Source organism: Dactylosporangium sp. NPDC005555 (genome assembly GCF_040605635.1).
Lineage (GTDB): Bacteria > Actinomycetota > Actinomycetes > Mycobacteriales > Micromonosporaceae > Dactylosporangium.
In genome coordinates this window covers 33,296-90,966 of sequence record NZ_JBEXDG010000014.1, presented here as the reverse complement: position 1 = coordinate 90,966, position 57,671 = coordinate 33,296, and the positions used below count along the sequence as shown (strand labels likewise).

Here is a 57,671-nt window from a genome sequence, read left to right as displayed (position 1 = left end):
CGAGACGGTCGGGAACTCCCAGAAGTCGGGCATCAGCCGCGGGTGCGGGTAGCTGGGCAGGCCCCTTCCCGGGCCGCCGTGCGACAGCTCCTGGCGGAACCCGTCGAGCTGCTGCTCGCTCAGGCGGCCCTCCATGAACGCGCGCGCGTACATGCCCGGGGAGGCGTGCCCCTGGAAGAAGATCTGGTCGCCGCCGCCCGGGTGGTCCTTGCCGCGGAAGAAGTGGTTGAAGCCCACCTCGTACAGGCTGGCGGCGCTGGCGAAGGTCGAGATGTGACCGCCGACACCGACGTCGGGGCGCTGGGCGCGCTGCACGAGCATCGCCGCGTTCCAGCGGATGTAGGCGCGGATGCGCCGCTCGACGTGCTCGTCGCCGGGGAACCAGGGCTCACGCTCCGGCGCGATCGTGTTGATGTAGTCCGTGGTGGTGAGCGGCGGCACGCCGACCTGTCGCTCCCGCGCGCGCTCCAGCAGGCGCAGCATCACGTACCGTGCGCGCTTCGTGCCGCGCTCGTCGATCACTCCGTCCAGCGACTCGACCCATTCGGTGGTCTCCTCCGGGTCGATGTCCGGCAGTTGACTCGGCAGGCCGTCGCTGATCACTGGGCGCTTGCGTTCGGTGGACACAGGCGTTCCTTCTAGGTGTAGGACCGTTCGCCGCTGCGGTGGGCCGGCGGTGACCGGTCGGGATGGCCTCGGGGTGTACTTGTTGAGGCAATGTGTGAGCCCATGTCCTATCCTGCCTGCACCCAGTGCGATCCGTCACGTCTACGGGGCGCCAACTGCGACGCGCGACACGATACCGGCGGGTAACTTCTGGGTGACAAAACCGCGACCGAACGGGCGCCGCCGGGAGGTCGCATCGACTACGGTGCGCCTGTGCCCGACACCCCGCCGGAGGCCCCCGGGCCGCCCATCGCGCTGTTCGTGATCTTCGGAATCCTGATGCTCGTGGTGCTCGTGGTCGGGATCGCCTCGTCGTCCCGCGGCTCCGCGCGGCGCTCGGGCGGCGACGGCCTGTCGTCCGACCCGGGCCAGCCGGGCTGGAGCTCCGACGGCCCCTCCGACACCGGTTCGACGGACTCCGGTTCGCCGGACTCCGGCTCGTCGTCGTCCACCGGCGACTCCGGCTCGTCCTCATCCTCGTCCTCGTCCGGTACCGACTGACGGTCGGGCGGCGCGCGGCGGTGACAGAACCGCGACCGAACGGGCGTCCCGGGAGGTCACGTCGGCTACGGTGCGGCCGTGTCCGAGAACTCCGCCTGGTGGCTCCTGGTCCCCCTGCTCTGCGTCGCGGCCGCGGTCGCGGTCGCCGTCATCATCGTCGTGTTCGTCGTGCGCCGGACCCGCGGCGTCGTCAACTCCAGCCGCAACGCCTTCACGGGCGGCACGTACCGGCCGGGCAGCTACGGCCCGGGGCAGGACCCGAACCAGCTCGGCCCCGACTGGACCCCCGACGGCGGCTTCTCCGGCGGGCACGGAAGCCACGGCGGCGGGCACGGGGGCGGGCACGGCGGCCACGTGCACGGCTGGGGGCACGGCATGGACCACGGCCACCACTCGCACTCCCACGACTCGGGGTCGTCCTGGTCCTCCTCGGACTCCGGGTCGTCGTCCTCGTCGAGCGACTCCGGCTCGTCCTCCTCGGACTCGGGGTCGTCGTCCTCGTCCAGCGACTGACAGACTGGAGTCCATGCACTCCGAGGTCATCACCGTGCGCACCGGCTCCCGGCCGGTGGTGCGCGACATCACGGACGAGGCCGCGCGGTTCGTCGCCGCGCACGCGCCGGACGGCGACGGGCTGCTGCACGTGTTCGCCCCGCACGCCACCGCCGGGATCGCGATCATCGAGACCGGCGCCGGCAGCGACGACGACCTGCTGCGCGCCCTCGACGACGTCCTGCCCACCGACGACCGCTGGCGGCACCGGCACGGCTCCCCCGGCCACGGCCGCGACCACGTCATGCCGGCGTTCGTCGCGCCGTACGCGACGCTGCCCGTCCTCGGCGGGCGGATCGCGCTGGGCACCTGGCAGTCGATCTGCCTGGTCGACCCCAACGGCGACAACGCCACCCGCCAGGTCCGCCTCAGCTTCCTGCACGGATGAGTCAGGAATGAACCGCGTTTCTGCCGGGGTTCCCGGCCCGCAGGCGGGAGGATCCCAGACGTGATCGAGCGTCGCGTCGCCGTCGTGTTCCTCGTCGACCCGCAGGGGCGGGTCCTCATGCAGCACCGCGACTCCCACGCGAAGGTCTCCCCCGACCAGTGGGCGATGCCCGGCGGCAAGATCGAGGACGGCGAGACGCCGGAGGAGGCCGCCCGCCGCGAGGTGCTGGAGGAGACCGGACTCGTCGTGACCGACCTCGAACACTACGTCACCGGCACCCGACCCTCCGTGACGACGGCCGACGGTCTCGTCGAGATGCACGTGTACTGCGCGGCGACCGACGCCACCCAGGACGACATCGTCCTCGGCGAGGGCCAGGCGATGGTGTTCCTCACACCTGAGGAGGCACTCGCACGGGACCTCGGCGTGACCGCGGCACTTCTGGTGCCGGACTTCCTGGAGTCTTCGCAGTACAGGACCCTGGCCGGGCGCACCGGGCGCTGAGCGCGGCGGCGCACCCCGGCGCATCGGACTGGCAGACGAAGACCAATTTCGGCCATGCTGTCGAGCGTGACCACCCCTCAGGACCTCGACGAGCGGTTCCGCGCGGAGCTCGCCGGACTCGTCGCCGCCACGGTCATCCGGGACCTCGACGAGCCGGTGCGGGACGACACCGCGCTCACCGGGGTGCAGGCCCGCGCGTTGTACGACGCCCAGTGCACCAGCCGCCACCTCGACCTCGCGGCCCGCTGGCTGCGCGGCTTCGACGCCGGCTACTACACGATCGGCTCCGCCGGCCACGAGGGGAACGCGGCGGTCGCCGCGGCGCTCCGCCCGACCGACCCCGCCCTGCTGCACTACCGCTCCGGCGGCTTCTACTGCATGCGCGCCGCCCAGGTCCCCGGCAGCGACCCGATCCGCGACGTGCTCCGCGGGGTCGTCGCGTCGGCGAAGGAGCCGATCGCCGGCGGGCGGCACAAGGTCTTCGGCCACCCCGACCTGCACGTCGTGCCCACCACCTCGACGATCGCGTCGCACCTGCCCCGCTCGGTCGGCGTCGCGTACGCGCTGGGCCGGGCCCGCCGTCGTACACCCGCCGCCGGAGCCGGCACGGGCACCGTTCTGAGCCCGGCCACCGGCAACGGCCACGGCTGGCCCGGTGACGCCCTCGTCGTGTGCTCCTTCGGCGACGCGTCGATCAACCACGCCGCCGCGACCGCGGCCTTCAACACCGCCGGCTGGTGCGACCACATCGGGCTGCGGCTGCCGCTGCTGTTCGTCTGCGAGGACAACTCCCTCGGCATCAGCGTCCGCTCCCCCGAGGGCTGGGTCGCCGCCGCGCTCGGCAGCCGCCCCGGGGTGCGCTACTACGCCGCCGACGGCTGTGACACCGCCGCCACCTACGACCGGGCCGCGGAGGCCGCCGCATGGGTGCGGCGCTTCCGCCGGCCCGCGGTCCTGCACCTCACCACCGTCCGGCTGATGGGCCACGCGGGCGCGGACGCGGAGATGGCGTACCGCTCCCCCGTCGAGATCGCCGCCGACCTCGCCCGCGACCCCCTGGTCCGCACCGCCCGGCTCCTCGTCGAGGCCGGGGTCGCCACCCCCGCGGAGCTGATGGCCCGCTACGACGAGCTCGGCTGGGACGTGCGGCAGGTCGCGGAGGAGGTCCTCGGCGAGCCGAAGCTGGCCAGCGCCTCCGAGGTGACCGCGCCCCTCGCCCCGCGCCGGCCGGTCCGGGTGTCCCGGGCCGTCGCCGACGCCGCCGCCGACCTGGTCGACGAGACCGTGGACCCGGACGCGGGCAGCGACATCGACGACGACCTGGAGCTCTCCTCGCAGGAGGCACCGCTCGCCGACGACGCGCCGCACCACGCCGTCACGTCGCACCGCGCCCCGGACCCCGACGCCCTGGCCGACGCCTCGTCCGACGACCTGGCCGACGACCTGGCCGACGCCTCGTCCGATGACCTGACCGACGACCTGGCCGGCGAGACCGTGGACCCGGACGCGGACTGGCCGGATCCGGAGACCGCCTCCGACGCCAGGCACGCGGAACCCGCCGGCGACGCTTCCCCCGTACACGCGGAACCCGGAGATCAGCAGGCCGCCGAGCCCGGCGGGGACCACCGCGGCAACGTGCATCCGCCGACGCGGGCGGCCGCGTTCAACGGGCGGCTGCCCGAGCGGGCCGGGCCGCTCACCCTCGCCCAGACCATCAACGCCGCCCTGACCGACGCCATGCTCGCGTACCCGCAGATGGTGGTCTTCGGCGAGGACGTCGCGGCCAAGGGCGGCGTCTACGGCGTCACCAAGGGGCTGCGGGACCGCTTCGGCAGCGCCCGCGTCTTCGACACGCTCCTGGACGAGACCTCGATCCTCGGGCTCGGCCTCGGCGCCGGCCTCGCCGGGATGCTGCCCGTGCCGGAGATCCAGTACCTGGCGTACCTGCACAACGCCGAGGACCAGCTGCGCGGCGAGGCAGCCACCATGCAGTTCTTCTCGCAGGGCGCGTATCACAACCCGATGGTCGTGCGGGTCGCGGGCCTGGCGTACCAGCAGGGCTTCGGCGGGCACTTCCACAACGACAACGCCCTCGCCGTGCTCCGCGACATCCCGGGGCTCGTCGTCGCCGCGCCCGCCCGGGCCGAGGACGCCGCTCCCATGCTGCGCACCTGCCTGGCCAGCGCGGTCGTCGACGGCAGCGTCTGCGTGTTCCTCGAGCCGATCGCGCTGTACCACACCCGCGACCTGCACGGTGACAGCGACAACTGGTGGCTGTCGGAGTACGCGCCACCCAGCGAGTGGTCGGCGATCCACGTGCCGATCGGCCGCGCACGGGCGTACCACAGCGGCCCCAACGACGACCTCACCATCATCACCTTCGGCAACGGCGTGCGGATGTCGCTGCGGGCCGCGGCGCGCCTCGCCGAGGAGGGCGTCAGCTGCCGCGTCGTCGACCTGCGCTGGCTGTCGCCCCTGCCCGTCGGCGACATCATCAAGCACGCCTCCGACACCGGCCGCGTCCTCGTCGTCGACGAGACCCGCCGCTCCGGCGGCGTCGGCGAGGGCATCATCGCCGCCCTGGTGGACGCCGGCTACGTCGGCGTGGCCCGCCGGGTGGCCGCGGTCGACTCGTTCGTGCCGCTCGGACCCGCCGCCAACCACGTTCTGGTCTCCGAGGAACAGATCGTCCAGGGAGCGAAATCGCTGTTGGCCCGGTAGTTTGGACCTTTATCTTTTGAATCGCATCGGTGCGCCACTTGCGTTGACGGCCCGTACTGTGTGGACTACGCGCTAACAGTGGTGTGCGACAGGAGGCAGTGGACAGTGAACGCGACCGCGGGTCAGGCCGAGGTGAAGAGCCTGGCGGACCGGTTCGGCGTCGAACCGGGCATGGTCGTTATGGAGATGGGGTACGACGACGACGTCGACCAGGATCTCCGCGACGTCCTGATCGACCGGTGCGGTGACCTGGTCGACGAGGAGACCGACGAGGTCGTTGACGTGGTGCTGCTGTGGTGGCGCGACGACGACGGCGACCTGGTCGAGACGCTCATCGACGCGCTTGGCCCGCTCGCGGACAACGGCGTGGTGTGGCTTTTGACCCCCAAGGCCGGCCGTCCCGGACACGTCGAGCCGAGCGATATCAACGAGTCGGCTCCCACCGCCGGGTTGCAGCAGACCTCGACGGTCAACGCCGGCAAGGACTGGACCGCGGCGCGCCTGGTCGCACCGCGCGCCGCGAGGTCCCGCCGCTAGCTCGTCGGTGCGCTCGCCGGCGCCTTCCCCCACACGAGGAGGCTGAAGGCGAGCCCTGACACCCGCCGGCCCTCCGCCGCTCCCGGCGAGGTCCCCGGGTCGATGCGTGCTGCGCCCGATCCACCGACCGGCGTTTCCCACAGCGTGGTTGACCGAGAACCTTCGGCCAACCACGCTGCGCCGTGTCCACCCGCCGCGGCCACAACGTGGTGGATTGCTGTTCCCATGACCCCAGCGATCCACCGGGTTGTAGAACTTTGCCTCCCACGGATGCGCTGCGCACGGCGTCGCCGGGGTTGAGCAGAGCGGACCCGGCCCGCCAAGCTGCCTGAACACCCCCGCCCCACCGCAGCGGGGAAGGGTCGCCGTCCCATCGGGGGCGGCCTCGCGGAGCGGGCAGGGCCAGGGTTGAGGAGCGGGCCGGGCCAGACCGAAACCACCCGCGGCGCCCAGAGCTACGCGGCGAGGCTCCGCCCCGGCCACACCTCCCGCACGACGTCGACCCGTCCATGCCAGGCCCACAGGGGCGCTGGCAGCGTGAGGAGCGGGTCGGGCCGGCCGCCCGAGCCACCCCGGTCAGGGCGCATCACGACGCGGCCGGAGGGGCGGCTCGTGGGGACGGGGTGGGTCAGGTCGAGGACTTGGTCGAGGTCGGCTTCGGCGTCCAGGTCGGCGACGGGGAGTTGGACCAGGACTTCGACGGGGTGGGGTTGGTGGTGGGGTTGCCGCCGCCGGAGTTGGACTGGGGCTGGTAGACGCGGACGTCGGAGAAGGTGACGTCGGCGGCGTCGCCCGGGGTGAAGGCGCCCAGGTTGACCTTGCCGCGTTTGATCAGGTCGTTGACCTTGGTGCCGAGCTTGACGCCGTTGGCGTAGACGGTGATCTCGGTGCCGACAACGACCAGGGCGACGTACGGGTCGCCGGGGGTCTTCACGGGCCACGAGGCGAGTTCGTTGTTCTGGCTCGGGGCGGAGTCGCCCAGCGCGTACAGGCGGATGACGCCATCGCACACGCCCACGGTGTAGGCCTTGTCCCCGGTCCTGACCCACATGCCGCCGCAGCCGCTCTGCCGGTGGACCTTGGCCTCGATGCCGACGTCGGTCATGTTGGCGTTGAGCGGGTCCCTCAGGGTGCAGCCGGTCAGGCCGCGGCTGACCGTGACGACGTGCAGGTCGTCGCTGCTGGCGTTGCACCTGCCGCCCTCGGACTCGTCCTGTGAATACCACAGCTCGTCCGGCCCACGGTCCGCGAACTGCTTCCAGTTGCCGGGCACCCAGGACGGCCGGCTCTCGCGCGAATACGCCGGGAGGTCCTGCACGTCGGCGGTCGCCGACGGGGCCGGGCCGGAGCTCGGGGCGCTGGAGCCGGGCGGCTGCGCGACGTTGTTGTCGTCCTTGTTGTTGCCGACCTCCTTGAGCACCACGTAGCCGGCGAGCGCCAGCGCGAGGACCAGGATGCCGACGAGCAGCGGGATCGCCACGTTGCGCCGGCGGGACGGCGGGGGCGTGTCCTCCCGCGGCATCGGCGCGTAGTTCATCGGCGACGCCGACGGGGACATGTAGGTCTGCTGGACCGCCTGCGGCGGCCGGGTGAACTGCGGCGGCTGCGGCGGCTGGACCGGCGCGTGCCCCTGCTGATAGGCCTGCTGCACCGGCGGCGGGGTCATCGGGCGGAGCCGCTGCGTGGCCTCCGCGTCACCGGACCCGGGGCTCACCGGCGCCGCGCCGGCCGGGAAGCCGCCCTGCTGGTAGCCCCGATACGCACCGGGCGCGCCGCTCACGGGAGGCGCGCTCATCGGCGCGTTCGCCGCGGGCGGGGCGCTCATCGGCTGGACGCCGCCCTGATACGCACCGGGCGGGCCGCTCACCGGCGGCGCGCTCATCGGCATGCCACTGACCGGGGCGATACCGTTGGGCGGCGTGCCGGGCCCCTGCTGGAACCCCGCGGGATACCCACCCTGCTGCGCTGCCGGAGCTGCCTGCTGCGCCGCCGCGGCCTGAGCGGCCGCCGGACCCGCCTGAGCTCCACCCGCCTTGCCGAACACGTCGCCCGCGGCAGCGGCCCCCGCCGCAGCACCGGCCGCGGCAGCGCCCTGTCCACCAGCACCTGCCGGAGCACCCGTCGGAGCGCCGGCCGGAGCCCCGGAGGCTCCAGCAGCGCCCGCGGCGGGCTGCGCGCCCACGTTGACCCAGGCGCGGAGGCTGCCCTCGGCGACCACCATCTCGGGCTGCTCGATGATCGTCGGCGCGACCCCGAGCTCCTTCTGCAGCAACGTCGCCACGAGGGGGATCCGGCTCGACCCGCCGACCAGGAACAGCCCGGCGAGCTTGCTGTTGTCCAGGCCCGCCCAGCGGACCACGGCGGCGGTGGTGCGGACCGTCTGCTCCAGCAGCGGCCGGGCCAGGTCCTCGAACGCCTCACGCGTGATGTCGACGTCGGCCGCCGCGATCGGCACGTGCAGCCCCGTCGTCGGGGTGCGCGACAGCATCTCCTTCGCCACGCGGGCGTCGTCCCACAGCAGGCGGCGGTGCCGCCGGTCCTCGGTGGTCTGCGGGCTCTCCAGCCGCGCCCACACCGGCGGGTCCTCCAGCTTGCGCTTCGCGTGGTCCACGATCAGCGCGTCGAGGTCGATGCCGCCCAGGTCGTCGATGCCGTCGACGGCCCGGACGTCGAAGCCCTCCCCCGCCCGGGTGACGACGCTGGCGTCGAAGGTGCCGCCGCCGAAGTCATACACGAGCAGGCCCTGCTCGGCGGTGAGGGGCCGCTGCAGGACGCCCGCGAAATAGTGCGCGGCGGCGACCGGCTCGGGCATGAGCGCCGGCTGCGGCAGCCCCGCGATCGTCGCGCCCTCCACGAGCGCGAGCCGCCGCGACACGCCCCACGCCGCAGGGTGCGTCAGCGTCACCGCGCCGACCTGCCCGCCCGCGACCCGCCGGGCCTCGGACGCGACGTGCGACAGCACCGCCCCGATCAGGGCCGGGACCGTGAACTCGCGGTCGCCGAGCAGCACCGTGCCGTCGTCGATGCGCCGCTTCGGGCTAGCCTCGAACCGCGCCGGGTCGACCCGCGCGGCGTGCACCGCGTCGCGGCCCACCAGGACCTGCCCGTCCGGCTGGGCATAGACGCAGGACGGCAGCAACGGCGAACCGTCGAACAGCAAGGGGCGGACCCGCCCATCCGGCCACGCGAGCAGCGCAACGGTATGGGAGGTCCCGAAGTCGATGCCCAGACGCGGACCGGCAGTCATGCGGGCGAGTGTAGGCCCCCGGTACGACAAGTGGCATGCTCGTGTCCATGACTGTCGACGTCGGCCGCGAGGCGCCGGACTTCGCGCTCAAGGACCAGAACAACCAGGAGGTCCGGCTGTCGGATTTCCGCGGGCGCAAAGCGGTTCTGCTGGTCTTCTACCCTCTGGCCTTCACCGGCACCTGCCAGGGGGAACTGTCGACGGCTGGCGATTTCCAGTCCGACACGGTGCAGCTGCTCACCGTCAGCGTCGACTCGCCGTACAGCCACAAGGTCTGGGCGGACAGAGAAGGCTATGACTTCCCTCTCCTGTCGGACTTCTGGCCGCACGGCGCGGTCGCCCAGGCGTACGGCGTCTTCAACGACAAGGCCGGATTCGCCAACCGGGGCACGTTTCTCGTCGACACCGCCGGTGTCGTGCGGTTCGCCGAGCAGGTCGGCCCGGGTCAGTCCCGGGACCAGGACAGGTGGCGCACAGCGATCGCATCGTTGCGGATCTGATACACAGCTGATACCGACTGGGTCGGATGGGGCGCGGCAGGTAGCATCAGCAGCACTCCGGGGCGCGTAGCTCAGTGGAAGAGCACCCGCCTTACAAGCGGGGGGTCGTTGGTTCGAACCCAACCGTGCCCACACTTACCCGGATGCGGTGGACGGTGTCCTCAGGGCTTGTGCGGGCACTGGTGCAGCGGCCGCCGCGGGATGCGCGCGGGGCGGCGGATCGACACGAGACGGTTCGGCCGGAGCACCGGCTGCTTCGCCGACAGCGGCGCGGTCTGCGACGTCGTCGTGCGGGACACCGCGGCGAGGTGCGACGACAGCGCGGCGTGCAGCAGCGTCGGCGACTGGTGCGCCGAGGTCGACGCGCGGCGGTTGCCGCCGGTGTACGACGACCCGCCGCCCGACGGTGACGGCGCAGCGCTGCGCTGCGCCGGGATGCGCCGGGTCGTGTCCGGGGGCGCCGCGGCGGGGACCGGCTCGTCCTTCTCCGGCCTGGTGACCACGAACGCGACGATCGCCGCCACGACGACCGGGACCAGGTAGAGCAGGGCTCCGGCGTATTGCTCGGTCACGACGACGTCTCCCAACGCTGCGCACAACTGACCTGCGCAACGCTACGGATTGCCCCGCATCGAATGTGTCATCCGGTCGGTCCGCCCTGCAAGTCCGGGCGGGGTGCAGCTGAGGTGCAAAGCCGCTGGTACCACTCGAACGAGGACCGCCTGGTCCGCTCCTGGGTGTCGAAGTCGACGTGCACGAGACCGAACCGCTGGTCGTAGCCTTCGGCCCACTCGAAGTTGTCCAGCAGCGACCACGCGCAGTAGCCGCGCACGTCGACGCCGGCCGCGACCGCCTCGCCCACGGCGGCGAGGTGCCCGGCGTGGTAGTCGACGCGGAACTGGTCGTCGACCGGTGCGTACGAGCAGCCGCTCTCCGTGATCCAGATCGGCGGCAGCTGCGACCCGTACGTGTCGCGCAGGGTCACCAGCAGGTCCCGCAGCGCGGACGGCACGACGGGCCAGCCGAAGTCGGTCGTCGGGTAGCCGGGGATGCTCTCGGCGCGGCTGAACGGCAGGTCCTCGCCGGCCTGCGGGGCGCTGATCAGGCTCGGGTTGTAGTAGTTGACGCCGAGGGCGTCGATCGGCTGGGAGATGACCTCCAGGTCGCCGTCCATGACGATCGAGTCCACGTCGGCGCCGGTGAGGGCCTCGACGATCGGCGGGTACGCGCCGAGCAGGATCGGGTCGGTGAAGAGCCGGTTCTGCACCAGGTCGTAGAACATGGCGGCGGTCCGGTCGTCCTCGGCGTCGCTCTTCGGCCACACCGGCGAGTAGTTGTTGGCCAGGGTGATCGGCGCGGACGAGACCCGGCGCAGCGCCGACACGGCGAGACCGTGGCCGAGCAGCTGGTGGTGGATGACCGGCAGCAGTTCCATGCCGAGCCGCTGGCCGGGGGCGTGGACGCCGAGGACGTGACCGAGCGACAGGTGGATGTACGGCTCGTTGAGCGTCACCCACAGCTTCACCCGGTCGCCGAGGGCCTCACCGACGAGTTCCGCGTACTCCCCGAAGCGCATCGCGGTGTCGCGGTTGCTCCACCCGCCGAGGTCCTGCAGCGCCTGCGGCAGGTCCCAGTGGAACAGGGTGACGAGCGGGTCGATGCCGCGGGCGAGCATGCCGTCGACGAGCCGGTCGTAGAACGCGATCCCGGCGGCGTTGGCGGGTCCCTCGCCGGTCGGCTGGATGCGGGACCAGGCGATCGAGAACCGGTACGCGGTCGCGCCGAGCTCCTGGATCAGGTCGAGGTCGGACTCCCAGCGGTGGTAGTGGTCGCAGGCCACGTCCCCGGTGGCGCCGCCCCTGGTCGTGCCGGGGGTGCGGCTGAACGTGTCCCAGATGGACGGTCCACGGCCGTCCTCGTCCGCGGCGCCCTCGATCTGGTAGGCGGCGGTCGAGACACCGAACTGGAATCCCGCGGGCAACCCTGCTGGAAAGTCGGACATGACCGCACGCTACCGCTTCGGATCAATGCCGGGAACGGGGCAGTATTGGGCGCATGGCACATGAGATCCCGACCGCCGAGCTCGCCCCGGGCGTGCAACTGCCCACGATCGGCTTCGGCACCTGGCAGATCACCGGGAAGTCGGCGTACGAGTCGGCCCGCACCGCGCTGGACGTCGGCTACCGGCACATCGACACCGCGACCATGTACGGCAACGAGGAGGAGCTCGGCAGGGCGCTGCGCGACAGCGGCGTGGACCGTTCGGACGTCTTCATCACCACGAAGCTCCCGCCGTCGCAGGCGGGCCGGGAGCGGCAGACGATCGAGGCCAGCCTGAAGGCGCTCGGCGTCGACCACGTGGACCTGTGGCTCATCCACTGGCCGCCGTCGCGCGGCGCGTCCGTGCCGGTCTGGACGCAGTTCCAGGCGGCCCGCGACGCCGGCCTGACCCGCTCGATCGGGGTCAGCAACTACGACGCGGCCCTCATCGACGAACTGACGAAGGAGACCGGCGAGACCCCGGTCGTCAACCAGGTCTCGTGGAGCCCCGGCGAGCACGACGAGCGGTTCCTCGCCGACATGCGCGACCGGCGGGTGGTCGTCGAGGGGTACAGCGCGCTGAAGAACACGCCCCTGGACGACCCGCGGCTGGTCGCGGTCGCCGAGGCGCACGGCGTGACGGTGCCGCAGGTCGTGCTGCGCTGGCAGCTGCACCACGACATCGTCATCATCCCGAAGTCGACCCACCGGGACCGCATGGAGCAGAACCTGTCGGTCCTCGGCTTCTCCCTCACCGCGGAAGAACTGGCGACCGTCACGTCCTTGTGACGACCCGGCCAGGCCGGCCCGTTCAGCTTCTGGTCACGGCGCGGTCGACGCGTGCCCGCCAGCCCCCTTCGCGGGGCCGGCGGCGCAGCCTCGCCAGGGCTTCGACCGCGCCCGTCACCAGCTCGCCGTAGTCCGGGTCCGGCCCCTTCTGGATGAGGAACGCCAGGCCGGCGGAGTTGCTGGCGGCCCACCCGGTGCGCCGCCCGACCCGGTGCGCGGCGTCCGCGCCGTACGCCGTGACGAGCTGGATGTCGAAGGGGTGGCGCACCTCGCCGCCGTCCCTGGTCACCACGATCCGCGCCTGCGCCAGGGTGTCGTCCCGGTTGAACAGCGCCCGCCACCAGCGCAGCCTGGGCGCCTCCACGACGACCTCGACGCCCTGGCCGTGCTCGCCGGCGTCGCGGGCGTCGGCGACGGCGCGCACCAGGTCGACGACCCTCGCCGGATCGGACCGGCGGAAGCGCACCCAACTGTCCACGGCGTCATCTTCGCGCACGCTTTTCCTCAGGTGTCCACTCCGTCGGTCGTTCAGCCGGGGAGAACATCCGAAAGGACGTCGCTGATGCGTCGCTGGCTCGGCTCCCGCCGCCTGTACACCAAGATCCTGTTCGTCGCGGCGGTCGCCATCGCCGGAACAGCCGCCACCGGGGTCCTCGCGCTCGCCGGGATCGCCGACATGAGCGACACGCGCAACCACGAGGTCGGCACGTCGGTGCCGTACATCACCGCGCTCAACAGCGCCGCGCTGACCGCGAAGGCCGCCGCCAACGACGAGCGCGGCTACCTGCTCGGCGGCGAGACCACGTTCCGCGACGAGGCCCTCGGCCGCAAGGAGGGCGTCGACGCCGCGCTGCGATCCGCCGCCGCGATCGGCGACGCCGGGGAACGACAGGCGATCGCCGCGATCCAGGCGGCCACCGACGCCTGGTTCGCCGCGCTGCGATCGGAGTTCACGCTGTTCGGCACCGACCGCGCCGCGGCCGTCACCGCCGCGTCCGGTCCCAACCGCGACCTGCGCAAGGTGTACGAGGACCTCATCGACAAGGAGATCACCCGGGCGGACGCGGCGCTGATCGCCGGCAAGGACTTCGGCGACACGGTGTCGTCGGTCCGCTTCACGGTCGTCGCCCTGCTCGTCGTCGCCCTCGCCCTGGCCGTCGGGCTCGCCCTGTACATCGCCCGGCTCATCGTGCAGCCGCTCGGCAGGGTCTCCCGCGTCCTGCGCGCCGTCGCCGACGGCGACCTGACCCAGGACCCGGACGTCGACCAGCGCGACGAGGTCGGGCAGATGGCGGACGACCTGCGGACCGCCACCGGCAACCTGCGCCGGACGGTGGCCACCCTCGCGGAGCACTCGACGGTGCTCGCCAGCGCCTCCGAGGAGCTCGCGACCACCAGCCGGCAGAGCTCCGAGGGCGCCACGACCGGCGCCCGCCAGGCCGCCGCCGTCGCGGGGCTCGCCTCCGACATGTCCGGCGCCATCTCCACCGTCGCCGCCGGCGCCACCGAGATGGGCGCCTCGATCCGCGAGATCGCCCAGAGCGCCACGCAGGCCGTCACCGTCGCCGGTCGCGCCGTCGACGTCGCCGGCACCACCACGACGGTCATGAGCAAGCTCGGCGAGTCCTCCGCCGAGATCGGCAACGTCATCAAGGTGATCACGTCGATCGCCGAGCAGACGAACCTCCTGGCGCTCAACGCCACCATCGAGGCCGCCCGCGCGGGCGACGCCGGCAAGGGCTTCGCGGTCGTCGCCTCCGAGGTCAAGGACCTCGCCCAGGAGACCGCCCGGGCCACCGACGACATCAGCCGCCGGGTCGCCGCCATCCAGTCCGACACCACCGGCGCCGTCGCCGCGATCGAGGAGATCAGCGGGATCATCGCGCAGATCAACGAGTACCAGACGACGATCGCCTCCGCCGTCGAGGAGCAGTCGGCGACCACGGAGGAGATGAGCCGCAGCGTCGAGCAGGCCGCGGCGACCGGGAACCAGGTCGCCGCCACCATCGGCGAGGTCTCCACCTCCGTGCAGCTGACGACGGCCGGCCTCACCGAGGCCGACCGCGCCGCGGGCAGCCTCGCCGAGCTCTCCGGCAGCCTCCGCGCCATCGTCCAGACGTTCCGCTACTGACCCCCGCTGGAGGGCACCCGGATGAGTACAACCGCAGCATCGCCGCGTGGCGGGGTCGGTGCCAAGATCTTCGGTGCGGTGCTGATCGTCATCGTAACGTCCGCGGTCGTGGCCGGCCTGAGCTTCGCCGGGCTCAAGCGCCTCGCGGACGGCGGGCAGGCGGTGTACGTCGACGGCGTCCGGCCCACCCAGACGCTCGCCCAGCTGCGCGCGGACGTCCTCGCCGGCCTGAACACGACGGTGAAGTACTTCATCTCCAGCGCCGAGTGGCGGGCGAAGCACCTGGAGCAGATGAAGGCGCTCGACGCCCGCATCGCCGCGTCGATGCAGCGGTACGCCGGGGAGACCGCCGACCCGGCCAGCTTCGAGAGCCTCCGCAAGGACTGGGCGTCGTACCAGCGGATCCGCGACGGCGAGGTCCTGCCCGCCGCCGACAAGAACGACCTGGACGGCTTCTGGGCCGGCTACAACAGGTCCGAGCTGCTCACCGACGACATGAACAAGCGCTTCGAGGCCCTCGTGGCCGGCCAGGCCGCCTCCGCCGCGGCGGAGGCGGCCGCGGTGAAGGACAAGCGGACCAGCACCAACTGGATGGTCCTGGGCGGCGCGGCGCTGAGCGTGCTGCTCGGCCTTGGCGTGGCCTGGCTGGTCACCCGCGCGGTGGTGGGCCCGCTGCGCCGGGTCACGAGCGTGCTGGAGGCGGTCGCCGACGGTGACCTGACCCGCCGCGCCGACGTCCGCGGCAACGACGAGGTCGGTCAGATGGCTTCCGCGCTCAACCGGGCGATCGGCAGCATGCTCACGGCGGTCACCACGATCAGCACGAGTGCCGCCGCGCTCGGCGGGTCGTCGCGGAACATGTCCGGCATCAGCGACAAGCTGGCCGGCGGCGCCGCCCAGACCGCGCAGCGCGCCGGTGCCGTCCGGCACTCGGCCCAGGAGGTGGCCGGCCACGTGCAGACCCTGGCCGCCGCCGCGGAGCAGATGGGCGCCGCGATCCGGGAGATCGCCTCGAGCGCCGGCGAGGCCGCGGGCGTGGCGGGCGAGGCGGTCGCCTCGGCGCGGGAGACCACCGGCATCGTGGGCCGGCTGGGTGAGTCGTCGTCGGAGATCGGCACCATCGTCAAGGTGATCACGTCGATCGCCGAGCAGACGAACCTCCTGGCGCTCAACGCCACCATCGAGGCCGCCCGCGCGGGCGACGCCGGCAAGGGCTTCGCGGTCGTCGCCTCCGAGGTCAAGGACCTCGCCCAGGAGACCGCCCGGGCGACCGAGGACATCGCGTCGCGCATCCAGACGATCCAGGCGGAGACGGCGGCGGCGGTGGCCGCCATCGAGGGGATCACGCGGATCACCGACCGGATCAGCGACTACCAGACGACGATCGCCTCCGCCGTCGAGGAGCAGACCGCCACGACCGGCGAGATCAGCCGCAGCGTGTCGGAGGCGGCGTCGGGCGCGGACGAGATCGCCCGCAACATCGGCGGCGTCGCCGACGCGACCGAGTCGACCAGCCACACCGTCGAGGAGTCCCGCACGACGGCCGACGCCCTGGCCCGCATGGCGGCGGACCTGAACGAGGCGGTCGGCCGCTTCCGGGTCTGAGACACGGCGCGGCCCCCCTCACGCGAGGGGGGCCGCGGTGTTCTCAGTGCGACGGTGCCGGTTCGAGCGGGTCGACGCGGTGCCGGCCCTCGCCCTCGACCTCCGGCTCCGGTGCGGGCGCCGTCTCCACGGAGGCGTGCCGCCCCTCACGCTTGAGCCGGCGGCGCTCCTTGACGCCCTCGACCATGGTGTACAGCGTGGGCACGAGCACCAGGGTCAGCAGCGTCGAGCTGATCAGACCGCCGATGACCACGATCGCGAGGGGCTGGGAGATGAACCCGCCCTCGCCGGTGAGACCGATCGCCATCGGGGCCAGGGCGCAGATCGTCGCGACGGCCGTCATCAGGATCGGGCGGAGCCGGTGCCGGCCGCCCTCGATGACCGCCTGCCGGACGGGCATGCCACCCTCCCGGTACTGGTTGATGAGGTCCATCAGCACGATCGCGTTGGTGACGACGATGCCGATGAGCATCAGGACGCCGATCATCGCCGGCAGGCCCAGCGGGGTGTTCGTCGCGAGCAGCAGCAGGATCGCGCCGGTCGCGGCGAACGGGATCGACACCAGCAGGATGAACGGCTGGGCGATGCTGCGGAACGTCGCCACCATGATGATGAAGACGATCGCGATGGCGGCGAGCATGGCCAGGCCGAGCTGGGCGAACGCCTCCTGCTGGTCCTGGGTGACGCCGCCGAGGGTGACGGTCGCACCGGCCGGCAGGGTCAGCTTGTCCAGCTTCTTCTGCAGGTCCGTGGAGACCGTGCCCAGGTCGGAGCCTTCCGCCCGGCCGGTGACCGAGGCGCTGCGGTTGCCGTCGATGCGGGTGATGGCGATCGGGCCGGCGCCCTCCTTGACGTCGGCGACCTGGTCGAGCCGCACGAACGGCGTCGTCGCGCCCTGCACCGGGATGGCGAGCGCCTTGAGGGCCTCCAGGGTCGCCGGGGGCGGGCCGGAGCGCAGGATCAGGTCGCGCTGCTGGCCGTCGACGGTGAGCTGGGCGAGGTTCTGCCCGCGGTAGGCGGCGCTGACGATGCCGCCGACGGCCGCGTCGGACAGCCCGTACTTCGCGGCGACGTCCCGCTTGACCCGCACGTCGATGCGCGGGTTGCTGGCCGCGAGGTTGCTCTCGACGTCCGCGATGCCGGGGGTGCCGGCCATCGCGTCCTGCGCGGCCTTGGCGGCCGTGGCCAGGTCGTCGTTGTTGTTGGCCTTGATCACGACCTCGAGCTGGTCGGTCGAGCCGCCGCCACCGCCGCCGGCGGTGACCTTCACGGTGCCGAACGCGGCCTGGTCGGCGACCTGCTTGCGCAGTTCCTCGATGACCTTGTCGACGTCGGCGTCCTCCTTCGCGGTGACCGAGAAGTTGGACGTGTTGCCCGACTGCGCGCCGGCGAAGCCGAACCCGGCCGAGGCGCCGATGGTGACCTGGTAGGACGCGATGTCGCCGCGGGCGCCGAGGAGGTCCTCGACCTTCTTCGCGGCGGCGTCGGTGACGGCGAGGCTGGAGCCGACCGGCAGCTCCTGGGAGATGGAGAACTCCGTCTGCCCGCTCTGGTCGATGAAGTTGGTCTTGAGCAGGCCGGCCAGGCCGATGGTCACGAAGAACACGAGGATGCTCAGGCCGACGGTGATCCAGCGGGTCGCGCGGCTGCGGGTGACCCAGCTGATGATCGGCACGTAGGTCCGCTGGAGGCGGCTGCGCTCCTCCTTGTCGAGGGCCTTGGCGAGGATCGCCTCCCGCTCCAGGGCGCCGACCTGCTTCGGCGGGCGCAGGAACCAGTACGCGAGGACCGGCACGACGGTGAGCGAGACCAGCAGCGACGCGACCAGCGCCACGGTGATGGTGATCGCGAACGGGCGGAACAGCTGCCCGGCGAACCCGCCGACGAGACCGATCGGGAGGAACACCGCGACCGTGGTCAGGGTGGAGGCGACGACGGCGCTGGTGACCTCGCGGACGCCGGTGAGGATGGCGTGGCGTTTCTCCTCGCCGTACTCCAGATGTCGTTTGATGTTCTCCAGCACGACGATGGAGTCGTCGACCACCCGCCCGACGGCGATGGTGAGCGCGCCGAGGGTGAGCAGGTTGAGCGAGTAGTCGCCGAGCCACAGCCCGATCAGGGCGACGACGACCGACAGCGGGATCGACACCGCGGTGACGAGCGTCGAGCGCAGCGACACCAGGAACACCAGGATCACCAGGACGGCGAAGAGCAGGCCGAGCGCGCCCTCCGTGCTGAGGCTCTTGATGGACTTCTCGACGAACGGCGCCTGGTCGAAGACCGGCGTGATCGCCACGTCGCCGCCGAGCTCCTTCTTGAGGTCGTCGAGCTTGTCCCGCACCTCGTGGCTGATCTTCACGGCGTTGCCGTCGGGTGACGCGGTGACCGCGATGCCGAGGCTGGCCTTGCCGTCGGTGCGGGTGATCGACGTCGTCTCGGCGGCCTTGAGCTCGACCTTCGCGACGTCGCCGAGCTTCACGGCCGGCGTGACGTTGAGGTTCTTCAGGTCGTCGAGGGTGGCGAGGGTACCGCCCACCTGCACGCTGAGCGACCGGTCACCTTCGGTGAGAGTACCGGCGGGGAAGGACACGCCGTTGGACTTGAGCGCGGCGGTCACCGTCTGCGCGTTGACCCCGGCCGGGAAGGCCTTCGCCGGGTCGAGCGTGATCTCCACGTCCTGCGACGCGGCGCCGGTGACCTCGACGGCGCGCACGCCCTCGATCCCCTGCAGCGCCGGGACGACGATGGCGTCGAGCTGCTGGGCGAACGCGACCTGGTCGCCGGATTTGCTGGCGGCGAGCACCACGGCCGGGAGGTCGTCGGTCGAGCCGGCGATGACCTGCGGGTCGACGGTCGACGGCAGCGTCGACTTGATCCGGTTGATCGACGTCTGGATCTTGTTGGTGATGTCGTCGATGGACGAGCCGAACTCGAACGACACCTGGACCGTCGCGACACCCTCACGCGTGGTGGAGGTGATGTCGGTGAGCCCGGGTACGCCCTGCAGGGCGTTCTCGATCGGCTTGGTGACCTGCTCCTCGACGATGTCCGGCGACACACCCGGATAGGGCGCCAGGACGAACGCGGCAGGGAAGTCGATCGACGGGATGAGCTGTTGTTTCAGTGACGGGATGGCAATGGCGCCGAAGCCCAGGACGACGATCGCGATGATCGCGACCAGCCCCCGGTTCGCCAAACTGAGCCGGGCGAGGAACGACATGTCTGGAGTCTTCTTCCGATCGGCTAAGACAGACGTTAGTTCGTGTGATGCTAACCGTTCGCCTCGCGCAAAGCTTTTCCAGGGGGTAAAACATTGCTGTGGAGATTCACAGGGAAGCGCTCCTGCGCCGCGTGATGGCGGCTGAGCAACGGTTGCGCGGCCTGTTCGCCTACGACCGGACCAATCGCCTGTTCTCAGTAAACCTCACGATGCAGCAGCTCAAGGTGCTATTGCTGCTGTCCCGCCACGATGGCATCCCCTCGCAGGAGCTCACCCGCCTGCTCGGCGTGACGTTGGCCACGCTGTCGGGGATCATCGACCGCCTGGTGGCACACGGCTACGTCACCCGCGTCGAGGACACCCACGACCGCCGCATCCGCCGGATCCACCTGGCACCCGCCGGCCGGGAGATCCTCACCGAGATCATGGACAGCGGCACCCGGGCGCAGCAGCGGCTGCTCGACCGGCTCGACGACGACACCCTGCTCATGCTGGAGACGGTCCTCGCGCGCATCCTCGACGCCGCCCGCGCCGACGCCCTGGAGCAGGGCGTCGTAATCCCGGATGAACTCGAAAACCACAGCCACTAGTCTGGTGGTGTGACGGTTCGCGTGCGTTTCGCCCCCTCCCCGACCGGGATGTTCCACGTCGGCGGTGCCCGTTCGGCCCTGCAGAACTGGATCTACGCCAAGCAGCAGGGCGGGGTGTTCGTGCTGCGGATCGAGGACACCGACGCCGCGCGCAACCGTCCGGAGTGGACCGAGGGCATCCTCAACGCCCTCGGGTGGATCGGCATCGCCCGCGACACCTACGAGGGTCCGTATTTCCAGTCGACCTATGCCGAGCAGCACACGGCCGCCGCGCACGAGCTCTACACCCGCGAGCTGGCGTACTACTGCGACTGCACCCGCGAGCAGATCCAGGAGCGCGCAGGCGCCCAGTTCCGCGGCTACGACGGCTTCTGCCGCGACCGGAGGCTCGGCCCCGGCGAGGGCCGCGCGCTGCGCTTCCGCACCCCCGACGAGGGCTCGACCGTGGTGGTCGACCTGGTCCGCGGCGAGCCCACATTCGACAACAAGCTCATCGAGGACTTCGTCATCGCCCGCGCCGACGGCTCCGCGGTGTTCCTGCTCGCCAACGTCGTCGACGACATGACGATGGGCATCACCCACGTCATCCGCGCCGAGGAGCACCTGCCCAACACGCCGAAGCAGCAGCTGCTGTGGGCGGCGCTGGGCCGGACCCCGCCGGTGTGGGCGCACGTGCCGGTGGTCGTCAACGAGAAGCGCCAGAAGCTGTCGAAGCGGCGCGACAAGGTGGCCCTGGAGCAGTATCGCGACGAGGGCTACCTCGCCGACGCGATGCGCAACTACCTGATGCTGCTGGGCTGGGCACCGGCAGGCGACCGCGAGATCGTGCCCTGGTCCGTGATCGAGGACGAGTTCCGTCTGGAGGAGGTCAACCCGTCGCCGGCGTTCTTCGACGAGAAGAAGCTCCGGGCGTTCAACGGGGAGTACATCCGCGCCCTGTCCCCCGAGGCGTTCGCCGACGCGTGCCGGCCGTGGCTGACCGGCACCCCGGTCGCGCCCGGCGGGACCCCGGTCACCGCTCCCCCGTGGGACCCGGCCGACTACGACCCGAAGGTCTTCGACGCCCTGGCCCCGCACGCGCAGACCCGCATCGCGCTGCTCGCCGAGATCGTGCCGAATGTCGACTTCGCGTTCCTGCCTGAGCCGGCGGTCGACGAGGCCGCGTGGGCGAAGGCGATGAAGGACGGCGCGGCCGACCTGCTCGGCGCGGCGGTCGCGGCGTTCGGGACGGCGGCGTGGGACGCGGAGTCGCTGAAGGCGACCCTGGAGGCCGTCGGCGCCGAGCGTGGGCTGAAGCTCGGCAAGGCGCAGGCGCCGATCCGGGTCGCGGTCACCGGCCGGTCCGTCGGGCTGCCGCTCTTCGAGTCGCTCGAGGTCCTCGGCCGCGACCGGACGCTCGCCCGCCTGCGCGCCGCGCTCGCCAAGCTGCAGTAGCACCCCGCCGGGCCCGGTCACCTCGTCGGGTGGTGTAACCCGGGCCCGCGCGGGTAGCGGTTCGCCTCGTGAGAAGCCTGGTCGTGCTCGCCGTGCTCGCCGGTGCCCTGCTGGCACCGGCCAAGGCCAACGCTCTCGTCGCCGCGCACACCGGGATCCATGTGCGGGACGGGCGCCTGGTCGAGGCCAACGGCAGCGACCTCGTGCTGCGTGGCGTCAACCACGACGTCATGTGGTATCCGGACCGCAACAGCGCGTTCGCCGCCATCAAGGCCGCCGGCGCCAACGCCGTCCGTATCCCGCTCGGCATCGGTCATCAGTGGCGGCGCAGCGGCACCGAGGAGGTCGCGAAGGTCGTCGGCCTCTGCAGGGCGAACCGGCTCATCTGCATCCTCGACGCCCATGACACGACCGGCTTCGGGCAGGACAAGAAGGCCGCGACGGTCGCCCAGGCCGTCCAGTTCTGGCTCGGCCTGCGCGACGTCCTCGCCGGCCAGGAGGACCACATCATCGTCAACGTCGCCAACGAGCCGTTCGGCAACGGCTCGACGATGCCGTGGACCCAGCAGACCTCCGACGCGATCCGCGCGCTGCGCGCCGCCGGCTTCAAGCACGCGCTGATGGTCGACGCGCCCGGCTGGGGCCAGGACGAGTCGTTCGTCATGCGCGACAACGCCGAGAAGGTCCGCGACGCCGACCCGCTGGGCAACACCCTGTTCGACATCCACATGTACGGCGAGTTCGGCACCGCCGCGAAGGTCAACGCCTACCTGAGCTCGTTCACGGACCGCCGCCTGCCGATCCTCATCGGCGAGTTCTCCGGCGAGCACCAGTGGGGCGACCCCGACGAGGACGCGATCATGGCGTACGCGGAGGCCCGCGAGCTCGGCTACTTCGGCTGGTCGTGGAGCGGCAACGACAAGCAGTTCAGCTACCTGGACCTGGTCCACGACTTCGACGCGGCGAAGCTCACCGCCTGGGGCCGCCGCTTCATCTCCGGCCCCAACGGCCTGACCACCGACACCCGCGAGGCCACGATCTACCGCAACGCCGTGGCCGCGCCCCCGAAGAAGGCGCCGCAGGACGTCCGGGTGCTGGACGTGACCAGCTCGACGGTCACCATCGGCTGGAAACCCCGGCGCTACGCGACCTACCAGGTCGTCGCCGTGGAGGGCGCGGTGGAGACCCGGGTCGCGACGACGAGCCGGGCGACGGTGACGCTGCCGCGGCTGCGCGGCTCGACGGACTACACGTTCGCCGTGTACTCCCGGGACCTGCTCGGCACCCGCTCGCCACGCTCGGCCATGGTCGCCGCGGTCACGACCCCGGCCCGTTGACGGCCGGGGGAACCCGGACGGCTGCCAGGATGCCGAGCCGCCGCCTTCCCTCTCGCGCTGGTCACGCCCCTTCGGACGGCCGGCTTTCCGCGACCGCGCGCTCCGTCATCGGCAGCAGCGTGCGGCTGCGGCCGGGTCTCGGGTATTCGACCGCGGCGGCGGCGAGCCTGGTGGCGTGCTCGCGTTGCTTCTGCCAGTGGCCGTACAGCGCGCCCTGCTGGGCGAGCCGGGACACCGCGCGGATCGTCTCGGGGTCGACGTCCCCGGGCGGCGCGTCCCGCCACGGCGTGCCCGGCAGCGGCATGAACACGTGCGAGTGGATGCGGGCGCCGAGGTCCGCCAGCTCCTGCGCGAGCTTCAGCGACGCCGCCGCGTCCGCCGGGTCCTCCCCCGGCATGCCGAAGATCATGTCGACGTTGATCCGGAACCCTTCGGCGATCCCGATCCGCACCGCCCGCCGCACCGACTCGACGTCGTGCCCGCGTTTCGCGGCCTCCAGGACCCGCTCCGACCCGGACTGCGCCCCCACGATGAGGTTGTCGTTGGCGCAGTACCGCTTGACGAGGCGCAACGCGTCGACGGTCATGTGCTCGGGGCGGATCTCGCTGGGGAACGACCCGAAGAACACCCGCCCGTCCGGCCCGATCCCCTCCTTGCAGCCGGCCAGCAGCTCCTCGACGGCCGCGAGGTCGGGCTCCTCCCCGTCGGTCCCGTAGGACAGCGACGTCGGGGTGATGAACCGCACGTCCCGCTTCCCCAGCTCCCGCATCCGGTCCACGTGCCACCGCACGTTCTCCACGCTGCGGTGCCGGAACCGCGCCGAGAACATGAACGGCGTCTGGCAGAACCTGCACGCGTAGATGCAGCCCCGGGTGATCTCGATCGGGTTCATCCTTTTGTACGTGAGGGGAAACGCCCGATAGGTGCCGAGCGGCTCCTTGTGCGCCTTGCCCGTGCGCGTGAGCTTCCCGTGCTCGTCGCGGTAGACGAGCCCGGTGATCCCGGCCGGGTCCCCGCCGCTGTCGACGAGATCGAGGAACGTCCGCTCCCCCTCCCCCACGGCGGCGACGTCCCAGCCCGCGTCGAGGGTCTGCACCGGCTCCGCCGTGGCGTGCACCCCACCGGCGACGTGCACCGCCCCGGGCGCCTGCCGCTTGATGGTCGCGAGTTCCTCGGCGAGCGCCGCCGCGTCGGGCGAGTAGAACGACCACAGCACGAGCTTGCGGCCCTGGCGGCTGGTGATCGCCTCGATCGTCGCCTGCGCCGACTCGGCGAACACCACCTCGTACCGGGTGTCGGTGGCGTGCTCCTCCAGCGCCGCGAGCAGCGTGTGGAAGCCGTACGTCACCGCCTTGCGGTACCGCAGGATCAGGACGAGGTCGGGGCCGCTCACCGGCCCATCCTTGCAGCCTCCGATCAGGTGTAGGAAATGGCCGGGGGCTGACTGCCGCGCAGCGCTTGGCCGATGAACTCGAAGAAACGGTCGGCCTCGGAGCCGAAGGGGTTGTCGGCCACCATGTAGGTCCAGGTGGAGGAGGGACGTCGCAGGCCGAGGTCGGCGAGGGTCGTGGCGTTCTCGGATGCCGCGTCGAGGGTGTGCCGGGTGGCCGCGGCGGCCGCTTGTGCCAGGGCGCGGAAGTCGTCGGTGGCGATGAGGTTGAACTCGTCGAGCGGGTCCTGGCGGCCGAGTACCCGCAGGTGGATGCCCTCGCGGACCTCGGCGAGCAGATTCAGGTGCCGGGTCCAGGCGCGGTCGAGGTGGTAGAGCGCCACCTCGGTCGCGAGCCGGCGCCGGGCCGGTCGGGTCCACCGGTGCGGCTGGTCGGAGCCGGCGGTCCAGACGTGCGCCAGGTAGTCCTCGAGCGCGGTCGGGTCGGTGAGGAGTCGTTCGCGGGTGTCGAGCAGCAGCCGCCGGTGCTGGTCGGTGGCCGTGTGGTAGCGGCGGGTGGTGCGATGCAGCTGCAGGAGCTTGCCCTCGGCGACGCGCTGGGCGTGATCGTAGATCCGGCGGAACCGTTTGTCGCGGACCCTCCCGTCCGCGTCCACCGTTCGCGGGTCCATGTTGATGACCAGGTGCTCGGTCACCACGTCATCGTCGAGACTGGTGTAGTACGCCGAACGACCCGGGTCGCCCTGCCGGCCCGCCCGGCCGCGGAGTTGATGGTCGAGCCTGGCGCTGTCGTACCGCCCGAGTCCGAGCACGAGGAGTCCGCCCGCCGCGACGGCCTGCGGGGCGAGCCGGATGTCGACGCCACGGCCGGCCATCTGCGTGGACACGGTGACGGCCGCGTGCTCCCCGGCGCGGGCGATGATCCCGGCTTCGGCGGCGTCGTTCTTGGCGTTGAGCACGACCGCATCGACGCCGCGGTCGGCCAGGAGCACGGCGAAGCGTTCGGAGTCGGCCACGCTCGCCGTGCCGATCAGCACGGGCTGGCCGGCCGCATGAGCGGCCCGCACTCTGTCGGCGGCGGCCGCGTCGCGCTGCTCGGCCGTCAGATAGAGCCGGTCGGGCTCGTCGACGCGGATGCCGGGCCGGTTGGTCGGGATCGCGCCGGTGCGCAGGTCCAGGTCCTCCGCGAGACGAACGGAGGCGTCCAGCGCGGTGCCGCTCATCCCGGTGATGACCCGGTAGCCACGGGCCACGGTCTCGACCAGCATCTGGTCGAGCACCTCGGCCGGCGCGGTCACCTCGAGGCCTTCCTTGCGCTCGATCGCGGCGTGCAGGCCGTCCGGCCACCGCTGACGGTCGGCGACCCTACCGCGGGCGTCGTTGACCAGCCGCACCTGACCCTCGGCCACGATGTAGTGCACGTCGCATTCCATGAGCGCGTGTGCGTGCAATGCCACATGCGCCGCGGTCAGCAGGCCGACGTGATCCTTGGCGTACAGGTCGTCGACGCCGTGGTGCTCCTCCAGCGCCGCGATCCCCGCCTCGTTGAACGACACGTTGCGCCGCTCGCCGTCGACCTCGTAGTCCACGCCCGCCGTCATCGCCGCGACCACCCCGGCCAGCGACGCTTCCTCCGGCCGCGGCTCGCCGTCCCCGGCGATCACCAGCGGGACCATCGCGTCGTCGAGCAGCACCGCGTCGATCTCGTCGATCACCGCCGCGTCGAGGTCCGGCACCAGCCGCTGCGCGTCCTCGAACCGTTGCCGGTCGCGGAGAAGGTCGAACCCCACCTGGTGCACGGTCGCGTAGACCACGTCGCTGCGGTACGCAGCCCGCCGGTCGGCGTGGTCCATGCCGTCGACCACCGCCGCGCACGACAGCCCGAACGCCTCGAACAGGGTCGCCCCCGCGCTGGCATCCCGACCGGCCAGATAGTCGTTGGCCGAGAGCACGTGCACCCGCCGGCCCGTCACCGCCAGCCCGGCCGCGACAAGGAACCCCACCAGGGTCTTGCCCTCACCGGTCTCCATGTCCACCACCCGGCCGCGGAGCATGCTCACCGCCGCCAGCAACTGCACCTCGAACGGCTCCATCCCCAGCCGGCGCCGCGCGACCTCGCTCGCGACCGCGAGATATCCCACCAGATCGCCGTCATCGGCAAGATCTGTGTTCGCCGTGCGCCCGGCGCGCTCGGACAGCGCCTCGTCGTCAAGTTCATGCAGCGCAGCACGTTCGCGCAGGACGGCCTCGGCCAACGGGGCGAACCGGCGCAGGTTTGCCGTCCCCGGCTCCTGTCGGAACCGTCGCACCAGCACGACAGCCCGCCGCCACGACGAAGGATCACGCAGCTGCTCCAGTCGGTCCACCACTCCAGGCTAGCCCGCGCCATCGATGTCAACGCCTGATCGCCGGCCTGGACGATGGCCGCCGCAGCCATGTGGTTTCCTCGGCATTCAGGACTGCGTGGGCTCCGTGCGGAGCTCGTGGGCGCCGTCCTCGCGGGTGACCTCGTAGTACAGGCGGCCGGGGATCGTGGTCAGGTAGCGCAGGCCGTGCGGGGCGTGGGGCGAGCCGCACGGGCCGGCGTCCGAGGCGGTCAGCGGGCCGAACAGGCCGTCGGCACCGAGCACCCCGGTCGCCGTGCCGGTGCGTTCCTCCCAGTTCTCCTCCGCGGTGGCGCGGCCGTCGTACGTGGCGCGCAGGACCCCGTCCGACACGGTGACGGCGGAGAGGCGGACGCCGCGGGCGTCCCAGGTGCCCGGGCGGGGGGCGAGGGCGACGCCGTGCCACGTCCAGTCGATGCCGTCGGGGCTGGTGGCGTACCACGTGGACATGCGGTCGGCGTGCTCGGCGGTCTCCAGCGGGTGCGCCGACGCCCACAGGTGCCAGCGGTGGCCGTCGAAGTGCAGGACCGGGTCCTTGACGCCGATCTCGTCCGAGCCGGGCAGGACCGTGAGCGCCGGTGCCTCGCCGAGCTTCCCGGGCTCGTCGGCCTCCAGGAGGTCCACCCGCCAGTGTTTCGTGCCGGGGGTGGCGACACTCACGTACAGGCGCCATCTGCCCTCGGGGGTGACGACGAGTGCGGGGCGTTCCAGGGACGCGCCACCGAAGCGTTCCCTGGACACCTCGGAGACCGTGGTGAAGTGCACGCCGTCGTCGGCGCGGGCGATGACGTTGGCGTACCCGCGGCCCGAGCCGATCGGCCTGCGCAGCCGGTACGCCAGGAACACCGACGCATCGTGCGTGACGGCGCTCGGGCCGCCGGCCCAGTTGCCGGGGCCGCCGGCGGGCGGGGCGACGACGACGGCGGAACCTGTCAGGCGGGGCAGCGCGACCAAGAGAAGCTCCTAGTGGTAGTTGCTGGCGTGCTCGAGGCTCAGCCAGTCGGCGTACGACTCGCCGGAGACCTCCTGCAGCAGCTCGATGTCCTCGGCGAACCGTGGCAGCAGCGCGGCACGCTGCTCGGCGGTGACCCTGGGTCGCCGGCCGTGCTCACGGTGCAGCAGCGCGAGCAGCGGGGTGCTGAACGCCCGGCGCACCGGCACGGGGAAGCGATGCCCGATCTTCCCACCGTTGCGCAGCAGGAAGCGCAGGCCCGCGTTGGCCCGCGTGTCGGCGACGTACCGGCGGACGTTCTCCGGCGGGATCCGCGCGACGTGCCCGGTGGCGACGCCCAGGAAGGCGCAGACCCGGTCCACGGTGGCGCCCGGATCGTCGCGGAGGCTCTTGTACCGCAGCAGCAGCACCTGCTCCCGCGGGAAGCGCTGGAGCAGGTGCCGGAGCTGGCTGCCGTAGTGCCCGAGCGCCGTGTAGTGCCAGAAGTCCGCCCAGCCGGCGGCCCTGCGGGTCTCCTCCAGCTCGACGGCGCGCAGGAAGTCCGCCTCGGGCTCCAGGCCGGCGCCCCACAGGTGGGACCAGTTGGAGTGGGCGCGGTCGACGGGGTCGCGGAGCACCAGGACGATCTTCGCGGCGGGGATCAGGCGCTGGATGCGATCGTGCGACGCCAGGTCGTACAGGTAGAACGGCGTCGCCTCGCCGCGCAGCGTGCCCTGCGGCGCCGGGGCGAACAGGGCCTCGTAGTCCGCGCGCCGCCACACGTGCTCCTGGTAGGTCTGCCGGTCGCCGGGCCCGCCGCGGTCGGGCGGCGGGCCGTCGGACAGGAAGAACTTGGGTTCCTTGACCTCCGGCAGGAACAGCTGCGGGTGTCGCACCAGTGCCGCGTGCAGCGCCGAGGTGCCGGCCTTCGGTACCCCGGCGACCAGGAAGTCCGGTAACGCCATCCCCCGCCCCCTTACCTAGTTCACAGATAGGAAAGACAGCCTAACCGCCACGATCGAGGGACGACAACGGCACGCGCCGATGTCATGCTGCTGCCATGAGCGGGCTGGAGCGCAGCGGAGGGCCGCGAATCATGACGCGGCTACTGGCTCAGGCCGACGCTGGAGCGTCAGCGGAGGCGGCGGCATGAGCGTGGTCTCCGTGATCAACTACAAGGGCGGGGTCGGCAAGACCACACTGACGGCCAACATCGGCGCCGAGCTCGCCGCCCGCGGGCGCAAGGTCCTGCTCATCGACCTCGACCCGCAGGCGAGCCTCACGTTCTCGTTCTACCGGCCCGCCGAGTTCGAGTCCCGGCCCACGATCCTGCCGTGGTTCGACGGGTACCTCGCCACCCGCGTCGCCGAGCCGCTGCACAAGTACGTGGTGAGCCCGCGCGAGGTCAACGCCGTGGTGCAGCCCCTCGGCGGCCGGCTGGACCTGCTCGCCGGGGACCTCGGGCTCATCGAGGTCGACCTCAACCTGGCCGCGGCGCTGGGCGGCGCCCGGCTGCAGACCGGCAACCCCCGCTACCTGCCGGTGCACCGGCTCGTCGCCGACGCCCTCACCGACCACGCGTTCGACGGCTACGACTCGATCCTCATCGACTGCGCGCCCAACTTCAACATGGTCACCCGCACCGCGATGGTCGCCAGCGACCACGTCATCGTCCCGGCCCGCCCCGACTACCTGTCCACCCGCGGCATCGACTACCTGCGGGCCCGCATGACCCGCCTCGTCGAGGAGTACAACGCCGTCGCCCCCCACCCGATCAACCCCGAGATCGTCGGCGTCGTGTACACGATGGTCCAGTACACCGGCGCCGGCCCCCTCATCTCGCAGCGCACGTCGGTCAACGAGACCTCCCGCATCGAGATCCCCGTCTTCCGCCAGACGGTCCGCGACAACAAGACCGCCGTCACCGACGCCGGCGAGCGCAGCCTCCCCGTCGTCCTCGCCCCGCCCGGCACCGCGTCGATCGAGACCCTACGATACGAGTTCCAGCAGCTGACCAGCGAGTTCCTGGCGCGCACCCGGATCTGAGGAGTGTCACCGCGATGACCGACCCCGCCGACCTCGCACACGACGTGCTGCTCAAGGTCGCCGCGTTCGTGAAGTCCCTGCCGGCTTCGCAACTCGCCGACCTCGCCACCGGCGCCGCGGCGCTCACGCTGGTCCCCCGCGGCGGCCGCACCGCCCCCACCCGGCCCGCCGCTTCCGCGAAGCCGTTGTCCCGGCCGGTCGCCGAGATCGAGCAGATGCTGTCGGAGATCGGCACCCGCGCCGCCGCCGTCCAGTACCTCAACGACGAACGCCTCACCGTCCCGCAGCTGCGCGAACTGGCCAAGGTCCTCGGCGTCGCCCTCCCCAGCAAGGCGACGAAGGAGTCCGTCACCAACCGGATCGTCGACTCCGTGGTGGGCCGCCGCCTCGACTCGGCGGCCATCGACCGCATGGTCACCCGCTGAGGTCGCGGCGCCGGCGGGCCGCCGCGGCGGAAGCCGAGGCAGGTCAGTCGCGGCGGTGGCGGCCCGAGGGGTGGGGGCGGTCGGCGCGCTCGTCGAGCAGGGCCGCGGTGCGCTGCAGGACCTCGTCCCACATCGGGACCGGAGCGCCGCCGGTGATCAGGGCGGCGAGGTCCTCGGCGAGGCGGTCCAGCTGGGTCATGTCGAGGGTCGGGTCGGCGTCGGGTTCGACGACGGTCCGCTGGCGGGGGATCCTGGCGGTGACGTCGGGGCCGGGTTCGATCGGCAGGGGGTCGCCGGCGCAGACGATGTCCAGGAAGCGGATCGTGCGGGTGAGGGCGACGAACAGCAGCCGGTGCCCGCGGTCGTCCTCGGCGACGATCTCCTCGGGCTCGACGACGATGACGGCGTCGAACTCCAGGCCCTTCGCCTCCTGAGGGCTGACGAGGTTGATGGCGTGGTCGAGCTCGCCCTGGTCGGCGCGGCCCCACTGCAGGTCGTTGGCGTGCAGGGCGAACTCGAGCTCGGCCCGGCAGGCGGCGGGGCAGACGATGCCGACGAAGCGGCCGCCGAGGGCGTGGTCCTTCGCGATGAGGGCGGCCCGGCCGGCGCGTTCGGCGGGTTCGACGACGTGGACGCCGGGGTCGGCGGGGCCCTCACGCACGGCCCTGGTCGGCTCGACGTCGGGGGCGGCGACGTGCAGCAGCTCGGCGGCCAGCTCGTACACCTGGCGGGGGACGCGGTAGCCGTACCGCAGCCCGACGACGACCTCGGGCAGCCGCGACGGCAGGTGTTCGGTGACCTCGCCCCAGTGGTCGCGGGCCCACGCGCCGGTGGACTGGGCGAGATCCCCGACGACGGTGAGCGAGCCGGTCGAGCTGCGGCGGGCCACGGCGCGCAGCTGCATGGGTGAGAGGTCCTGGGCCTCGTCGACGACGATGTGCTTGTAGCTGCGCGACACGCCGTTGAGCAGTTCTTCGAGCTCGTCGAGCAGCGGCAGGTCGGTGTTGCTCCAGATCTGCTCGGAGAGCTTGTCGGCGCCGCGGCGGTGCAGCAGCGCGAGCTCGTCGTGGGTGAACTCGTCGGCGGCGGCGTTGGCGAGCCTGGCCCGGGAGCCGAGCAGGGTGCGCAGGAACGCGGCGGCGCTCTGCAGGGGCCAGAGACGTTCGAGGAGGTTCTCGACCGGGCCGAGCCGCTCCGGGTCGACGGGGCCGCCGCGGGCGCGGACGAGGTCGCCGAGCTGGGCCCTCAGGCGTTGGCGGCGTTGCGCGTACGAGCCGCCGGCCTGACGCGCGGCGGCGACGGCGGCCGCGACCTCGACGCCGGAGAGGGTGACGAACGCGCCGTCGAAGAGCATCCGCTCGGCGGGTTCGGGGGTGCCGACCCGGTTCTCCAGGGCCCGGGAGAGCAGCCGGGCCATCCGCGCCTCACCCTTCAGCCTGCGGGTCTGCGCCGCTTCCGGCCGTCCACGTTGCACCGGCGGGCCGAGCTGGTCGATGTCCAGCTGCGCCACGTCGGCGTCGCCGAGGCTCGGCAGCACGGTGCGGATGTAGCGGGTGAAGGCAGGGTGCGGGCCGACGACGAGGACGTCCTGCGGTTTGAGGCGGTCGCGGTGGTTGTACAGCAGCCACGACACGCGGTGCAGGGCGACGGCGGTCTTGCCGGTGCCGGGGCCGCCCTCGATGACGAGCACCTGGTCCAGGGATGAGCGGATCAGCCGCGACTGGGCGCCCTGGATGGTGGCGACGATGTCGGTCATCGCGCCGGTGCGGGCCCGGTCGAGCTCGGCGAGCAGGGCGTCGTCGGGGCCCGCGAGCTCCGCGACGGCGGCGGCGAGCTGGGCGAAGACGACGTCGTCGAAGTCGCTGATCTGGTTGCCTGCGCACTGGAACGTGCGCTTGCGCTGCAGGCCGCGCGGGTCCTCGTGGGTCGCCTCGTAGTAGAGGGTGCCGATCGGGGTCTGCCAGTTGACGACGAGGACCTGCCGCTGGTCGTCGAAGATCGTCTCCCGGCCGATGTAGAACGTGTCGTCGACACCGGGGTCGGCGGGCAGGCAGTCGATCCGGCCGAACGCGACCTGCTCCTCCGGCGGGGCGATCGCCTCCTTGCGGCTGCGGCGGAAGACGGCGAGGCGGCGGCCCGCGCCGGCGTTGGCGGCGGCGTCGGGAGCAGCGCCGAGCTCGGCCCGGACGCGTTCGCGGTGCTTGCGGGCGAGGTCGAAGTGCTGCTGCTCGGACGCCAGCTCGGCCGACTTGGACTCCACAGCCCGCCTCTCCGCGATCTTGGCCACGCTACGTGATCTCCAGATTACCCGGGGGGAGGGACCCCGGTCGACCTGTCAATTTCCCTTTCGGCGGTTCGCGGGCAGATCGGCGGGTAGCGGCGGGCCGTGCTGATCAGAGCGGCGTTCCTCGCCCTCCTGCTGTCACTGCTGGGCGCCGCATACGTCTCGGTGGAGCCCGCCTACGGCGCGAGCGGCATCAAGGCCGACGGCGGGCATCTCGTCGAGGCCAACGGGGAACGCCTGGTGCTGCGCGGGGTGAACCACGGGTGGTACTTCAACCAGGGCCCGAAATCCGTGTTCGCGGACATCAAGGCTTCCGGGGCGAACTCGGTGCGGGTCGCGCTGTCCAGCGGCACGACCTTCCCGGCGACGACCCCGGCGGAGGTCGCCGGGATCATCGGCGAGTGCCGGGCGAACCGGCTGATCTGCGTGCTCGACGTGCACGACACGATGGGCTACGGCACCGAGCCGGGGGCCGCGACGATCGCGCAGGCCGTCGACTACTGGCTGACCCTGCGCAAGGTGCTGCTGCGGCAGGAGTCGTACGTCGTGGTCAACATCGCGAACGAGCCCTCCGGGCACGCCGTGAACGTCGACTGGATCGGCGACACGAAGCGGGCGATCCAGCGGCTGCGCTCCGCCGGGCTGCTGCACGCGATCATGGTCGACGCGCCGAACTGGGGCAACGACTCCTTCCACGTCATGCGCGACCACGCCGCCGAGGTGTTCGCCTCCGACCCCGAGCACAACACGATCTTCGACGTGCACATGTACGGGCCGTTCAACACCGCGCAGAAGGTGTCGGACTACCTCGACCCGTTCGTCCGGCAGCGGCTGCCGATCGTCGTCGGCGAGTTCTCCGCGATCCACCAGTACGGCGACCCCGACGAGGACGCGATCATGGCGTACTGCCGGTTGCACGACCTCGGCTACCTGGGCTGGGCGTGGAGCGGCAACAGCGCCGAGTACCACTACCTGGACATGGTCGAGGGGTTCCGGCCGGGAAAGCGGACCGACTGGGGGCGGCGCCTGATCGACGGCCCGGACGGGCTGCGGCAGACGTCGAAGGAGGCCGGGATCTATGGCGGCTTCTGGCTGGCGGCCAGGCGATGAACGGTCCGGCGCGGCACGCGTCCGGCGGCCCGTCGGACGGTCCGGCGGGGCACGCGTCCGGCAGCCGGTGGACGAAAGATCCGGCGCGGCTTCTGGTCGGCGGCCCGGCGATGGAAAGCTGTGCGGGTGACGAACCAGGAGCTGCCGGGAGGGCGCGACAGCCGCAGGAGCCTCGAGGCGAGCGTGCGCTCGATCGAGCGGGCGGCCGGCGCCCTCGCGACCGCGAGCGTGGCGCGGATGGACGAGACGCTGCCCTGGTTCCGGGAGCTCCCGGCCGACCAGCGGGCGTGGGTGATGCTCGTCGCGCAGGCCGGCGTGCGGTCCCTGGTCGAGTGGCTGCGCGACCGGCAGAAGGGCGGGACGCTGCCGCCGGACAACTCCGACGAGTTCTTCGACGCCGCGCCGCGCGCCCTGGCCCGCTCGATCAACCTGGGTCAGACGGTCCAGCTGATCAGGGTGACGATCGAGGTCGTCGAGGAGCAGCTGCCGCTGCTGGCCGCCGACGGCGAGGAGGCCGGGATCCGCGAGGCGGTGCTGCACTACAGCCGCGAGGTCGCGTTCGGCGCGGCCCGCGTCTACGCCCGCGCCGCGGAGACCCGGGGCGCCTGGGACGCCCGGCTGCAGGCGCTGCTCGTCGACGCGCTGCTGCGCGGCGACTCCTCCGACGTCCTGGCGAGCCGGGCCGCGGCGCTGGGCTGGGCGGACGCGCCGCCGGTGGCGGTCGCGGTCGGCCGGTCGCCGGGCGGGGAGGCGACCGCGGTCCTGCACACCGTCTACCGGGCGGCCCGCCGGATCGGCGTGGAGATCCTCGGCGGCGTCCACGGCGACCGCCTGGTCGTCGTCCTCGGCGGCGCCCCCGACCCGATCGCGGCGACCGAGCGGCTGCTCGTGGGCTTCGGCGAGGGACCGGTCGTCGTCGGTCCGGCGGTACCGTCGCTGGACGAGGCGACCGAGTCGGCCCGCGCGGCCCTGGCCGGGTTCCGGGCGGCGCCCGCGTGGCCGGCCGCGCCCCGCCCCGTCGCCGCCGCCGACCTGCTGCCCGAGCGGGCCCTCGCCGGCGACGCGGAGGCGCGGCGGATCCTGCGGCAGGACATCTACGGCGCCCTGGTCCGCGCCGGCGGCGAGCTCCTGGAGACCCTCGACGCGTTCTACGCCGGCGGTGGTGTCCTGGAGAGCGCCGCCCGGGGGCTGTTCGTGCACCCGAACACGGTGCGGTACCGGCTGCGGCGCATCGGCGAGGTCACCGGGTTCGTCCCGTTGGTGCCTCGTGACGCGTTCGCCCTGCGGATCGCGCTGACGATCGGCAGACTGGATCCGTTCGCGCCGGCACCGTCGAGCCCGCCGCCGCAGTGACCGATTTCATCGCCGTGGTGACGCAGGTCGCAGGGCAGGTGAACATAGAATTGCGGTGGGTGACGGCATCATGCTGTTGGGGCAACACCACGCAAACTCTTGTAGGGTTCCTACAAACGACGTGGTCCACTTTGGTGCGTCGCGCTACCCGCGCGATTGACGGAAATCCGGAAAAGTCATAGACGTGCTCGCCGTACTCGCCCCAGGGCAAGGCTCCCAGAAACCCGGCTTCCTGACTCCGTGGCTCGCGCTGCCCGGCGCGGAGGCCCGCCTGCGCTGGTGGTCCGTCCTCGCGGGCGTCGATCTGGTCCACCTCGGCACCGAGGCGGACGCCGAGGAGATCAGGGACACCGCCAAGACCCAGCCGCTGCTCGTCGCTGCGGCGCTGCTCGCGGCGGAGCACCTGCCGATGTACGACGCGACGGTCATCGCCGGGCACAGCGTCGGTGAGCTCGCCGCGGCCCATCTGGCCGGGGTGTTCAGCCCCGAGGCCGCCGTCACCCTCGCCGCCGTCCGCGGCCGGGAGATGGCCGCCGCGTGCGCCCTCGAGCCGAGCGGGATGAGCGCGATCCTCGGCGGCGACCCCGACGAGGTCCTCGCCGCCGTCGAGGCCGCCGGGCTGCACCCGGCCAACCGCAACGGCGCCGGCCAGGTCGTCGCCGCCGGCTCGCTGAGCGGCCTGGAGAAGCTCGCCGCCGCGCCGCCGGCCCGCACCCGCATCATCACGCTGCAGGTCGCCGGCGCGTTCCACACCCCCTACATGGCGCCCGCCGAGGACGCCCTCGCCGCGATCGCCGCCGGCGTCACCGTGTCCACGCCGACGAAGATCCTGCTGTCCAACCGCGACGGCACCGTCGTCGAGCACGGCCCGAGCATGCTGCAGCGCCTGGTCAAGCAGGTGACCGCGCCGGTGCGCTGGGACCTGTGCATGGCCCGCCTCGCCGACCTCGGCGTCACCGCCGTCATCGAGCTCGCCCCGGCCGGCACCCTCGCCGGCCTGGTCAAGCGCACCATCAAGGGCATCGACATCGTCACCGTCAACACGCCGGACGACCTGGCCGCCGCCCGCGACGTGATCACCCGGCACGGCGCCCACCCGGTCCTCGAGCCGCACCCCCAGGGCAACGTGGTCCTGGCGACGGCGGCAGGCACGTTCACCCCCGCCGAAGGCCTGGCCGAAGGCGCCGAGGTCGGCGACGGGCAGCGCATCGGCGCGGTGCAGACCCCGCAGGGCCCGGTCGACGTCACCACCCACGGCGCAGGCGTGCTCGCCGAATGGCTCGTCACCCTCGACGATCCGGTCGCGCCCGGCCAGCCGCTCGCTCGCATTGGAGACCAGCTATGAACCAGCCGACGGGGTCCAAGATCCTCGCGTTCGGGCACTACCAGCCGTCGCAGGTGGTCACCAACGACGACCTGTCCAAGGTGATCGAGACCAACGACGCGTGGATCCGTGACCGGGTCGGCATCGCCGAGCGCCGCGTCGCCGGCGCGGAGACCGTCGCCGACATGGCGACCGCCGCCGCCGGCAAGGCCCTCGCCGCGTCCGGCCTCACCGCCGCCGACATCGACCAGGTCGTCGTCGCGACCTGCAGCTCCATCGACCGCTGCCCCAACGTGGCGACCCGCGTCGCGGCGAAGCTCGGCATCACGGCGCCCGCCGCGTACGACCTGAACACCGCCTGCTCCGGGTTCTGCTACGGCCTGGCGAGCGCGGACCACGCGATCCGCGCCGGCGCCAGCCGCAACACCCTCGTCATCGGCGCCGAGAAGCTCTCCGACGTCGTCGACTGGACCGACCGGACCACCGCCGTCCTCTTCGGCGACGGCGCCGGCGCCGCGGTCGTCACCGCCACCTACGGCGACGAGCCGACCGGCATCGGCCCGGTCGTCTGGGGCTCCGCGCCCGAAAAGGGCGACGTGCTCAAGATCGAGGGCTGGCACCCGTACATCAAGCAGGAGGGCCAGTCGGTGTTCCGGTGGGCGACCACCGCCATCGCGCCCTACGCGCAGGCCGCCATGGACCGCGCCGGCGTGCAGGGCAAGGACATCGCCGCGTTCGTCGCGCACCAGGCCAACACCCGCATCATCGACGGCATCGTGAAGCGGCTCGACCTGCCCAACGCGATCATCGTCAAGGACCTCGTCGAGTCCGGCAACACGTCGGCGGCGAGCATCCCCCTCGCACTGTCGAAGGCCATCGAGCGGCGTGAGGTACCCTCCGGCGCGCCGGTTCTGCTGTTCGGCTTCGGCGGCGGCCTGACCTACGCGGGCCAGGTCGTCCGCTGCCCGTAGGGCACCCTCTGTGTTTCAGCGTTCTCTGTTTCACCAGCGTTCGACTTCGCGTCGAGGTTGCGTCCACCCAAGGAAGGAAAGCTCTATGTCCACCCGTGAAGAGATCGCCGGCGGTCTCGCCGAAATCCTCGAAGAGGTCGCCGGGGTCAACCCCGACGACGTCGCCGAGGAGAAGTCGTTCACCGACGACCTGGACGTCGACTCGCTGTCGATGGTCGAGGTCGTGGTGGCGGCGGAGGAGAAGTTCGGCGTGAAGATCCCGGATGACGAGGTGCCGAACCTCAAGACCGTCGGTGACGCCGTGTCGTACATCGTGAAGTCGCAGGCCTGAGAGCCGTTGCCGCGGTCTCGGGTCTGGACGGTCACCCCGGACCTGCCCGAGACCGCGTCATGTGGGTCAGCCAGAGAGGTGTTGTGCTGTGAGTGTTGAGGTCGTCGTCACCGGACTCGGGGCCACCACGCCCCTGGGCGGGGATGTCGCGTCCACGTGGGATGCCATGCTCGCCGGGAAGTCGGGTGTGTCGCTGCTGACCCAGGACTGGGCCGCGCAGCTGACCGTGCGGATCGCCGCGCAGTTGGCCGTCGAGCCGAGCACGGTGATCGACCGCGTCCAGGCCCGCCGCCTGGACCGCTCCGAGATGACCGCCATCATCGCCGCGCGTGAGGCGTGGGCCGACGCGGGCTCCCCCGAGGTCGACAAGCTGCGGCTCGCCGTCAGCGTCGGCACCGGCATCGGCGGCGCCCAGACCCTGCTCGCCCAGGACGACATCCTGGAGGCCAGCGGCCCGCGCAAGGTGTCACCGCACACCGTGCCGATGCTGATGCCCAACGGCCCCGCCGCGTGGGTCGGCCTGGAGCTCGGCGCGCAGGCCGGCGTGCACTGCGTCGCGAGCGCCTGCGCCACCGGCGCCGAGGCCATCGCGCACGCCCTGGACCTGATCCGGCTCGGCCGGGCCGACGTCGTCGTCGCCGGCGGCACCGAGGCGGTGATCCACCCGCTGCCGATGGCCGGGTTCGCCTCGATGCGCGCCATGTCGATCCGCAACGACGAGCCCGAGCGGGCGTCCCGCCCCTGGGACAAGGGCCGCGACGGGTTCGTCCTCGGCGAGGGCGCCGGCGTCATCGTCCTGGAGCGCGCCGACCACGCCCGTGCCCGCGGCGCGCGGATCTACGCCCGGCTCGCCGGCGCCGGGCTCACCTCCGACGGGTACGACATCGTGCAGCCGCACCCGGAGGGCGACGGCGCCGTCCGGGCCATCGACTTCGCGCTCCGCGACGCCGGGGTCGCCAAGTCCGACGTCGTCCACGTCAACGCGCACGCCACCTCGACGCCCGTCGGCGACCTCGCCGAGATCAAGGCGCTGCACCGCGCCCTGGGCGACCACCCGCTGCTCACGTCGACCAAGTCGATGACCGGGCACCTGCTCGGCGCCGCCGGCGCGGTCGAGTCGATCGCGACGATCCTCGCCATCTACCACGGGATCGTCCCGCCGACGATCAACCTCGACGAGCCCGACGACGAGCTCGACCTCGAGGTCGTCACGCACAAGGCCCGCCACCTCGACATCCCCGCCGCGCTGAACAACTCGTTCGGCTTCGGCGGCCACAACGCGGCACTGGTCTTCGCCCGCGCCTGACGTTTCCGCCAAAGAAGGGCCGGGGCATCGCCCCGGCCCTTCTTGCTGTCCTGCGCGTCGCCACCCGCACTGCCCTACGCGTCGCCACCCGCACTGTCCTGCGCGTCGCCACCCGCACTGCCCTACGCGTCGGTGCCCGCACTGTTGTGCGCGTCGGTGCCCGCGTTCAGGCGGGCAGGGTCTGCCATGGGCCGAAGGGCTGGGTGACGCCGGGCGCGACCTGGGTCCTGACGCGCAGGCCGCCGTCCATGCCGACGGCGGCGAGCAGGACCACCCCCGCCGAGTCGACCGCGACGGCCGGCGTGTCGATGAACGGGCCACCGTCCAGGTCGCTCCACGTCCACGCGCCGCCGGTGTACACGCCCACGGACAGCACCCCGCCGCAGGTGCGGCTCAGCAGCATCGGGTCCCGGCCGGTGACGACCGGTCCCGTGGTGCCGGGACGACCGGCGGCGGTCACGGCCGCGTTCCACCCGGCGGACGGCGCCGTCTGCCGGTTGATCACGACCTCACCGCCGACGGACCGGTAGACGACGGCGGCGGTGCCGTCCTGCAGCAGCACCGTCCCGGGAGGCGACGCCGGTCCCGTCCCCGGGAACGTCGTGTTGAGCACGATCGTGCCGCCGACGGTGTTCTGGTACCAGTGCAGGATGCCCGTCCGGGTCGACGCGACCAGCTCGACGCAGCCGCCCGGGTTCGTGACCGCCGACAGCTCGCCCTGCACGTCGCTGCCGCCGAGGTCCGCCCACGTCGACGGGAAACCCGCGTTGGCGGCCGTTTGCGTCTTCGCGGACACCCCGCCGCCGCCGTTGCGGACCGTCAGCAGGATCCGCCCGTTGCCGAGCAGGACGCAGGTGGCCGCGCCGACCTGGTCGGCGTTGCCGTAGGCGGCGTTCGGGTTGCCGAGATCCGCCCACGAGGTGGCCCAACCGCCGTTCACCGCCGTCTGGTACGTGGTGACGATCTTGTGGTCGTTGAGGCGCCGCCCGAACACCTGCAGCCGGCCGTCGGCGTTGACCCCGGCCGTGATCGTGGGCGCCAGCTCCCCGCCGGCGCCGCCGAGCACCACCGGCGCGTTCCACGCCCCGCCGATCGACTGCCACCACGTCCACAGGACCCCGCCGCGGACGACGAAGAGCTGCAGCCGGCCGTCGGCGTTGCGGCCGACCCACGAACTGCCCCGCGGCCAGCGCAGGTACGTCGAGTCGACCCAGCCGGTGTTGTACACGCCGCTGTCGAACGCCGCGTACGCGTTGATCATCGACTGCTTCGCGGCGCGGTCGACGGGGTGCAGGTCCGGCGGCGAGTCCTGGATCGTGTAGCAGCGGTGGTTGACCAGCGGCAGCGCGTCGCAGTGCACGGCGGCGGCCTGCGCGGCGAGCTTCGCCACGGCGATGTGGTCGGCGTGATCGGGCGCGTACCTGGCGTCGGGCAGCGGGTCGAGGGTGTGCACGACGCTCGGCTGGTAGCGGGCCATCAACCCGGCCAGGACCCCGACGACGTCGGCCTTCACACAGCTGAACGAGCGGGTGACGATCCCACCGGTGACGAGGACCGTGGACCGGCTCTGCCCGGCGTTGACCGCGTCGAGCCCGCCGTCGGGCAGGTTGACGAAGATCAGCTCGACCGGTGCGGTGGTGCCCTGCAGGACGTACCGCTCGACCTGCCGGCCGGACACCCACAGCGCGTCCCCCGCCCACACGGGTGTGCTGATCCCGCACATCTGCGCGTACGCGGCCATGACCCCGAGCTGCCGGTTGCGGGCCCGCTGCCCGTCGGTGCTGCCGTTGCCGGTGAGCTGCCCCGCGGTGGCGTACACCGTGACCACCGGCAGCTGCGCGGCGATCGAGGCGGAGACGTCGGGATTGATGAAGAACAGGTCGTCGTCGGGGTGGGCGACGACGTGCATGACGTGGTTCGGCATCGAGAATCTCCCCCATTTACCTGCACCGGTGCTGACACCACGGTCCCGATGCATGCCCCTGTCCCGCAACCGCCGGGCGGGTGCGTCCGTGACGCGGGAAGACGGCGGACATCGCCGGACGTCAACGCGGAGACATCCGATCTGCGCGACAGGCATCCACCGAACGGTGGCCGCCGCTGCCGCGGTGCGGGCCTCAGCCGCAGGCGGTCGCCGGGAGTCCCTGGACCGGCACCGGCGAGCGTCCGGGTGCCTTCGCCTTGCCGACCAGGACATCGGCGAGGGCGAGCATCGACGCCTGTGAGGAGGAGTACGTGGCGAGGAGGGTCCCTTTCGCCGACCGCAGCACGTACGGGGTGTCGACCGCGACGGTCACCGCCGCCGACCCCGAAAGGTCGGAGGTGCCCTTGCCGTACCCGACGAGCCGGATCTCCGACCCGCCCTGCTGGACCACGGTCGCGCCGGCGGCGGTCAGGGCGGCCTCGAGCCAGCCGCGGGCGGTCTCGCTGCCTGCGCTGGTGACCCGGACCGGGCCGGTGACGACGGCGCCGGAGCAGGGGCCGCGCAGGACGGTGACGGCCGCGGCGGCGCTCGCCCGGGCGGCGGCCTTCCCGGCATCGCCGCCGACGACCGACGCGTCGGGCCGCGGCACGGCCGCGAGGCGGAACTTCAGCGTCAGGATGCGGGTCGCGGCCTCGACCAGGCGCTGCTTCGGCAGCCGCCCGGAGCGCACCGCGTCGAGGAGCCCCTTGTACGCCTCCGTCAGCTTCGGCGGCATCAGCAGGATGTCGTTGCCGGCCAGCACGGCCCGGACCGCGGCCTCGCCGGGACCCCACCGCTCCGCGGGCTCCATGTTCAGCGCGTCGGTGATCACGACACCCTGGTATCCCAGCTTCGTGCGCAACAGGTCGATGAGGACCTTGCCGGAGAACGACGCCGGCACACCCGGATCGATCGCCTTCACGTCGAGATGGCCCGACATGACCAGGCCGACACCCGCCCCCGCGGCGGCGACGAACGGCGGCAGGTCGCCCTCCTGCAACGCCCCCATGTTCTGGCTCAGGACGGGCAGGCTGCTGTGACTGTCCACAGTGGTGTGCCCGTGACCCGGGAAATGCTTGACGGTCGCGGCGACCCCCGCCGCCTGCAGACCCTTCACGGCGGCGGTCACCTGCCCGGCGACGAGCTTCGGGTCGCTGCCGAAGGACCGGGAGCCGATGACCCCGCCCGGCTGGGCGCCGAGCACGTCGGCGTCGGGGGCGAAGTCGACGTTGATCCCGATGGCGGCGAGCTCGGTGCCGGCCGCCTTCCACGCGGCCTCGGTCAGCGCCGGGTCACCGCCGGCGCCGAGCGCCAGGGCGCTGGGCAGCTGCACGACACCGTCGCGGATGCGGGTGACCTGGCCGTACTCCTGGTCGGTGCCGATGAGCAGCGGAATCTTCGCGGGCAGCCCCAGCGCCGCCGCCTGCAGGCCACCGGTGAGCTTGGCGACCTGCGCCGTCGACTCGACGTTCGTGGTCTTGTTCGTCCCGGCGGTCGGGTCGTCGGCGCTGCTGGACACGAGGATGATCCCGCCGAGGTGGTACTTCCTGACGATCTCCGCCGGGGTGCCGGCGCCGGCGTACGCCTTGTTCGCCGAGACGGACCCGGAGGAGACCTTGTCGGCGGCGTTGCCGTACGCGTACGGCATCAGCAGCTGCCCGACGAGCTCCTCGTCGGACAGCTTCGCGACGAGCTCGGCGGCCTGCCGGGCCGGGTCACCGCCGGGCCTGACAGCCGAGTCCTGCGCCGCCGCGGACCGCGCCGGCGACGCCGTCGTGCCGTCGGTGCAACCACCGAGCAGGGCAGCGGCCAGCAGCAGTCGGGGCATGGTTCCGGGACGCGGCACTGTGCCACTCAACCACGCACGTGCAAGCTTTGGGGGACGGCTACCCGACCCGGGTGAGAAGCGTCATGGACATGCCGTCGGCGGCGTGCCGGTAGGGCTCCAGTTCCGCGTCCCACGGCCCACCGAGGGCCTTCTCCATCGCGTGGCCGAGCGTCTCGTACCCACGCGACGTCGCGATCAGGTGCCGGAGTCGGTCTTCGGACAGCACGATGTCACCGTTGGCGCTCGTCGACCCGTGGAAGAGCCCGCGCCCCGGCACGTGCATGAACCGCTCGCCGTCGACCCCGGAGCTCGGCTCCTCGGTGACCTCGAAACGGATCATCGGCCACTGCCGCAGGGCAGCCGCCAGCTCGCCCCCGGTCCCGGTGGCACCGGACCAGGAGCATTGAGCCCGGCGAGCCGACGGCTCGACAGGCTGCGGCGTCCACTCGAGTCTGACCGGCGCTCCGAGGACGCGCGCGATCGCCCACTCGACGTGCGAAGACACGGCGAGCGGTGACGAGTGAACATATATGACGCCACGCGTGGGCACGTATGACCTCCCGGAGACCGAGGTGCGTCTTCCCCTACGACCTCGGACCCGGCTACTTCAGGTGCGCCCTGTAGCTATGTGCTTGTGGGACCCATGATGACGATGATGTGCGCGGTGCGCCAGAGAATCGGCAACTCGGGCCCTACGAAATGTCCAACGGGAGGAGCCTCCACCAGGTAACGCGCTTTTTTGGTCGACCCTGGCGGGTGTTACAGTTTTGCTGTCTGACGTCAGCGTCAGCGACGACCTTCCGCAGTTTCAGCCTCGACAAGGAGTTCCCGCCGTGGCGAGCAACACCTCAAAGACCGCGCGGGCCTCAGTCCGCGCAGGCCAGGCCGGCGCGTCCGGTGCCCTGAGCGTGCTGGGTGAGTTCAAATACCTCATCCCGCTCAACGGCGGCAAGCACGTCTACGTGCGCAACCTGACCAACGGCAAGACCAACCGCCTGGGCACCTCCTCCGACGCGTTCGTCGAGGAGATCCGCGTGCTGGCCGGCGCCGGCCACGCGTCCAAGCTGCGGGTCGAGCTGCAGGCGCTCAACGCCGCCCACCCCAGCCACGGCTGGGACGCGACCGAGCAGCGCCTCGTCGACGCGGGCATCTTCGAAGCCGCCTGACGTCGCTCAGCTTCCACAGCCGCCGCCCGGTCCGCCGGGCGGCGGCTTTGCGCTGCCCTGGGGGCCCCTGCCCTCCGCGCTCATCAGGCTCACACCCGAAATGCTCCCGAAATGCTCCCGGGGATCACCGGGGTAATCTGACGTACTTCCGGGTAACAATGGTCCATGGGTACCGTCGTCTTCCCCTCCACCGTGAGGCTCGCTGACGGCGCCTGCCTGTACAGCGTGCTGTACCCGCCCGCGCCCGCACCTGCCACCGGGGCAGCCGATGCACCCGCCACCGTGCCCGCCATCGTGCCGGGCCGCGGCGGCGCCGCACAGACCCCGGTCACCGTGGTCTTCCTGCACGGCTGGACGCTCGACAACCGCCTCTGGCGCCAGCAGATCGCCGACCTCCCGGCCCGCGTCGCCGCCCTGGTCCGCCGACCTGTCCGGATGGTGGCCTTCGACCTGCGCGGCCACGGCCGCTCCTCCGCCACCTCAGGCACCGACGCGACCCTCGAACAGCTCGGCGACGACCTCGCCGAGGTCATGACCCAGCTCGTCCCCGACGGCCCGGTCATCCTCGTCGGCCACTCCCTCGGCGGCATGGCGATCATGGAGTACGCACAACGCCACGCCGCCGCCTTCGCCACCCGCGTCGTCGGTGTGGTCCTCGTGTCGACGTCAGCGGAAGGCTCGTCCCGCACCAGCTACGGTCTGAGCCCGCGCCTCGCCCGGGTCATGCGCATCCTGGAGGTCCAGGGCGCCGGCCTCCTCGCCCGCTCGGGCGCCTGGCGCCCCCACCGCCGCCTGATGCCGCTGCTCTCCCCCGGGGTCCGGTGGCTGGTCTTCGGCGGCCGGGTCGACACCTCGTGGGTCGCCCTGACCGCGTCGATGGTCGGCAACGCGCCGCTGTGCGCGATCGGCGGCTTCCGCCCGTCGGTCGACCTGCACCACCGCGTGGAAACCCTGGCCGCCATGCGCGGCCTGCCGGTCGCGGTCCTGGTCGGCACCCTGGACCGCTTGACCCCACCCGCCTGCGCCGCCACGATCGCCGGCGAGCTCCCCGATGCCGAGCTGATCACTTGCGACGACGCCGGCCACATGCTGCCCATCGAACGCCCCGACATGGTCACCGACGCGATCGTCAACGTCATCCGCCGCGCCGCACGCACCACTCGCATGGCCCGCCAACGCACCCGCAGCACCACCCCCACCACGAGATCCACCACCACGACCCCCACCGTGAAGGGCCCCGCCGAGAAGAGCTCGACCGCGGAGAGCCCCACCACGGAGAGCCCCACCGCGAGGTCCGTCGGGAGCAACCCCATCGGGAGCAACCCCATCGCGAGCAACCCCGCCGCGAGGTCTATCGCGACCGGCCCCGCAGCGAGATCCACCACGACTGGCCCCGCGACGAGCCACGGCACGCAGCCCGGCACCGTGGCGCACGCCAGCGCGTCGCGCCGCCGCGCAACGCCTGCCGCCGGGACGAGCCGCGGTGCGACGCCGAGCACCTCCAACGCCGAGCGCCGCGACGCCAAGAGCCGCGACGTCGAGCACCGCGACGTCGAGCACCGCGACGCTAAGCGCCTGAGCGAGTACGACGTCCGAAGGTCCGTCGGCCCGACCGGCTAAACCAAACGGTACACCCACCGACCAAATTTCTTGTCGGCCCTACCACCCACTATAGTCCACGCGCTCGTCAGTGGGGCGGGGTGACCGTGACGCCGTCGAGGGTCTGGGCGAAGGCTGGGCCGAGCGCGGTGGCCGGGGTGTGGGTGCCTGGTGGGATGCCACCGGCGAGCACGGCCTGCACGGCGCGCAGCGACGCGTCAGCCGTCAGGGCGTAGGCGTTCGGGCCGGTCAGGGTCGCGGTGAGGGTGTTGCCGGCGGCGTCGGTCACTGAGGCCCACACCTCGCAGCCGGTGTCGGAGCGCCGGGTGTCGGACGGGCCGCCGGCGGGGATCAGGGCGCGGGCCGCGGCTCGCAGCGGGGGGAAGCGGAGCAGGCGGGCCAGGCCGGCGTTGCGGGGCAGCCGCATGTACACGGTGATGTCCGGGATGCCGGTGGAGTGGTGGGCGGTCACGAGGTCGCCCCAGCGGGTCGCGCCGACGGTGCGTGGGCCGGACGGGAAGGGCACGGTCCGGGACGGGGTGCCGAAGGGGGTTTCGACCAGGACGCCGCCGACGCGGCGGCGGCCGCCCGAGGCGGCCTCGGTGAGGCTGGTGCGGGCGGTGCCGCGGCTGAGGCCGCCCGGCGCGTCGAACGCGAGCTCAAGGCTGACGGCGTCCGGCATGGCGGCGGCGAGCATCGCGGCGAGACAGTCGGTGGGGACGACGTCGAAGCCGGCGCCGGTGAGCAGGACCACGCCGGCGGTGACGGCGCGTGACGACTGGGCGAACATCCAGTCGAAGACGTCGAGCTCGCCGGTGATGTCGAGGTAGTGCACGCCGGCGGTGAGGCAGGCCTCGACGAGGGGGCGGGCGGTGGCGGCGAAGGGGCCGGCGCAGTTGACGACGGCGTCGACGCCGGTCAGGTCGGGGGCCGACAGCGGGAACGCGCGGTGTGGAAGTCCCAGCGGGCCCGCGAGGTCGGCGACGGCCGGAAGGGATCGACCGGCGAGGACGGGCCGCGAACCGCGGGCGACCGCGAGCCGGGCGAGGAGTGACCCGCTGTAACCGTTCGCGCCATACACCATCCACTTCACGGTCGCCACGGTATGAGAAGGTGGACGGGGCGACCACCGCGGGGAGGCGACTGTGCATCACATCGAGACGTGGATGGCCACGCTCTCGCCGGTCTGGGTCTATCTGCTGGTCGGCGGGGTGATCGGGATCGAGAGCATGGGCATTCCGGTGCCCGGCGAGATCACGCTGGTGACGGCGTCGCTGCTGGCTGTGACGACGAGGATCGACCCGTGGTGGGTGGCCGGGGCGGCGTCGGCGGGGGCGATCATCGGCGATTCGATCGGCTACTACATCGGCCGGCGCGGTGGGCGGCATCTTTTGGAGCGGGCGGGGCGGCGGTTCCCGAAGCATTTCGGGCCGGCGCACCTGGCGAAGGCCGAGCGGGCGTTCCAGCGGTGGGGCGTGTGGGCGGTGTTCTTCGGCCGGTTCATCGCGCTGTTGCGCATCCTGGCCGGTCCGCTCGCGGGTGCGCTGCGGGTGCCGTATGGCAAGTTCCTGGTCGCGAACGCGCTCGGGGGTCTGACCTGGTCGTTCGGCACGGTGTTCGCGATCTATTCGGTGGGCCGGGTGGCCGAGCGGTGGCTGAAGGACTTCTCGTGGGTCGCGTTGGCGCTCGCCGTGGTCGCGGGGCTGGTCACGACGTTCTACCTGCGTCGTAAGGCGGCCGCGGAGGCTCGTGCTCTGCGTGAGGAAGCGGAACAGGCGCCGGCGCCGACACCAACGCCGTAAATGGGACGAAGCACCGGCACCTGCGGCGTGAAGTAGGCTCGTAGGGTTGTTTTTTAACCCGGTGCTAGGGGTGGGGCGTTGAACGACGCGGTTCGCGAGTCGGAGATCGCCGCTGAGCAGGTATACCTCGACCGGGTCTATATCCGTCTCGACCAGTTGCGGATCACCGCGGCCGAGGTGGAGCGGGAGGGTTACAGCCTGGCCAGGGTCGGCAATTTCGGCGCGCTGGTGGAGCGTGACGCGATGGTCTATCACGCGGCGAAGCGGCGGCGGGCCCTGGAGAGCGAGCACGACGGTCTCGTGTTCGGCCGGCTGGACCTGGGCCCTGACGGGCGGTCCGGCGACGGCAAGGACGCCGCGTCCGCGGATCCGGTCGTGCCCGGTGGTGAGGTGCGGTACATCGGCCGCCTCGGGCTGCGCGACGAGACCTACGAGTCGCTCGTGGTGGACTGGCGGGCGCCGGCGGCGGCGGCGTTCTACCGGGCGACCCCGGCGGACCGGATGGGGGTCGTGCGCCGGCGGAGCATCCGCAGCAGCAACGAGAAGGTCATCAGCATCGAGGACGACCTGTTGGACCCTGAGGCGGCGCCGGGCGACATGGCGGTCATCGGTGACGGGGCGCTGCTGGCGAACCTGTCCCGCGCGACGGGCACGGGCATGAAGGACATCGTCGCGACGATCCAGCGGGAGCAGGACGACGCGATCCGCTCCCCCAGCCTCGGGGTGACGATCGTGCGTGGCGGGCCCGGCACCGGCAAGACGGCTGTGGCGCTGCACAGGGCGGCGTACCTGTTGTATGCGGACCGTAACCGGTACGAGTCGGGTGGGGTGCTCGTCGTCGGCCCGTCGGACGTGTTCGTCGGCTATGTGTCGCGGGTCCTGCCGTCGCTCGGTGAGGACACCGCGTCGCTGCGGTCGCTGGGGCAGCTCCTGGAGGGTGTGCAGGGCACCCGGCACGAGCCGCCGGAGGTGGCGGCCGTGAAGGGGTCGTTGCGCATGCAGCGGGTGTTGAGCCGGGCGGCCCGTGGGCCGGTCCCTGCTTCGCCGGAGCGTCTGCGGCTGCTGTACCGCGGCGAGCTGCTGGCCCTGGATCGTCCGGCGCTGGACGATCTGCGGCGCACCGTGCTCAATCTGGGGGTGCGGCGCAACGCGGCGCGGGCGAAGGCGGCGGGGCACGTGCTGGACGCGTTGTGGCGGCAGAGCGTGGAGCTGCTGCCGTCGGGGCGGCAGCAGAAGCGTGAGGAGTTCGCGCCGGACATCGCGGAGCGGCCCGAGTTCGTGACGTTCATGCGGGCGTGGTGGCCGGTGATGCGCCCGGTGGAGGTGCTGGGCTGGCTCACCGATCGTCACCGGTTGTCGCGGTGGGCGAACGGGGTGCTGAGCAACCGGGAGATCGCCGTCCTGGCTGGGTCGATCCGGGTGGACGACCCGTCGGTGGAGGACGTGGCGCTGCTGGACGAGCTGCAGGAGCTGCTCGGTGACCCGCCGGCGCGCAAGCGGGTGGCGCGGGACCCGTTCCAGGTCGCGGAGGGGGTGCGGGAGGTCACGACGTATTCGGACCGGATGGCGGCGGCGCGGGCGCAGGCGGTGGAGCGGCCGACGGACTACCGTGACTATGCGCACATCATCGTCGACGAGTCGCAGGACGTGTCGCCGATGCAGTGGCGGATGATCGGGCGGCGCGGGCCGAACGCCACGTGGACGATCGTCGGTGACCCGGCGCAGGCGGCGTGGGGTGACGCGGCGGAGGCGGAGCGTGCGATGGACGGCGCGATCGGTTCCCGGCGCCGGTCGGCGTTCACGTTGACCACGAACTACCGCAACTCGGCTGAAATTTTCGAGGTGGCCGCCCGGGTGATCCGCAAGGCGCAGCCGGACATCGAGCTGCCCACGGCGGTGCGGTCCTCGCATCGGATGCCGGTGCTGACGACCGTCGCGGCACCCGAGCTGGAGGCGGCGACCCGGGCCGCGGCTGCCACGCTCCTGGACCAGGTCGAGGGGACGGTCGGGGTGATCACGCCGACCGCCCGGCGCGACGAGATCGCGAAGTGGGTCGACGGGCTCGGCGAGGACGGGCGGCTGCAGACGGTCGGTGCGCTGGACTCGAAGGGCATGGAGTACGACGCGGTCCTGGTGGTCGAGCCGGCGCAGATCAGGGACGAGGCGAAGACGGGTTTCCGGACGCTCTACGTGGCGTTGTCCCGGGCAACCCAACGTTTGACCACGGTTGGAACCGCGCCCTTCTGAACATCGTTCGCACAGTTCTCTGTTCGAGTTTGTTGACTTCTGGTCGGCTAGGTTCGAAGCTGTAGCGCATGCGAGCGCACCCAGCCGCCCTTCGAGGGGGTGTCCACCCGGCCGTCAACTTCGGCCGGGCCACCGGGGTGCACACCGTCCCTGGCGACGTAACGTCTGCGTTGGAATCTGCGATGGGATTCGCCATCCGCGCAGCCGCGCCAGCCGCTGCGCCTGCGAAGGGAACGGCGTGATGCTCGCACAGCAACGTCAAACGGCCATTCTGGATCTGGTGCGCCGGCACGGTGGCGTTCGGGTGAGCCAGTTGGTGCGCCAGTTCGGCGTGTCCGACATGACCATCCGCCGCGACCTGGAGGCGCTCGCCGACCGCGGGCTGGTCGACAAGGTCCACGGTGGCGCCACCATCGCCGGTCCCGGATCCACCGAGGAGCCGGGTTTCGACGCGAAGTCGGTGCGCCAGCGCAACGAGAAGGCGGCGATCGTCGAGCGGGCCGCGAAGCTCATCGAACCGCACACGGCGGTCGCGTTGTCCGCCGGCACGACCACGGCGGCGCTCGCCGCGCATCTCGTGGATGTCCCGGGACTGACGATCGTCACCAACTCGATCCCGGTCGCCGACACCCTGTATCACGCCGGGCGGCCCGACCAGACGGTCGTGCTCACCGGTGGTATCCGCACCCCGTCCGACGCCCTCGCCGGCCCGGTCGCCGAGGCGGCGATCGGCTCGCTCAACGTCGACGTGTTGTTCCTCGGTGTGCACGGCATGAGCCCGCGCACCGGGTTCACCACGCCGAACCTCATGGAGGCCGGCACCAACCGCCTGATGGTCTCCGCCGCCCGCAGGCTGGTCGTCCTGGCCGATCACACCAAATGGGAGATGGTCGGCATCGCGACCATCACCCCGCTCGACGAGGCGGACATCCTCATCACCGACGTCGGGCTCGCCGCCGAGGCACGGGTGCAGCTCGCAGAGCGCGTCGGTGAACTCATCGTGGTCGATCCGAACGGTTAGCCACCGCAACTGGAGAACGAGTGAAGCGCACGGTCACCCACCTCGCCGACGGTCGGGAACTCATCTATTTCGACGAGCGTGACGACGCGTCCCGGGACAGCGTCGATCAGCGGGAGCTGCCGCCCCCGCCCGCCGCGTCGGAGATGCGTCACGACCCCATTCTCGATGAGTGGGTGGCCATCGCCGCGCACCGGCAGTCCAGGACCTTCCATCCGCCGTCGGACGAGTGCCCGCTGTGCCCGTCGACACCGGCGTGGCAGAGCGAGATCCCGGCGGGCGAGTACGACGTGGTCGTGTTCGAGAACCGGTTCCCGTCGTTCAGCCACCGGGTCGGGCCGGAGCAGGGCGACATCCTGCCGGGTCTGGTGCCGACGAGGCCGGGCGCGGGCCGCTGCGAGGTGGTGTGCTTCACCTCCGACCACAACGCGTCGTTCGCGTCGCTGTCGCAGGCGCGGGTCCGCACCGTCATGGAGGCGTGGGCGGACCGCACCGCGGACCTGTCGACCCGTGACGACGTCGAGCAGGTCTTCTGTTTCGAGAACCGCGGGACCGAGATCGGTGTGACGTTGTCGCATCCGCACGGGCAGATCTACGCGTATCCGTTCGTGACGCCGCGGACCCGCCGGATGCTCGCCTCCGCCCGCGCGTACGGCGACGGCAACCTGTTCGCCGACGTCCTCGCCGCCGAACGCGTCGCCGGCGAGCGGGTCGTGGCGCAGAACGTGCACTGGACGGCGTTCGTGCCGGCGGTGGCCCGCTGGCCGTTCGAGGTCCACCTGTATCCGCACCGGCAGGTCCCGGACATCCCGGCGCTGACGTCGGCGGAGCGGGACACGTTCGCGCCCATCTACCTGGAGGTGCTGCGCCGCCTCGACGGCATGTTCGGGCTGGCGATGCCGTACATCTCCGCGTGGCACCAGGCGCCGGTCCGCATCGACCGGGACCTGGCCTACCTGCACCTGCAGGTGTTCAGCACCCGGCGGGCGCCGGGGAAGCTCAAGTACCTCGCCGGGTCCGAGTCCGGCATGGGTGTGTTCGTCAACGACGTGCGGCCGGAGCAGGCCGCCGCGATGCTGCGGGAGGTCCAGCTGTGACGACGGCCGCGGAGCGCCTTGAGAAGGCTGACAGCCTGTGGGTGAGCCCGGGCCGGGTCAACCTCATCGGCGAGCACACCGACTACAACGACGGCTTCGTGCTGCCGTTCGCGCTGCCGCACGCGACCGCCGTCAGCGGCACCCGCCTGCCGGGCAAGCGTTGGGAGGTCACGTCGGAGCAGACCGGTGAGACGGTCAGCTTTGATCTGAGCGCGAAGGTCGAGGGCTGGGCCGCTTATGTGGCGGCCGTCGTGTGGGTGCTGCGGGAGGCCGGCGTGGACGTGCCGGGCGCCCGGCTCACCATCGCGTCCGACGTGCCGTTCGGCGCCGGCCTGTCGTCGTCGGCGGCCCTGGAGTGCGCGACGATGGCGGTACTGGCGGATCTGGCAGCAGCCGACCTGCCGATGCGGGACCGGCCCAGGCTGGCCCAGCGCGCCGAGAACGAGTACGTGGGCGCACCGACGGGCATCATGGACCAGGCCGCGTCGACGCTGTGCCAGGAAGGGCACGCGCTGTTCCTGGACTGCCGGTCCCTGGCGACCGAGCAGGTCCCGTTCGACCTCGCCGCGGCCGGGCTGAAGATCCTCGTCGTGGACAGCAGGGCGCCGCACGCGCACGTCGACGGCGAGTACGCGGCCCGCCGCAGGGCGTGTGAGGAGGCGGCCGGGATCCTGGGCGTCACCGCGTTGCGTGACGTGGACGTCGACGCGCTGCCGGACGCCCTGGCGAAGCTCGACGACGAGACGATGCGCCGCCGGGTCCGGCACGTGGTGACCGAGGACCAGCGGGTCCTGGACACGGTCGCGGTGCTGCGCGCCGGGGACCTGCGCGCGGCGGGGCCGCTGATGACGGCGTCGCACGAGTCGATGCGCGACGACTACGAGATCACCGTGCCGCAGGTCGACACGGCCGTGCGGGTGGCCCTGGAGCACGGCGCGCACGGTGCCAGGATGACCGGTGGCGGGTTCGGCGGCTGTGTCCTCGCGCTGGTCGACGAGGAGCGCTGCGACGCGGTGGAGACGGCGGTGCGGGAGGCGTTCGCCGCGAGCGGGTTCACGCCCCCCGACACCTTCGTGGTCACCCCCGGCCAGGGGACGTATCAGCTCAGCAGATGAGTCTGGCGTCGGCCCAGTCGGCGTGGTCGTAGTCGATCGAACCGGCGCCCGCGGTGACCAGCCGCAGGTTGGTGCGGCCCGACACGGCCACGTCGACGGCGACGGGTGCCGCCGCGGTCACCGTCGGGCTGGTCCACAGGGTGACGCCGTCGGCGACGACGCTGAACACCACCCCGGTCGAGGAGGTGCCGACCTCGGCGTCGAGGCCGGCGACGGCGGTGAAGCGGCTGCACGCCCCGCCGATGGGCACGGTGATGTCGGCGGCGGCGTGGACGCCGACGCCCTTCGGGTAGCTGACGCCGCCGACGGTGATGACGCTGCCGTCGCCGGTGGCCTGCTCACCGTTGGAGGTGTCCCGCTCGGCCGGGCCCCACCCGTTGGTGGCGGTGCCCCAGGTGCGGTCGCTGACGGCGCTGCCGGCGCCGCTGCCGCCGCAGACGAGCGTGGGGCTGCCCCAGTCGGCGTGGTCGTAGGCGTCGCCGTTGCGGGCGTCGGTGACGCGCAGCTCCAGGGTCAGGTAGCCGCCGGTGGAGACGGTCAGCCGCGTCGGTGCCTGCCCGCCGGTCTTGACGCCCGTGTAGCCGAGGAGGCGGCCGTCGCCGTACACCGCGAACCGCACGGAACCGTTCGTGCCGGCCTCGTTGTCGACGCCGACCTGGGCGGTGAACGTGCGGCAGGCCCGCCCGAGGTACACGTGGACGGCGGCGTCGGCGTGCGCGCCGATGCCCTTCGCGAACGTGGTCCCGCCGACGTTCAGGGTCCCGCCGTCGCCGGCGGCCTGCTCCCCGTTGGCGCGGTCGCGTTCCGCGGGTCCCCAGCCGTTGCCGGACGCGAGCCACGGCAGGTCGCTCACCTGCAGGGTGCCGGCGGCCGGTGCGCCGGCCAGGGTGCCGGCGCGGGTCACCCGGAACATGGCGACGCCGTGCGACGGGACCGTCGCGGACAGCGTCCCCGGCGTGGTGCCGGTCGCGCCCGTCCACAGGTTCTTCGTCGTGTACGAGCTGGAGCCGCCCAGGCCGAGGGTCGCGGTCGTGGTGCTGATCGAGGCGGCGGCGCCGCCCCGGTTGAACAGGACCGCCGCGACGGACCCGTCGCTCATCGGTTTCGCCCACACCTCGGTGTCGCCGTTGTCGGCCATGCGGCGGCCCTGCGATCCGCCCCAGTCCTGGTTGACGGCGATGACGTCGGCGTTGCGCAGCACGTTGAGTGTGGCGGCGGGGACGCTGCGCAGGTCGTTGCCGAGCAGCAGCGGCGAGGACAGCAGCGACCACAGTGAGAAGTGCGCGATGTTCTCGTCGTTGGTGAGGGGGCCGTTGCCGACCTCGAGCATGTCGGGGTCGTTGTAGTAGCCCTTGCGCGCGAACGTCTCCAGACCGGCCTGCTGGTCCAGCAGTGACGTGACGCTGCCCCAGCTGGCGTTGATGTCGCCGGTGGTGCGCCACAGGCTGCCGCCCGTGTCCGGCGCGAACTCCCACGGCGCGTCGTCGCCCCAGTTGCAGATGCTGTAGACGATGTGCCGTCCGGTGGCTTTCAGCGCGTCGCCCATCGCCTTGTACCGCTGGGCGGCGGGCCGGCCCTGGTTGTTGCAGTTGTCGTACTTGAGCAGGTCGATGCCCCAGGACGCCCAGGTCTGCGCGTCGGTGACCTCGTGGTCGAGGCTGGCCGGCAGGCCCTGGCAGGTGGCGGTGCCCGCCGAGGAGTAGATGCCGAGCTTGAGGCCGCGGGCGTGGACGTAGTCGGCGATGGCGGCGATCCCGCCGGGGAAGCGGGTCGGGTCGGGGCGCAGCCGGCCCTGCGCGTCGCGGGTGGGTGCCATCCAGCAGTCGTCGATGTTGACGTACGTGTAGCCGGACGCGCGCAGGCCGGTGCTCACCATGGCGTCGGCGGTCGCCTTGATGAGGTTCTCGTCGATGTTGCAGCCGAACCGGTTCCAGCTGTTCCAACCCATCACGGGGGCGGTGAGCGGGCCGGGTGGCGGGGTGGCGGTGGCGGCCGCCGGTTTTGTCGTGATCATAGTCATGACTGTTGATGCGAGCAGGGCCGTGGCGGCGGCCGTCAGGGCGCGTTTCAGCGCCCGGGGACTTCGGGTCATCCCAGCTCCCAGGGTCAGCAGGATCGAAAGTGTTGAATATTGTGGCATACGGCGCGGCGATTGGACACGATCGATCGCCGCGGTGTCGGGACAACTTCGGCAAGGTCTCGAACATGTGACAGTTGGTGTTTGGTTTTGGTCGGGTGGGTGGAAAGTCTTGACAGAAAAAGTTGGAGGATGAGTGAATGCGGTACACCCCGAACGCGGCGCACCTCGCACCGCGGTCCCCCTCGCTCAAGGGAGTGACCCAACATGATCGATATGCGTGGCCGCTGGCGGCCCGCCCTGGCCGTTCTCAGCGCCTCCGCCCTGCTGATGACCGGCTGCGCGAAGTCCGAGGACGACCCGGCCGCGAAGTCGACCGCCGACAGCTCCGCCGCGGTGCAGACGACGAAGTCCGCCGCCGCGGGCGGCTCGACCTGTGACCTGACGAAGTTCGGCGGCCAGAAGGTCGACCTGAAGACGGCCACCATCGGCTTCTCCCAGTCGGAGAAGGAAGCCAACCCGTTCCGTATCGCCGAGACCCAGTCCATCAAGGACGAGGCGGCGAAGCTGGGCATCCCGGCCGCGAACCTGAAGGTCACCAACGCGGACTCGAAGTTCGACAAGCAGATCACCGACGTCAGCACGCTGATCGACCAGGGCGTCCAGCTGCTCGTCATCGCGCCGCTCAACTCCGACGGCTGGGACTCGGTGTTCCAGAAGGCGACCGCGAAGAAGATCCCGATCGTCACGATCGACCGGAAGATCAACGCGAAGCACTGCACGGACTACCTGACGTTCATCGGTTCGGACTTCGCCGAGCAGGGCAAGCGCGCCGCCGACAAGATGGCCAAGGCGCTGAACAACACCGGCACCGTCGCGATCCTGCTGGGCGCCCCCGGTAACAACGTGACCACGCTGCGGACGCAGGGCTTCAAGGACCAGATCGCGAAGATCGCCCCGAACATCAAGATCGAGTTCGAGCAGACCGGCCAGTTCTCCCGCGAGGAGGGCCAGAAGGTCTCCGAGCAGCTGCTGCAGTCCAAGCCCAACATCAACGGCATCTACGCCGAGAACGACGAGATGGCCCTCGGCGCGATCACCGCGCTGAAGGGTGCCAGCAAGAAGCCCGGCGACGTCAAGATCGTGACGATCGACGGCACGAAGGGCGCCGTCCAGGGCATCGTCGACGGCTGGATCTCCTCGGTCATCGAGTCCAACCCGCGCTTCGGCCCGCTCGCCTTCGGCACCGCCACCAAGTTCTTCAGCGGTGAGCCGATCGCGGAGAACATCATCATCTCCGACCGCGAGTACGACTCGACGAACGCCGCGGCCGACCTGGGCCTCGCGTACTGACCTCCTGACCGTTCGCAGCTGACTGTTGCATCAGGGCCCAGGTCGGGGATGATCCCGGCCTGGGCTTTTCTTCCGAGATGGGACCCCTCGCATGTCCGCACCGGACGCGCCGCTGCTCGAAGTGGTAGGCGTCAGCAAACAGTTCCCCGGGGTACGCGCCCTCGACGACGTCTCGTTCACCCTGCGCGCCGGTGAGGTGCACGCCCTCGTCGGCGAGAACGGCGCCGGCAAGTCGACCCTCATCAAGGTCCTCACCGGCGTCTACCAGCCCGACGGCGGCGACCTGCGGCACCTGGGGCGGCCGGTCACGTTCAACGGCCCGCTCGACGCCCAGGCGGCCGGCATCTCCACCATCTACCAGGAGGTCAACCTCGTCCCGCTGATGAGCGTGGCGCGCAACCTCTTCCTCGGCCGGGAACCCCGCAACCGGATCGGCCTCGTCGACGTCGCCAGGATGAACCGGGACGCCGCGGCGATCCTCGCCGGGTACGGCATCACCTCCGACGTGCGCCGCCCCCTGGGCCTCATGGCGCTCGGCGCGCAGCAGATGGTCGCCCTCGCCCGGGCCGTCATGGTCGACGCCCGCGTCGTCGTCATGGACGAGCCGACGTCCTCGCTCGAACCCCGCGAGGTCGAGACGCTCTTCGGCGTCATCGCCCGCCTCCACGAGCGCGGCGTCGGCATCATCTACGTCAGCCACCGCCTCGACGAGCTGTACCGCATCTGCGACCGGGTCACCGTCCTGCGCGACGGCAAGCTCGTGCACACCGGCCTCATCAAGGACCTCGACCGGCTCCAGCTCGTCTCGCACATGCTCGGCCGGCCCATGTCCGACGTCCGCAAGGCCGGCTTCACCAGCTTCGGCGGTGAGCACGCCGCCGCCGACAGCAGACCCGTCCTGCGGGCCGCCGGCCTCAACAGCCGGCACAAGCTCACCGGGGTCAGCTTCGAGGTCCTCCCCGGCGAGGTCGTCGGGCTCGGCGGCCTCCTCGGTGCCGGGCGCAGCGAGACCATCAAGGCCGTCGCCGGGGCGCTGCCGCTGGACAGCGGCACGGTCGAGATCGACGGCGCCGTCCTGCGCCGCCCCAACCCGGTCGCCGCGCTCAAGGCCGGCATCGCCGTGCAGCCCGAGGACCGCAAGGCCGAGGGCCTCGCCCTGGGCCTGTCGATCCGGGAGAACATCGCCCTCGCCGTCCTGCCGCGGCTGTCGAGCGCCGGCGTCGTCTCCGAACGCAAGATCGACAAGATCGTCGAGACCTTCATGACCCGGCTGCGGGTCAAGGCGTCCAGCCCGCACCAGCGCGTCGGCGACCTGTCCGGCGGCAACCAGCAGAAGGTCCTCCTCGCCCGTCTCCTCGCCACCGGGCCGAAGGTGCTGCTGCTCGACGAGCCCACCCGCGGCATCGACGTCGGCGCGAAGGCCGAGGTGCAGGCGCTCATCGACGAGCTCGCCGCCGAAGGCCTCGGCGTCGTGCTGGTCTCCTCCGACGCCGAGGAGCTCATCGAGGGTTCCGACCGTGTGGTCGTGCTGCGCGACGGCGCCGTCGCCGGCGAGCTGCGCGGCGAAGCAGTGACAACGGAGCATCTGATGAACGTGATCGCGACGGCGGCCTCATGACCGGCCAGCGAAGCGCCTCGGGCCGGTCATCAACAGGACAGCCCTGGGGCAGGCGCCCGGAACGAAGTGAGGACGCATGACCGGCCAGCGAAGCGCCTCGGGCCGGTCATCAACAGGACAGCCCTGGGGCAGGCGCCCGGAACGAAGTGAGGACGCATGACCGGCCAGCGA

General features: G+C 71.9%; 46 protein-coding genes and 1 tRNA gene (1 of these 47 cut by a window edge). 31 read left to right on the top strand and 16 right to left on the bottom strand.

Features of this window, described 5'->3' with window-relative positions; translation table 11 throughout:
- On the bottom strand, positions 1–627 hold the 5' portion of the coding sequence (gene aceE, locus ABZS58_RS18305) for a pyruvate dehydrogenase (acetyl-transferring), homodimeric type (protein ID WP_354782820.1). Its footprint begins 2,118 nt before the window's first position; only the first 627 of its 2,745 coding nucleotides appear in the window; the start codon lies at positions 625–627; its stop codon lies beyond the left edge, outside the window.
- Between the two features lie 252 nt (positions 628–879).
- Here aceE and ABZS58_RS18300 point away from each other — a divergent pair, with 252 nt between their 5' ends.
- The 6 genes from ABZS58_RS18300 (at position 880) to ABZS58_RS18275 (ending at position 5,869) form a co-directional block, all read left to right on the top strand.
- Positions 880–1,167, top strand: a complete 288-nt coding sequence (locus tag ABZS58_RS18300) for a hypothetical protein (protein ID WP_354782818.1) — start codon at positions 880–882, stop codon at positions 1,165–1,167.
- A gap of 78 nt (positions 1,168–1,245) precedes the next feature.
- Positions 1,246–1,680: a hypothetical protein gene (locus ABZS58_RS18295; protein WP_354782816.1), complete on the top strand. Its 435-nt coding sequence runs from the start codon at positions 1,246–1,248 to the stop codon at positions 1,678–1,680.
- Between the two features lie 13 nt (positions 1,681–1,693).
- Positions 1,694–2,107, top strand: a complete 414-nt coding sequence (locus tag ABZS58_RS18290; RefSeq protein ID WP_354782814.1) for a YjbQ family protein — start codon at positions 1,694–1,696, stop codon at positions 2,105–2,107.
- 60 nt (positions 2,108–2,167) lie between these two features.
- Entirely contained in the window at positions 2,168–2,611 is a 444-nt protein-coding gene (locus ABZS58_RS18285) for an NUDIX hydrolase (protein WP_354782812.1), read from the top strand.
- 54 nt (positions 2,612–2,665) lie between these two features.
- Entirely contained in the window at positions 2,666–5,332 is a 2,667-nt protein-coding gene (locus tag ABZS58_RS18280) for a transketolase C-terminal domain-containing protein (protein ID WP_354782810.1), read from the top strand.
- A 105-nt stretch (positions 5,333–5,437) separates the two neighbouring features.
- Positions 5,438–5,869 carry a DUF3052 domain-containing protein gene (locus ABZS58_RS18275; protein WP_033362448.1) on the top strand — a complete coding sequence of 144 codons (432 nt, stop codon included), beginning with the start codon at positions 5,438–5,440 and terminating at the stop codon, positions 5,867–5,869.
- A gap of 628 nt (positions 5,870–6,497) precedes the next feature.
- On the opposite strand, the gene ABZS58_RS18270 is transcribed toward ABZS58_RS18275, so the two are convergent.
- The gene (locus ABZS58_RS18270) at positions 6,498–9,116 is read right to left on the bottom strand and encodes an Hsp70 family protein (protein WP_354782808.1); all 2,619 of its coding nucleotides are present in this window, start codon (positions 9,114–9,116) and stop codon (positions 6,498–6,500) included.
- 47 nt (positions 9,117–9,163) lie between these two features.
- On the opposite strand from ABZS58_RS18270, the gene ABZS58_RS18265 reads away from it, so the two are divergent.
- The gene (locus ABZS58_RS18265; RefSeq protein WP_354782806.1) at positions 9,164–9,616 is read left to right on the top strand and encodes a peroxiredoxin; all 453 of its coding nucleotides are present in this window, start codon (positions 9,164–9,166) and stop codon (positions 9,614–9,616) included.
- Between the two features lie 60 nt (positions 9,617–9,676).
- Positions 9,677–9,748: transfer RNA gene (locus ABZS58_RS18260), tRNA-Val, on the top strand.
- 29 nt (positions 9,749–9,777) lie between these two features.
- Here the strand turns inward: ABZS58_RS18260 and ABZS58_RS18255 are convergent.
- On the bottom strand, positions 9,778–10,188 hold the full coding sequence (locus ABZS58_RS18255; protein ID WP_354782804.1) for a hypothetical protein: 411 nt from the start codon (positions 10,186–10,188) through the stop codon (positions 9,778–9,780).
- Between the two features lie 68 nt (positions 10,189–10,256).
- A complete protein-coding gene (locus ABZS58_RS18250) occupies positions 10,257–11,618 on the bottom strand; it encodes a GH1 family beta-glucosidase (RefSeq protein ID WP_354782802.1) in 1,362 nt (453 codons plus the stop codon).
- 53 nt (positions 11,619–11,671) lie between these two features.
- On the opposite strand from ABZS58_RS18250, the gene ABZS58_RS18245 reads away from it, so the two are divergent.
- Positions 11,672–12,445 carry an aldo/keto reductase gene (locus ABZS58_RS18245; protein WP_354782800.1) on the top strand — a complete coding sequence of 258 codons (774 nt, stop codon included), beginning with the start codon at positions 11,672–11,674 and terminating at the stop codon, positions 12,443–12,445.
- A 22-nt stretch (positions 12,446–12,467) separates the two neighbouring features.
- Here the strand turns inward: ABZS58_RS18245 and ABZS58_RS18240 are convergent, their stop codons facing one another.
- Positions 12,468–12,923 carry a hypothetical protein gene (locus tag ABZS58_RS18240; RefSeq protein ID WP_354782798.1) on the bottom strand — a complete coding sequence of 152 codons (456 nt, stop codon included), beginning with the start codon at positions 12,921–12,923 and terminating at the stop codon, positions 12,468–12,470.
- A gap of 84 nt (positions 12,924–13,007) precedes the next feature.
- On the opposite strand from ABZS58_RS18240, the gene ABZS58_RS18235 reads away from it, so the two are divergent.
- Positions 13,008–14,576 (top strand): methyl-accepting chemotaxis protein, encoded by a 1,569-nt coding sequence (locus tag ABZS58_RS18235; RefSeq protein WP_354782796.1) that lies wholly within the window; start codon positions 13,008–13,010, stop codon positions 14,574–14,576.
- Between the two features lie 21 nt (positions 14,577–14,597).
- The gene (locus tag ABZS58_RS18230; RefSeq protein WP_354782794.1) at positions 14,598–16,181 is read left to right on the top strand and encodes a methyl-accepting chemotaxis protein; all 1,584 of its coding nucleotides are present in this window, start codon (positions 14,598–14,600) and stop codon (positions 16,179–16,181) included.
- 43 nt (positions 16,182–16,224) lie between these two features.
- On the opposite strand, the gene ABZS58_RS18225 is transcribed toward ABZS58_RS18230, so the two are convergent.
- Complete coding sequence (locus ABZS58_RS18225; RefSeq protein ID WP_354782792.1) at positions 16,225–19,401, bottom strand: efflux RND transporter permease subunit; 3,177 nt, start codon at positions 19,399–19,401, stop codon at positions 16,225–16,227.
- Positions 19,402–19,499: 98 nt separating this feature from the next.
- On the opposite strand from ABZS58_RS18225, the gene ABZS58_RS18220 reads away from it, so the two are divergent.
- From ABZS58_RS18220 to ABZS58_RS18210, 3 genes are all read left to right on the top strand, one after another.
- Positions 19,500–19,991, top strand: coding sequence for a MarR family transcriptional regulator (locus tag ABZS58_RS18220; protein ID WP_354782790.1), 492 nt, complete (start codon positions 19,500–19,502; stop codon positions 19,989–19,991).
- Between the two features lie 9 nt (positions 19,992–20,000).
- The gene (gltX, locus tag ABZS58_RS18215; protein ID WP_354782788.1) at positions 20,001–21,425 is read left to right on the top strand and encodes a glutamate--tRNA ligase; all 1,425 of its coding nucleotides are present in this window, start codon (positions 20,001–20,003) and stop codon (positions 21,423–21,425) included.
- 68 nt (positions 21,426–21,493) lie between these two features.
- Entirely contained in the window at positions 21,494–22,762 is a 1,269-nt protein-coding gene (locus tag ABZS58_RS18210; RefSeq protein WP_354782786.1) for a cellulase family glycosylhydrolase, read from the top strand.
- Positions 22,763–22,823: 61 nt separating this feature from the next.
- Here ABZS58_RS18210 and ABZS58_RS18205 read toward each other — a convergent pair whose 3' ends face one another.
- From ABZS58_RS18205 to ABZS58_RS18190, 4 genes are all read right to left on the bottom strand, one after another.
- Positions 22,824–24,155, bottom strand: a complete 1,332-nt coding sequence (locus ABZS58_RS18205; RefSeq protein ID WP_354782784.1) for a TIGR04013 family B12-binding domain/radical SAM domain-containing protein — start codon at positions 24,153–24,155, stop codon at positions 22,824–22,826.
- 23 nt (positions 24,156–24,178) lie between these two features.
- Positions 24,179–26,518, bottom strand: a complete 2,340-nt coding sequence (gene secA2 / locus ABZS58_RS18200; RefSeq protein WP_354782783.1) for an accessory Sec system translocase SecA2 — start codon at positions 26,516–26,518, stop codon at positions 24,179–24,181.
- A gap of 87 nt (positions 26,519–26,605) precedes the next feature.
- On the bottom strand, positions 26,606–27,490 hold the full coding sequence (locus ABZS58_RS18195) for a hypothetical protein (RefSeq protein ID WP_354782781.1): 885 nt from the start codon (positions 27,488–27,490) through the stop codon (positions 26,606–26,608).
- Positions 27,491–27,499: 9 nt separating this feature from the next.
- The gene (locus tag ABZS58_RS18190) at positions 27,500–28,432 is read right to left on the bottom strand and encodes a sulfotransferase (RefSeq protein WP_354782779.1); all 933 of its coding nucleotides are present in this window, start codon (positions 28,430–28,432) and stop codon (positions 27,500–27,502) included.
- A 184-nt stretch (positions 28,433–28,616) separates the two neighbouring features.
- On the opposite strand from ABZS58_RS18190, the gene ABZS58_RS18185 reads away from it, so the two are divergent.
- Positions 28,617–29,513, top strand: a complete 897-nt coding sequence (locus tag ABZS58_RS18185; protein WP_354782777.1) for a ParA family protein — start codon at positions 28,617–28,619, stop codon at positions 29,511–29,513.
- A gap of 14 nt (positions 29,514–29,527) precedes the next feature.
- Entirely contained in the window at positions 29,528–29,938 is a 411-nt protein-coding gene (locus ABZS58_RS18180) for a hypothetical protein (protein WP_354782775.1), read from the top strand.
- Between the two features lie 43 nt (positions 29,939–29,981).
- On the opposite strand, the gene ABZS58_RS18175 is transcribed toward ABZS58_RS18180, so the two are convergent.
- On the bottom strand, positions 29,982–32,198 hold the full coding sequence (locus ABZS58_RS18175; RefSeq protein ID WP_354782773.1) for a UvrD-helicase domain-containing protein: 2,217 nt from the start codon (positions 32,196–32,198) through the stop codon (positions 29,982–29,984).
- A gap of 126 nt (positions 32,199–32,324) precedes the next feature.
- Here ABZS58_RS18175 and ABZS58_RS18170 point away from each other — a divergent pair, with 126 nt between their 5' ends.
- The 6 genes from ABZS58_RS18170 to fabF all read left to right on the top strand — a co-directional run bounded on the left by ABZS58_RS18170 (position 32,325) and on the right by fabF (position 38,617).
- Entirely contained in the window at positions 32,325–33,332 is a 1,008-nt protein-coding gene (locus ABZS58_RS18170; RefSeq protein WP_354782771.1) for a cellulase family glycosylhydrolase, read from the top strand.
- Positions 33,333–33,458: 126 nt separating this feature from the next.
- A complete protein-coding gene (locus ABZS58_RS18165; protein ID WP_354782769.1) occupies positions 33,459–34,685 on the top strand; it encodes a helix-turn-helix domain-containing protein in 1,227 nt (408 codons plus the stop codon).
- 184 nt (positions 34,686–34,869) lie between these two features.
- Complete coding sequence (locus ABZS58_RS18160; protein ID WP_354782767.1) at positions 34,870–36,030, top strand: acyltransferase domain-containing protein; 1,161 nt, start codon at positions 34,870–34,872, stop codon at positions 36,028–36,030.
- Positions 36,027–36,980, top strand: coding sequence for a beta-ketoacyl-ACP synthase III (locus tag ABZS58_RS18155; RefSeq protein ID WP_354782765.1), 954 nt, complete (start codon positions 36,027–36,029; stop codon positions 36,978–36,980). Before ABZS58_RS18160 ends, ABZS58_RS18155 begins: the two co-directional genes overlap by 4 nt.
- A gap of 85 nt (positions 36,981–37,065) precedes the next feature.
- Positions 37,066–37,311 carry an acyl carrier protein gene (locus ABZS58_RS18150; protein ID WP_203847813.1) on the top strand — a complete coding sequence of 82 codons (246 nt, stop codon included), beginning with the start codon at positions 37,066–37,068 and terminating at the stop codon, positions 37,309–37,311.
- A gap of 88 nt (positions 37,312–37,399) precedes the next feature.
- Positions 37,400–38,617: a beta-ketoacyl-ACP synthase II gene (gene fabF, locus ABZS58_RS18145; protein WP_354782762.1), complete on the top strand. Its 1,218-nt coding sequence runs from the start codon at positions 37,400–37,402 to the stop codon at positions 38,615–38,617.
- A gap of 166 nt (positions 38,618–38,783) precedes the next feature.
- On the opposite strand, the gene ABZS58_RS18140 is transcribed toward fabF, so the two are convergent.
- The 3 genes from ABZS58_RS18140 to ABZS58_RS18130 all read right to left on the bottom strand — a co-directional run bounded on the left by ABZS58_RS18140 (position 38,784) and on the right by ABZS58_RS18130 (position 42,958).
- Positions 38,784–40,541 (bottom strand): PIG-L family deacetylase, encoded by a 1,758-nt coding sequence (locus ABZS58_RS18140; RefSeq protein WP_354782760.1) that lies wholly within the window; start codon positions 40,539–40,541, stop codon positions 38,784–38,786.
- A gap of 193 nt (positions 40,542–40,734) precedes the next feature.
- Positions 40,735–42,408, bottom strand: coding sequence for a glycoside hydrolase family 3 N-terminal domain-containing protein (locus ABZS58_RS18135; RefSeq protein WP_354782758.1), 1,674 nt, complete (start codon positions 42,406–42,408; stop codon positions 40,735–40,737).
- A gap of 58 nt (positions 42,409–42,466) precedes the next feature.
- Positions 42,467–42,958: a DUF3145 domain-containing protein gene (locus ABZS58_RS18130; RefSeq protein ID WP_354782756.1), complete on the bottom strand. Its 492-nt coding sequence runs from the start codon at positions 42,956–42,958 to the stop codon at positions 42,467–42,469.
- Between the two features lie 283 nt (positions 42,959–43,241).
- Between ABZS58_RS18130 and ABZS58_RS18125 the strand changes: the two genes are divergently transcribed.
- Both ABZS58_RS18125 and ABZS58_RS18120 read left to right on the top strand, forming a co-directional pair.
- Positions 43,242–43,574 carry a hypothetical protein gene (locus ABZS58_RS18125; protein ID WP_354782754.1) on the top strand — a complete coding sequence of 111 codons (333 nt, stop codon included), beginning with the start codon at positions 43,242–43,244 and terminating at the stop codon, positions 43,572–43,574.
- Between the two features lie 165 nt (positions 43,575–43,739).
- Positions 43,740–45,194 carry an alpha/beta hydrolase gene (locus ABZS58_RS18120; RefSeq protein WP_354782752.1) on the top strand — a complete coding sequence of 485 codons (1,455 nt, stop codon included), beginning with the start codon at positions 43,740–43,742 and terminating at the stop codon, positions 45,192–45,194.
- 67 nt (positions 45,195–45,261) lie between these two features.
- On the opposite strand, the gene ABZS58_RS18115 is transcribed toward ABZS58_RS18120, so the two are convergent.
- Complete coding sequence (locus ABZS58_RS18115) at positions 45,262–46,257, bottom strand: saccharopine dehydrogenase NADP-binding domain-containing protein (protein WP_354783000.1); 996 nt, start codon at positions 46,255–46,257, stop codon at positions 45,262–45,264.
- Positions 46,258–46,339: 82 nt separating this feature from the next.
- Between ABZS58_RS18115 and ABZS58_RS18110 the strand changes: the two genes are divergently transcribed.
- From ABZS58_RS18110 to galK, 5 genes are all read left to right on the top strand, one after another.
- Positions 46,340–46,975 (top strand): DedA family protein, encoded by a 636-nt coding sequence (locus tag ABZS58_RS18110; protein ID WP_354782750.1) that lies wholly within the window; start codon positions 46,340–46,342, stop codon positions 46,973–46,975.
- A 78-nt stretch (positions 46,976–47,053) separates the two neighbouring features.
- Complete coding sequence (locus tag ABZS58_RS18105) at positions 47,054–49,222, top strand: ATP-dependent DNA helicase (RefSeq protein ID WP_354782748.1); 2,169 nt, start codon at positions 47,054–47,056, stop codon at positions 49,220–49,222.
- 241 nt (positions 49,223–49,463) lie between these two features.
- Positions 49,464–50,243 (top strand): DeoR/GlpR family DNA-binding transcription regulator, encoded by a 780-nt coding sequence (locus tag ABZS58_RS18100; RefSeq protein ID WP_354782746.1) that lies wholly within the window; start codon positions 49,464–49,466, stop codon positions 50,241–50,243.
- A gap of 20 nt (positions 50,244–50,263) precedes the next feature.
- Positions 50,264–51,337 carry a galactose-1-phosphate uridylyltransferase gene (gene galT, locus ABZS58_RS18095; protein WP_354782744.1) on the top strand — a complete coding sequence of 358 codons (1,074 nt, stop codon included), beginning with the start codon at positions 50,264–50,266 and terminating at the stop codon, positions 51,335–51,337.
- The gene (gene galK / locus ABZS58_RS18090) at positions 51,334–52,452 is read left to right on the top strand and encodes a galactokinase (RefSeq protein ID WP_354782742.1); all 1,119 of its coding nucleotides are present in this window, start codon (positions 51,334–51,336) and stop codon (positions 52,450–52,452) included. Before galT ends, galK begins: the two co-directional genes overlap by 4 nt.
- On the opposite strand, the gene ABZS58_RS18085 is transcribed toward galK, so the two are convergent.
- The gene (locus ABZS58_RS18085) at positions 52,442–54,466 is read right to left on the bottom strand and encodes an NPCBM/NEW2 domain-containing protein (protein WP_354782740.1); all 2,025 of its coding nucleotides are present in this window, start codon (positions 54,464–54,466) and stop codon (positions 52,442–52,444) included. The two genes, galK and ABZS58_RS18085, sit on opposite strands and share 11 nt — an antisense overlap.
- A gap of 330 nt (positions 54,467–54,796) precedes the next feature.
- Here ABZS58_RS18085 and ABZS58_RS18080 point away from each other — a divergent pair, with 330 nt between their 5' ends.
- Complete coding sequence (locus tag ABZS58_RS18080) at positions 54,797–55,882, top strand: ABC transporter substrate-binding protein (RefSeq protein ID WP_354782738.1); 1,086 nt, start codon at positions 54,797–54,799, stop codon at positions 55,880–55,882.
- 91 nt (positions 55,883–55,973) lie between these two features.
- A complete protein-coding gene (locus ABZS58_RS18075; RefSeq protein WP_354782736.1) occupies positions 55,974–57,500 on the top strand; it encodes a sugar ABC transporter ATP-binding protein in 1,527 nt (508 codons plus the stop codon).
- Positions 57,501–57,671: the final 171 nt, after the last annotated feature.

Excerpts from the sequence above, each read along its gene's own strand:
- ABZS58_RS18290 (WP_354782814.1), top strand. The coding sequence starts at position 1,694 with ATGCACTCCGAGGTCATCACCGTGCGCACCGGCTCCCGGCCGGTGGTG.
- ABZS58_RS18280 (WP_354782810.1), top strand. The coding sequence starts at position 2,666 with ATGCTGTCGAGCGTGACCACCCCTCAGGACCTCGACGAGCGGTTCCGC.
- ABZS58_RS18270 (WP_354782808.1), bottom strand. The coding sequence starts at position 9,116 with ATGACTGCCGGTCCGCGTCTGGGCATCGACTTCGGGACCTCCCATACC.
- ABZS58_RS18265 (WP_354782806.1), top strand. The coding sequence starts at position 9,164 with ATGACTGTCGACGTCGGCCGCGAGGCGCCGGACTTCGCGCTCAAGGAC.
- ABZS58_RS18250 (WP_354782802.1), bottom strand. The coding sequence starts at position 11,618 with ATGTCCGACTTTCCAGCAGGGTTGCCCGCGGGATTCCAGTTCGGTGTC.
- ABZS58_RS18245 (WP_354782800.1), top strand. The coding sequence starts at position 11,672 with ATGGCACATGAGATCCCGACCGCCGAGCTCGCCCCGGGCGTGCAACTG.
- ABZS58_RS18235 (WP_354782796.1), top strand. The coding sequence starts at position 13,008 with ATGCGTCGCTGGCTCGGCTCCCGCCGCCTGTACACCAAGATCCTGTTC.
- ABZS58_RS18230 (WP_354782794.1), top strand. The coding sequence starts at position 14,598 with ATGAGTACAACCGCAGCATCGCCGCGTGGCGGGGTCGGTGCCAAGATC.
- ABZS58_RS18225 (WP_354782792.1), bottom strand. The coding sequence starts at position 19,401 with ATGTCGTTCCTCGCCCGGCTCAGTTTGGCGAACCGGGGGCTGGTCGCG.
- ABZS58_RS18190 (WP_354782779.1), bottom strand. The coding sequence starts at position 28,432 with ATGGCGTTACCGGACTTCCTGGTCGCCGGGGTACCGAAGGCCGGCACC.
- ABZS58_RS18185 (WP_354782777.1), top strand. The coding sequence starts at position 28,617 with ATGAGCGTGGTCTCCGTGATCAACTACAAGGGCGGGGTCGGCAAGACC.
- ABZS58_RS18180 (WP_354782775.1), top strand. The coding sequence starts at position 29,528 with ATGACCGACCCCGCCGACCTCGCACACGACGTGCTGCTCAAGGTCGCC.
- ABZS58_RS18155 (WP_354782765.1), top strand. The coding sequence starts at position 36,027 with ATGAACCAGCCGACGGGGTCCAAGATCCTCGCGTTCGGGCACTACCAG.
- ABZS58_RS18150 (WP_203847813.1), top strand. The coding sequence starts at position 37,066 with ATGTCCACCCGTGAAGAGATCGCCGGCGGTCTCGCCGAAATCCTCGAA.
- ABZS58_RS18140 (WP_354782760.1), bottom strand. The coding sequence starts at position 40,541 with ATGCCGAACCACGTCATGCACGTCGTCGCCCACCCCGACGACGACCTG.
- ABZS58_RS18135 (WP_354782758.1), bottom strand. The coding sequence starts at position 42,408 with ATGCCCCGACTGCTGCTGGCCGCTGCCCTGCTCGGTGGTTGCACCGAC.
- ABZS58_RS18120 (WP_354782752.1), top strand. The coding sequence starts at position 43,740 with ATGGGTACCGTCGTCTTCCCCTCCACCGTGAGGCTCGCTGACGGCGCC.
- ABZS58_RS18115 (WP_354783000.1), bottom strand. The coding sequence starts at position 46,257 with ATGGTGTATGGCGCGAACGGTTACAGCGGGTCACTCCTCGCCCGGCTC.
- ABZS58_RS18110 (WP_354782750.1), top strand. The coding sequence starts at position 46,340 with ATGGCCACGCTCTCGCCGGTCTGGGTCTATCTGCTGGTCGGCGGGGTG.
- ABZS58_RS18100 (WP_354782746.1), top strand. The coding sequence starts at position 49,464 with ATGCTCGCACAGCAACGTCAAACGGCCATTCTGGATCTGGTGCGCCGG.
- ABZS58_RS18085 (WP_354782740.1), bottom strand. The coding sequence starts at position 54,466 with ATGATCACGACAAAACCGGCGGCCGCCACCGCCACCCCGCCACCCGGC.
- ABZS58_RS18080 (WP_354782738.1), top strand. The coding sequence starts at position 54,797 with ATGATCGATATGCGTGGCCGCTGGCGGCCCGCCCTGGCCGTTCTCAGC.
- ABZS58_RS18075 (WP_354782736.1), top strand. The coding sequence starts at position 55,974 with ATGTCCGCACCGGACGCGCCGCTGCTCGAAGTGGTAGGCGTCAGCAAA.